General features: G+C 61.3%; 46 protein-coding genes and 7 pseudogenes. 33 read left to right on the top strand and 20 right to left on the bottom strand.

Annotation, left to right across the window (positions count from 1 at the left end; genetic code table 11):
• The first annotated feature begins 23 nt into the window (after positions 1-23).
• A complete protein-coding gene (locus LB543_RS27045; protein WP_140762504.1) occupies positions 24-257 on the top strand; it encodes an AbrB/MazE/SpoVT family DNA-binding domain-containing protein in 234 nt (77 codons plus the stop codon).
• Positions 254-658 carry a type II toxin-antitoxin system VapC family toxin gene (locus LB543_RS27040; protein WP_224616323.1) on the top strand — a complete coding sequence of 135 codons (405 nt, stop codon included), beginning with the start codon at positions 254-256 and terminating at the stop codon, positions 656-658. Before LB543_RS27045 ends, LB543_RS27040 begins: the two co-directional genes overlap by 4 nt.
• A 56-nt stretch (positions 659-714) precedes the next feature.
• Here the strand turns inward: LB543_RS27040 and LB543_RS27035 are convergent, their stop codons facing one another.
• The gene (locus LB543_RS27035) at positions 715-2124 is read right to left on the bottom strand and encodes a site-specific integrase (RefSeq protein WP_224616322.1); all 1410 of its coding nucleotides are present in this window, start codon (positions 2122-2124) and stop codon (positions 715-717) included.
• Between the two features lie 126 nt (positions 2125-2250).
• Between LB543_RS27035 and LB543_RS27030 the strand changes: the two are divergent.
• Together LB543_RS27030 and scpB (LB543_RS27025) are read left to right on the top strand one after the other, a co-directional pair.
• Positions 2251-3202: pseudogene (locus tag LB543_RS27030) on the top strand (DUF1403 family protein).
• Positions 3203-3204: 2 nt separating this feature from the next.
• The gene (gene scpB / locus LB543_RS27025) at positions 3205-3888 is read left to right on the top strand and encodes an SMC-Scp complex subunit ScpB (protein ID WP_224616321.1); all 684 of its coding nucleotides are present in this window, start codon (positions 3205-3207) and stop codon (positions 3886-3888) included.
• A 212-nt stretch (positions 3889-4100) separates the two neighbouring features.
• Here the strand turns inward: scpB (LB543_RS27025) and LB543_RS27020 are convergent.
• Together LB543_RS27020 and LB543_RS27015 are read right to left on the bottom strand one after the other, a co-directional pair.
• Positions 4101-4351, bottom strand: a pseudogene (locus LB543_RS27020) (hypothetical protein); the annotation flags it as partial.
• Positions 4352-4399: 48 nt separating this feature from the next.
• Positions 4400-4654 (bottom strand): annotated as a pseudogene (locus LB543_RS27015) (IS5/IS1182 family transposase); the annotation flags it as partial.
• Here LB543_RS27015 and LB543_RS27010 point away from each other — a divergent pair.
• Together LB543_RS27010 and LB543_RS27005 are read left to right on the top strand one after the other, a co-directional pair.
• Positions 4587-4793, top strand: a complete 207-nt coding sequence (locus LB543_RS27010) for a hypothetical protein (RefSeq protein ID WP_224616334.1) — start codon at positions 4587-4589, stop codon at positions 4791-4793. The pseudogene LB543_RS27015 and the gene LB543_RS27010 sit on opposite strands and share 68 nt — an antisense overlap.
• Complete coding sequence (locus LB543_RS27005; RefSeq protein WP_224616320.1) at positions 4783-5046, top strand: hypothetical protein; 264 nt, start codon at positions 4783-4785, stop codon at positions 5044-5046. Before LB543_RS27010 ends, LB543_RS27005 begins: the two co-directional genes overlap by 11 nt.
• A gap of 133 nt (positions 5047-5179) precedes the next feature.
• Here LB543_RS27005 and LB543_RS27000 read toward each other — a convergent pair whose 3' ends face one another.
• Positions 5180-5461 (bottom strand): hypothetical protein, encoded by a 282-nt coding sequence (locus LB543_RS27000; protein ID WP_224616319.1) that lies wholly within the window; start codon positions 5459-5461, stop codon positions 5180-5182.
• Between the two features lie 476 nt (positions 5462-5937).
• Positions 5938-6147, bottom strand: a complete 210-nt coding sequence (locus LB543_RS26995; protein ID WP_224616318.1) for a hypothetical protein — start codon at positions 6145-6147, stop codon at positions 5938-5940.
• Between the two features lie 144 nt (positions 6148-6291).
• Between LB543_RS26995 and LB543_RS26990 the strand changes: the two genes are divergently transcribed.
• Both LB543_RS26990 and LB543_RS26980 read left to right on the top strand, forming a co-directional pair.
• Positions 6292-7113 (top strand): tyrosine-type recombinase/integrase, encoded by an 822-nt coding sequence (locus LB543_RS26990; protein ID WP_224616317.1) that lies wholly within the window; start codon positions 6292-6294, stop codon positions 7111-7113.
• Positions 7114-7838: 725 nt separating this feature from the next.
• On the top strand, positions 7839-8996 hold the full coding sequence (locus tag LB543_RS26980) for a porin (RefSeq protein ID WP_224616332.1): 1158 nt from the start codon (positions 7839-7841) through the stop codon (positions 8994-8996).
• Positions 8997-9208: 212 nt separating this feature from the next.
• Here LB543_RS26980 and LB543_RS26975 read toward each other — a convergent pair whose 3' ends face one another.
• Complete coding sequence (locus LB543_RS26975) at positions 9209-9910, bottom strand: hypothetical protein (protein ID WP_224616316.1); 702 nt, start codon at positions 9908-9910, stop codon at positions 9209-9211.
• 280 nt (positions 9911-10190) lie between these two features.
• Positions 10191-11803, bottom strand: a pseudogene (locus tag LB543_RS34095) (Tn3 family transposase).
• A gap of 150 nt (positions 11804-11953) precedes the next feature.
• On the opposite strand from LB543_RS34095, the pseudogene LB543_RS26960 reads away from it, so the two are divergent.
• The 3 genes and pseudogenes from LB543_RS26960 to LB543_RS26950 all read left to right on the top strand — a co-directional run.
• Positions 11954-12073 (top strand): annotated as a pseudogene (locus tag LB543_RS26960) (DUF1403 family protein); the annotation flags it as partial.
• Between the two features lie 2 nt (positions 12074-12075).
• A pseudogene (gene scpB / locus LB543_RS26955) lies at positions 12076-12830 on the top strand (SMC-Scp complex subunit ScpB).
• A 51-nt stretch (positions 12831-12881) separates the two neighbouring features.
• On the top strand, positions 12882-15113 hold the full coding sequence (locus LB543_RS26950; RefSeq protein ID WP_224616314.1) for a zeta toxin family protein: 2232 nt from the start codon (positions 12882-12884) through the stop codon (positions 15111-15113).
• A 172-nt stretch (positions 15114-15285) separates the two neighbouring features.
• On the opposite strand, the gene LB543_RS26945 is transcribed toward LB543_RS26950, so the two are convergent.
• From LB543_RS26945 to LB543_RS26935, 3 genes are read right to left on the bottom strand one after another with little or no spacing between them, the layout of a single operon-like run.
• Positions 15286-15861, bottom strand: coding sequence for a Fic/DOC family protein (locus LB543_RS26945; RefSeq protein ID WP_224616313.1), 576 nt, complete (start codon positions 15859-15861; stop codon positions 15286-15288).
• The gene (locus tag LB543_RS26940; protein WP_224570124.1) at positions 15861-16070 is read right to left on the bottom strand and encodes a hypothetical protein; all 210 of its coding nucleotides are present in this window, start codon (positions 16068-16070) and stop codon (positions 15861-15863) included. Before LB543_RS26940 ends, LB543_RS26945 begins: the two co-directional genes overlap by 1 nt.
• Before the next feature lie 33 nt (positions 16071-16103).
• The gene (locus LB543_RS26935; RefSeq protein ID WP_224616312.1) at positions 16104-16352 is read right to left on the bottom strand and encodes a DUF6290 family protein; all 249 of its coding nucleotides are present in this window, start codon (positions 16350-16352) and stop codon (positions 16104-16106) included.
• A 39-nt stretch (positions 16353-16391) separates the two neighbouring features.
• Between LB543_RS26935 and LB543_RS26930 the strand changes: the two genes are divergently transcribed.
• The 3 genes from LB543_RS26930 (at position 16392) to LB543_RS26920 (ending at position 18128) form a co-directional block, all read left to right on the top strand.
• Positions 16392-16667: a multiubiquitin domain-containing protein gene (locus LB543_RS26930; RefSeq protein WP_224616311.1), complete on the top strand. Its 276-nt coding sequence runs from the start codon at positions 16392-16394 to the stop codon at positions 16665-16667.
• Positions 16668-16687: 20 nt separating this feature from the next.
• Positions 16688-17611 (top strand): HlyD family type I secretion periplasmic adaptor subunit, encoded by a 924-nt coding sequence (locus LB543_RS26925; RefSeq protein WP_263498847.1) that lies wholly within the window; start codon positions 16688-16690, stop codon positions 17609-17611.
• Positions 17612-17846: 235 nt separating this feature from the next.
• Positions 17847-18128, top strand: coding sequence for an Ig-like domain-containing protein (locus tag LB543_RS26920; protein ID WP_224616309.1), 282 nt, complete (start codon positions 17847-17849; stop codon positions 18126-18128).
• A gap of 107 nt (positions 18129-18235) precedes the next feature.
• Here LB543_RS26920 and LB543_RS26915 read toward each other — a convergent pair whose 3' ends face one another.
• Positions 18236-19153 (bottom strand): LysR substrate-binding domain-containing protein, encoded by a 918-nt coding sequence (locus tag LB543_RS26915; protein WP_224616308.1) that lies wholly within the window; start codon positions 19151-19153, stop codon positions 18236-18238.
• A gap of 123 nt (positions 19154-19276) precedes the next feature.
• On the opposite strand from LB543_RS26915, the gene LB543_RS26910 reads away from it, so the two are divergent.
• The 8 genes from LB543_RS26910 (at position 19277) to LB543_RS26870 (ending at position 28531) form a co-directional block, all read left to right on the top strand.
• Positions 19277-20317 (top strand): aromatic ring-hydroxylating dioxygenase subunit alpha, encoded by a 1041-nt coding sequence (locus tag LB543_RS26910; protein ID WP_224616307.1) that lies wholly within the window; start codon positions 19277-19279, stop codon positions 20315-20317.
• Positions 20314-21441, top strand: a complete 1128-nt coding sequence (locus LB543_RS26905) for a 2Fe-2S iron-sulfur cluster-binding protein (RefSeq protein ID WP_224616306.1) — start codon at positions 20314-20316, stop codon at positions 21439-21441. Before LB543_RS26910 ends, LB543_RS26905 begins: the two co-directional genes overlap by 4 nt.
• 43 nt (positions 21442-21484) lie before the next feature.
• Positions 21485-22606, top strand: a complete 1122-nt coding sequence (gene hisC / locus LB543_RS26900; RefSeq protein WP_224616305.1) for a histidinol-phosphate transaminase — start codon at positions 21485-21487, stop codon at positions 22604-22606.
• The gene (locus tag LB543_RS26895) at positions 22603-24129 is read left to right on the top strand and encodes an FAD-binding oxidoreductase (RefSeq protein WP_224616304.1); all 1527 of its coding nucleotides are present in this window, start codon (positions 22603-22605) and stop codon (positions 24127-24129) included. Before hisC ends, LB543_RS26895 begins: the two co-directional genes overlap by 4 nt.
• Positions 24130-24151: 22 nt before the next feature.
• On the top strand, positions 24152-26155 hold the full coding sequence (locus LB543_RS34090) for a DUF2817 domain-containing protein (RefSeq protein ID WP_318013014.1): 2004 nt from the start codon (positions 24152-24154) through the stop codon (positions 26153-26155).
• Positions 26156-26230: 75 nt separating this feature from the next.
• The gene (locus LB543_RS26880) at positions 26231-27028 is read left to right on the top strand and encodes a transporter substrate-binding domain-containing protein (RefSeq protein WP_224616303.1); all 798 of its coding nucleotides are present in this window, start codon (positions 26231-26233) and stop codon (positions 27026-27028) included.
• 76 nt (positions 27029-27104) lie between these two features.
• Positions 27105-27818: an ABC transporter permease gene (locus tag LB543_RS26875; RefSeq protein ID WP_224616302.1), complete on the top strand. Its 714-nt coding sequence runs from the start codon at positions 27105-27107 to the stop codon at positions 27816-27818.
• Positions 27815-28531, top strand: a complete 717-nt coding sequence (locus LB543_RS26870) for an ABC transporter permease (protein WP_224616301.1) — start codon at positions 27815-27817, stop codon at positions 28529-28531. The genes LB543_RS26875 and LB543_RS26870 overlap by 4 nt, the downstream gene beginning before the upstream one ends.
• Before the next feature lie 858 nt (positions 28532-29389).
• On the opposite strand, the gene LB543_RS26865 is transcribed toward LB543_RS26870, so the two are convergent.
• Genes LB543_RS26865 through LB543_RS26855 form a run of 3 tightly spaced genes read right to left on the bottom strand, consistent with a single transcriptional unit; the run spans position 29390 to position 37253 of the window.
• Positions 29390-32608 (bottom strand): efflux RND transporter permease subunit, encoded by a 3219-nt coding sequence (locus LB543_RS26865; RefSeq protein WP_224616300.1) that lies wholly within the window; start codon positions 32606-32608, stop codon positions 29390-29392.
• Positions 32605-35739 carry a multidrug efflux RND transporter permease subunit gene (locus LB543_RS26860; protein WP_224616299.1) on the bottom strand — a complete coding sequence of 1045 codons (3135 nt, stop codon included), beginning with the start codon at positions 35737-35739 and terminating at the stop codon, positions 32605-32607. The genes LB543_RS26865 and LB543_RS26860 overlap by 4 nt, the downstream gene beginning before the upstream one ends.
• Entirely contained in the window at positions 35736-37253 is a 1518-nt protein-coding gene (locus tag LB543_RS26855; RefSeq protein WP_224616298.1) for an efflux RND transporter periplasmic adaptor subunit, read from the bottom strand. Before LB543_RS26855 ends, LB543_RS26860 begins: the two co-directional genes overlap by 4 nt.
• 1123 nt (positions 37254-38376) lie before the next feature.
• Between LB543_RS26855 and LB543_RS26845 the strand changes: the two genes are divergently transcribed.
• The 9 genes and pseudogenes from LB543_RS26845 (at position 38377) to LB543_RS26805 (ending at position 44980) form a co-directional block, all read left to right on the top strand.
• Positions 38377-38619 (top strand): DUF982 domain-containing protein, encoded by a 243-nt coding sequence (locus LB543_RS26845; protein ID WP_224616297.1) that lies wholly within the window; start codon positions 38377-38379, stop codon positions 38617-38619.
• A 235-nt stretch (positions 38620-38854) separates the two neighbouring features.
• A pseudogene (locus LB543_RS26840) lies at positions 38855-39052 on the top strand (tyrosine-type recombinase/integrase); the annotation flags it as partial.
• A gap of 123 nt (positions 39053-39175) precedes the next feature.
• Entirely contained in the window at positions 39176-39889 is a 714-nt protein-coding gene (locus LB543_RS26835; protein WP_224616296.1) for a DUF3010 family protein, read from the top strand.
• Positions 39889-40416, top strand: a complete 528-nt coding sequence (locus LB543_RS26830) for a protein kinase domain-containing protein (RefSeq protein WP_224616295.1) — start codon at positions 39889-39891, stop codon at positions 40414-40416. Before LB543_RS26835 ends, LB543_RS26830 begins: the two co-directional genes overlap by 1 nt.
• A gap of 20 nt (positions 40417-40436) precedes the next feature.
• Complete coding sequence (locus LB543_RS26825) at positions 40437-40919, top strand: hypothetical protein (protein ID WP_224616294.1); 483 nt, start codon at positions 40437-40439, stop codon at positions 40917-40919.
• A gap of 157 nt (positions 40920-41076) precedes the next feature.
• The gene (locus tag LB543_RS26820) at positions 41077-41352 is read left to right on the top strand and encodes a hypothetical protein (protein ID WP_224616293.1); all 276 of its coding nucleotides are present in this window, start codon (positions 41077-41079) and stop codon (positions 41350-41352) included.
• Positions 41353-41695: 343 nt separating this feature from the next.
• A complete protein-coding gene (locus LB543_RS26815; protein WP_224616292.1) occupies positions 41696-42550 on the top strand; it encodes a hypothetical protein in 855 nt (284 codons plus the stop codon).
• A gap of 6 nt (positions 42551-42556) precedes the next feature.
• A complete protein-coding gene (locus tag LB543_RS26810) occupies positions 42557-44008 on the top strand; it encodes an SMODS domain-containing nucleotidyltransferase (protein ID WP_224616291.1) in 1452 nt (483 codons plus the stop codon).
• Positions 44009-44473: 465 nt separating this feature from the next.
• Entirely contained in the window at positions 44474-44980 is a 507-nt protein-coding gene (locus tag LB543_RS26805) for a hypothetical protein (RefSeq protein ID WP_224616290.1), read from the top strand.
• 243 nt (positions 44981-45223) lie between these two features.
• Here the strand turns inward: LB543_RS26805 and LB543_RS26800 are convergent, their stop codons facing one another.
• From LB543_RS26800 to LB543_RS26775, 6 genes are all read right to left on the bottom strand, one after another.
• Complete coding sequence (locus LB543_RS26800; RefSeq protein ID WP_224616289.1) at positions 45224-46570, bottom strand: IS5 family transposase; 1347 nt, start codon at positions 46568-46570, stop codon at positions 45224-45226.
• 724 nt (positions 46571-47294) lie between these two features.
• Positions 47295-48548 (bottom strand): allantoicase, encoded by a 1254-nt coding sequence (alc, locus tag LB543_RS26795; protein WP_224616288.1) that lies wholly within the window; start codon positions 48546-48548, stop codon positions 47295-47297.
• Positions 48545-49324, bottom strand: coding sequence for an aspartate/glutamate racemase family protein (locus LB543_RS26790; protein WP_140761733.1), 780 nt, complete (start codon positions 49322-49324; stop codon positions 48545-48547). The genes alc and LB543_RS26790 overlap by 4 nt, the downstream gene beginning before the upstream one ends.
• Before the next feature lies 1 nt (position 49325).
• Positions 49326-50699 carry an allantoinase AllB gene (gene allB / locus LB543_RS26785; protein WP_224616287.1) on the bottom strand — a complete coding sequence of 458 codons (1374 nt, stop codon included), beginning with the start codon at positions 50697-50699 and terminating at the stop codon, positions 49326-49328.
• A 102-nt stretch (positions 50700-50801) separates the two neighbouring features.
• A complete protein-coding gene (locus LB543_RS26780; RefSeq protein WP_224616286.1) occupies positions 50802-52256 on the bottom strand; it encodes a cytosine permease in 1455 nt (484 codons plus the stop codon).
• A 174-nt stretch (positions 52257-52430) separates the two neighbouring features.
• Entirely contained in the window at positions 52431-53369 is a 939-nt protein-coding gene (locus LB543_RS26775) for a LysR family transcriptional regulator (protein ID WP_224616285.1), read from the bottom strand.
• A gap of 762 nt (positions 53370-54131) precedes the next feature.
• Between LB543_RS26775 and LB543_RS26770 the strand changes: the two genes are divergently transcribed.
• Both LB543_RS26770 and LB543_RS26765 read left to right on the top strand, forming a co-directional pair.
• Complete coding sequence (locus LB543_RS26770; RefSeq protein ID WP_224616284.1) at positions 54132-56030, top strand: recombinase family protein; 1899 nt, start codon at positions 54132-54134, stop codon at positions 56028-56030.
• Between the two features lie 732 nt (positions 56031-56762).
• A partial coding sequence (locus LB543_RS26765) for a VCBS domain-containing protein (protein ID WP_224616283.1) occupies positions 56763-57671 on the top strand: 909 nt, incomplete at its 3' end.

Raw genomic sequence — 57671 nt, 5'->3', positions numbered from 1 at the left:
TCCGGTATTACAAAGGTGCAAACATGGCTACGACAGTCACAGCCAAGGGCCAGGTGACCATCCCGAAGCCCGTCCGCGATTTTCTCGGTATTATTCCCGGCAGCAAAGTTGATTTCCACCGTGCGGCCGATGGTAGTGTCGTGCTGGCGCGCTCTGACAAAAAGCAGCCCGCGAGCCGCTTCGCAAAATTGCGGGGTCATGCCGGCAAGGGGCTCGACACCAATGCGATCATGGCATTGACGCGTGGCGAAGCGTGACGCTGGTCGACACCAACGTTCTGCTCGACCTTGTCACCGATGATCCGAAGTGGGCGGATTGGTCGATCGGTCAGCTTGAGGCGGCGAGCCTCGATGGGCCTCTACTGATCAACGATGCAGTCTATGCCGAGCTTGCCGTTCGATATGGGCGCATTGAGGATCTCGACGCGTTTGTCGATGAGGCGGGTCTCGACCTCGCTCCGATGCCGCGCGCTGCCCTGTTTCTTGCTGGAAAGGTGTTCACGCAATATCGCAAGTCGGGCGGATCGCGCACCGGCGTGCTACCCGACTTCTTCATTGGCGCCCATGCCGCCGTCAACGGGCTGCCGCTGCTGACCCGCGACATCGGCCGCTATCGCACCTATTTTCCATCATTGAAACTGATAACCCCGAACCGCTGAGCTAACCGTCCGGACGGACGGTCTTGTGGTCGGGCAGGGGAGGGGGCCAATTGTCCCTACAGTCCGCTTGCCTTGGTGAGATTGACACGGAAGCGATCGCGTCTGCGCTGATATTTGCGGGTCATTTCGGACGAGGCATGGCCAAGCTGCTTTTGGACATAGCGCTCGTCGACTTCGGCCGAGGACGCAAGACCGGCGCGGAGCGAATGGCCTGAAAACCTCATCTCTCGCTGGCCTTCCGGCAGATCGCCACGCACGCCGGCGGCGAGCGCGGTGCGTTTGACCAGGCGGGCGACCTCCTGATCGTTGAGCCGATCGGCTCCGATTTTTTTGCCATGCCCTGTCACTCTTCGGAAGAGCGGCCCGTGTCCGATGCGTGCAAGCTTGAGCCAGGTTGCCAGCGCCACGACCGGGCAGCTCACATCGGACGAGCCGCGCCCAACTTCGACCTCGCGCCAGCCGGTCTTGCCGCGCAAGGTGACCAGAACGCCCTTGTCGGGGAAGAATTCGACCCAGCCGCGGCCGTCTTCGGTCTGGTCGCGCGAAACATCGAGGCCGACGATTTCCGAGCGGCGCAGCCCGCCAGTGAAACCAAGGAGCAGCATGGCGCGGTCCCGCAGTCCGCGCAGGGTGCCGCGGTCGAGCGTCTCCAGCATGGCGATCAGATTCTCGGGCAACACGGCCTCCTTCTGGAGGGGCGGGGCGGCGTGAGTGTTGCGGATGCCGGCCATGACGGTGGCGATGTGGCGGTCCTTCCTGTCGAGCGGCTGGCCGCGCTGCGCATAATTCCAGGTCAGCGAGGAGAGGCGGCGCTCGATCGTCGCCACGGATTTTTTGCGCCCCGCTGCCGCGCCTGTTGCACTGCCGGAGGCGAGCGCGGTGATGTAGAGCCCCACGGTTTGTGGATCGGGCGGCAACACGTCGAGATGCTGCCGGCGGGCCCAGGCGCAAAAATGCTTCCAGTCGGACGCGTAGGCGCGGCGGGTGTTGGCGGAACTCGCCGCCTCGACATAGTCGCGCGCGCGATCGGCCAGTGCGTCGAGATGCGCCGGCAGGCGCTCGGTCGAGACGACCGGAAGGGGAGGGGGTGAGGCGTGGTCGGCATCGCCGGCGGAAAGCCAACGATTTGGCTTTCCGAACTCCGAACGGTGAGCGTCCGGTTCGCCTTCAGGCGAATCGGAAGGTCCGGTGGACCTTTCGAAGGATGGCGAACGCCCGAAGGGCTGGGAGCCATAGCGGAGGGCATTGGCTTCTTCCGCCGCCGGCTCTTGTGGCGCGCGGCCCATCTCCAGGACGACGTCGATGATGTCGGGCAGGTCGTCGACGAACGTGGCGTCGGGCTCGGCCGAGCCTGCGGCCACGTTCTGGTTGACACGTTCCCGATCGACAGGGGGCGCCGTTTCCTGTGGTCGAGCGGAGCCGCGCCGCGTACGGTTTTCGGGGTTTTGATCGACGGGAGAGGCCATTTCTCCTATAGAGAGCAAAACGAATGATAATGCAACATTATCATTCGTTTTATGTGTCCGACAGGCTGTGCGTTTTGATGCGAACTCCGTGGCCAAAAGCGCACCGCCGCGCTACCCTCCAAACCCATGATTCGCCTCGATCCCGCTGCCGCCAGTCCTGCCCCGCTGCCCGCCGTTCCGGCTTGGGCGCTCGCAAGCGCTGACACGCAGAGCGACGGTGATGCCGCTTTCCGGGCCGGAGCCGCCTTGGGCGCGCTCGACACGCTTGCCCGCGCGCAGCCCGGCTGGGCCGGCGCCTGGCGCCAGCGGCTGGCGCTTCGTTGCGCCGCCGCCAGCATGCGGCTCGCCGGCCGTGCCGAAGACGAGGCCGCGCTGCGCGATGCCTGGCAGCTTTGCCCGGCCGGCGCCGATCCCGGTCCCGCCGGCGCCATTTTGGGCGCCTGGCGGCAGCTGGCGCTCCAGCCGCCCGTTGCCACCCCCGAACGGCTCGAAAAGATCGTCGGCCAGCTTGGCCTCCATTGGCACGACGCGGCGCTCGCCGACCTCTGCACGGGACTCGGAGAAATAGCGCGGTCGCAGCGGCCGGCGCCATTCGCCGCCGCCGCTCGCCGCTCATGTCGTCGCCATGCGGCCCGACTCCGAGCTGTTCGCCTGGTGGCTCGCCGATCTGGTGCTGGCGCAGGGCCTGCGCTGGCCGCGGCCGCTGCCGCTGTTGATGGCCCAGGTTTTTTCGCCAGCCTTCCGCGCTGAAGTTGGCGGCAAAAGAATCCGGCCGGGCGAAAAAAGTTTTGAGCATGCGGTCTGCGTCGCCCTGGTTCAAGCGGCGGCGGAGGCCTGCCGGCTGGCCGCCGAGCTGTCGCGCCGTGCCGAAAAGCTCCTGGCGGTGGCGCCGAAACTGCGGGCGAAAGGCGCCGGCGACGTGATTTTTTTGCTCCTGAATGAAGATGCCGTTTCCGGCTCGCTGGTGACAAAGAACCTGTCGCGTTTTGCGGCCCGGCGGCTGTTCGAGCGGTTGCAGCAGCTCGAGGCCGTGCGCGAGCTGTCTGGTCGTTCTTCTTTCCGGCTGTTCGGGCTTTAGCGATGGCCGAGACGGCGAGCGACGAAAGGGTGAAAAAAAATGTCCAGCGAATGCTGGTCGACACGGAGCTGGAGCACCTGCCGGCGGAATTGCGCTGGCGCGAATGGATGGGCCGCGTCGAAGCGGTGATCTTTGCCGCCGGCGAACCGGTGACACGGAGTCTCCTCGCGCGTGTGGTGGGGAAGAATTGCAACATCGAGCTGATCATTGACGACATCCGCGCCGAGCTCGCCGGCCGCCCCTACGAACTGGTCGCGGTCGCTGGCGGCTGGCAGCATCGGACCAAGAAAAGCTATGGCGACGTCATCCACGCCGCCTTCGACACGGCAGCGGGCGAGGGGGCAAAGGAGCTGAACCAATCCGAAGCGCTGGTCTTGATGTGCATTGCCTATTTTCAGCCGATCACGCGTGGCGAGCTGTCTTCCTTCTTCGGCAAGGAGGTGTCGCGCGACCTGATCGGCGTGCTGCGCGGGCAGGACCTGATCGCCTCGGGGCCGCGCTCGCCGCAGCCCGGCGCGCCGTACACCTATGTGACGACCAAGAACTTCCTGTCGCAGTTCGGGCTCGACACGCTGCGCCAGCTTCCGGATTTCGAGGCGCTCGAGGATGCCGGACTGCTGTCGAAGGAGAAGCTGCTGGCGGGGGACATCATGCCAGAGTTGGCTGGCGCGCACGACGAGGAATAACCGGAAACAGGGTCACCAGATGGTCTGCTCTTCGGCAGCTGAGCCCAGGTTCTATGTCAGCCGTCTCGATGCTCACGGACTTGTGCGTGCTCGAGCTCACTACCGCCTCTGCTGACGGCCTTAGCCCTCAGGATCTTGGCCATTGGGGCGGCCTTGATTTCGTCGAACAGGCGGTGGCGGCGATCAGCGGGCAAGGTAGCACCCACGCCACACCAAAGCTGACCAACGAGGCGACCCGCGGTGCCGATCATCGCCCATCTGCGACCGCAAGCGGGATGGCTTTCGTCGTGACCCTCCCACGAGAATTCCGCGCAGACGAGCCGTCTCGCGCGCCGTACCGGACATCAAGGAAGCCTTTGAGGGCGCCGAAGCCGATTTCGCCGTCCGCCGCGCCTTTGAACGTCAGATGCGCCTCTTCGACGAGATCGAGGAAATCGTCGTCCCAGACATCCGTTTCGACGATACGCCAGCGACCGGCAAAGGCCTTGCGATGACTGGAACCTTGGCCATGTCAACTGGTCCCAGCGATAAGCTTCGGCAGCCGCACCAGATTAGGCGGCGGCGCTGAGGGTAAAGGCCCTCCGACACGGTCGCGGCCACGGAACTTGGTTCGGCGCTGACCGGCGACCATCTTGATCCAGCCGAACGCCTGGCGCTTGCGAATACGCTGACTGGCAGCATAGCCGCCGTGCCGCGTCGTGCGCCCGTCGATAGCCGAACTACGGCCGCTGGTGTTCTGCGCTACATGCGGCGTCACCTTCGCGGCGGCCCACGGAACGCTGATCGACAATCGCCGGCATTCGAAGATCGAAGCCGATCTCTTGTATGAGGTCGAAGCTTGGGTCGCCCGGCTGAAGGACATGCAGGCGGAGCGGGAGAAAGCGATGGCCGCCAATGTCGCATAATACCCTGGGGGAGGAAGAGATCGACATCGCGACCAAGCTCGCCGATCTTGATCCGGAGGTTCGCAGGTTCCTCGCGACGCTGACGCCGAAGCGGGCCAAGCATCTGGAGGCGGCAATTCAGTGTTCGGAAGACCGCGAGACGGCCACCCGCTTCCTGAACTTCCTCGGCCTTCTGTTTGCCTTCGTCACCGGCATGATCGTCGCTTGGGACAAGGTCGCGGTCTACCTTCAGGCAGGAGGGAAGCACCCATGATTCACCGGCCGAAGTCGTTCCATAGTGCTGTCTGGCTGGCGATCGGGGTTTGCCTTGTCGCCGCCGTCTAGGCGCACGCCATCATCGAACTAACGGCCGGCGTTCAAGCGTCGGCCGGCTGTATGAAAAGATGTCACTGACGCGGATAGCCCCTCAACGCCCGCAGTGCGACAGCGATTTGGCTGATCTCGGATTGACCCAAGATTTTATCGCCGGACTTAATCCAAGGCATCTTGTCGTGGTTGCGCTCTACCGTCAGAGCGTAGTCGACCGCATCTGCAAGCGTCCACCAATGCTCCGGATTTTCACGGGGCGGCTTCGCGACTTTGGAATCGTCCGAAAAATCGTCCTCGGTGGCGGTTGTGTCTTTGGGTAGCCAAGCCAGAATGGCCGGCTCGTTAGGGTTCAATTCCATGTAGATTTCTCCATTTGCGTTGAGCTTCGCAGATAGGAGGCCGGGCCTTTGGTGACGAGCGCCGCGCGAACTGGACGCGACCGAAATAGAGGCCCGCTGGTCTTGTCAGCTTCGGCCGAGTCCGAACACCGGCTAGGACGCTTGCGCGCGTCCTTGGCTGGTCTTCGTCGGCAAAATCACCCTAACGGAGCCCGAAGCTGCTTTCGGATGGTTTCGGCGGAGTCTGGAAGCTCTTGGACTCGCGGTCGGTTTGGCGAGCTTTTCGTGCTTGGTCGCCAGTGCTCTTCTAATTCCTTTGCAGCTAATTCCTTTGCAGCCTATGTGCGTCCCGCCCGCCGACCGCTGCCGATGGATTGCTTTCCTGGCGAATCTCATTCGTCATTCCGCCCTCGTGAGGGCTTCGATCGCACCCGTGAGTTCGCCGCATTGCGGCGCGAACTCGGCGGCGTTGGCGAGGTGGGCGGCCGTCTCCTATCCTAGGTGATATTGCGGAGCATGGCTTCGTCGGCCTTTTTCATCGATGCGGCCGTTTCGAGCTTGGTCGCGGCGTTCATCAGTTCGGACGAGGTGGTTGCGAGTGCGAACGTGGTGATCTCTCCGTTGATATTCGAATGTTCGGTCGCTAAGCTCGCCATGGCGGTGAGCGGTGAGCGGTGAGCGGTGAAAGATAGGGGCAAGACCGGCAATGCAGGCGCATATCGCTGACATGCAACTCGCAATAACGTCACAATCCCCGGCCCGTTTTCGGCCCAACGCTAATTCAATCACAGTTGGCTAGAGAGATGATCTCCGCCCCTAACCCGAATGTTGTCCAGCAGGAAGCGTCGACCTTGGCGCAGCTCGTTGAACAGCACGGGCATCACTTGTGGGCACCCGGCAAGCACAAAACCAACGTCTTTTCATTCATTCTTGAAGCGAACGAAATATTGCTTAGCCGCCAGCTCCCCTCATTCGAACTGCCCGATCTAGAAGAAATTCAGGAGGCATGGCGACAGCACGGGAACAGTGTGGCTACCATAAACCGAAAAACGATGGCGCTAAGCAAGCTGTTGCGAGCAGCACATAAAGCAGGCGCAGTCAGCGCGATTCCCGAGTTCCGTCAGTTGGAGGAGCCGCCCGAGCGGATTCGGTTTCTGACCATTCGGGAGGAAAACTCTCTGTTCGGACACATCCGTTCTCTATCAAAGGACTACTATGATCTGTCGATCGTCCTGGTCGATACGGGCGCCAAAATCGGAGAGATAATCGATTTGAGATGGGCGGACATCTCCCACGACGCATCGACCCTTCGTCTGTCCCGTAACAAAGGCCGATACGACCGTACAATTCCGACCACGGCTCGCGTCGCCGCCATCTTGGCGCCGATGCAGCGAACGTCTCAGGAAGGGCCGTTTTGCACGATCGAGCAATACAAATACAGGGCTGTTTGGAACGAGGCGAAGGTCCGGGCGGGACTGGGCAATGATGAAGGCATCGTTCCGTACGTCCTGCGTCATACATGTGCATCGCGCCTCGTCCAAGGGGGCGTGGATTTGCGGCGGGTACAGCTATGGCTCGGCCACCGTACCCTGCAAATGACCATGAAATACGACTACCTGTCGACCAATAACCTGAATATATGTGCCTCCGTTCTCCACGCAATGCGCGGATAGTTCCCCGACGTAGAGCGACGTGTCGGCGTCCGACATGGCCCCCTGGAAACTAGGTGGGGTTCCCAAGACAATGATATCTGGGAAGCGCAGGACGGCCCAAGCCGAACTTGCCAGTTTCATCGCGGCTGCGAGGTTGTGCCTTGCTCAAAGGAGGCAGGAAATGCGTTTTCCCCTTAGGGCAATTCGTTGGCGGCAGGCCGGCGGCAGGCATCCGCGAGGTACTTTCCAATTACCGGTCTATCCACGGCTTGCCTGGTTCTGACTGACGCACGCCTGCCCCTCTCTGGACGACTGCAAGCCGATCGATCTCTGAGAATGGATATGGTGGACGAGGTCGTTGCGGCTGCGCACGACCATCAGATCGCAGACGGGGCACCGTGACACGGGAGCGCCGCGAATCGTGAGAGGGATGGGCACCACTGCAGGCCGCCGTCATGGCATGCAGGACCAGACGATTTTGTGTCGCTCCTCCGCCGGGTCATTAACGCAATCTTACCGCCATCCATCATTTCGTGGCATTTCTGCCACATTTGGTGGGATAGCGCCGCCTCGGCCCGCTTCAAGTTGCGATCGTGGTTGAACGTAGCCGCCTCATGAGTAATGTCGAATTCGAAGGAGCGGCGCGGTGCGCATCTTTTTCGGTAGTGGGGATGGGGCAGGGAACGCTGTCCTTCAGCAAAGAATACCCAGACCCTTTTTTTAACACCCTTTCTGGAGGTCAGAAAATGAACATCAAGAGCCTTCTTCTCGGCTCCGCTGCGGCCCTGATCGCAGTTTCCGGTGCGCGCGCCGCCGACGCCGTCGTCGTCGCCGAGCCGGAGCCCGCTGAATACGTCAAGATTTGCGACGTCTACGGCGCTGGCTACTTCTACATCCCCGGCACCGAAACCTGCCTGCGCATCGGCGGCTATATCCGTTACGACATCGGCGTCGGCGACGTCGGTTCGTTCGACGGTGCGACAAGCGCCGATCACGAGGACGGCGGCAGCAACGACACCTTCTTCAAGCACACTCGCTTCTCACTGAAGACCTGGACCGGCCAGGAAACCGAACTCGGCACGTTGAAGACCTATACCGAGACCCGCTTCAACTTCCAGAACAACAACCGTGACTCGGGCAGGTTCGGAACGCTCAATACAGCTACGAACGGCGGCGGCGGCAACACCGTCTCGCTGAACTTCGCCTGGGTCCAGCTCGGTGGTCTCCGCGTTGGTAAGGACGAGTCGGCCTTCGATACGTTCATCGGCTACGCCGGCAACGTCATCCAGGATACGTTGGTTCCCTATGGCGGTTTCGACACCAACGTCGTGCAGTACTACTTCGACGCTGGCAACGGCTTCTCGGCCGTCGTCTCTCTCGAAGAAGGCTCGGGCTTCGACACGATCGACAGCTACGTTCCGCATGTCGTCGGTGGTGTGAAGTGGACGCAGGGCTGGGGCGCGGTCACTGGCGTCATCGCTTACGACAGCAACTATGAAGAAGTCTCCGGCAAGGTTCGCTTGGACGTCAACGTCTCCAACGCGCTGTCGCTGTTCATCATGGGCGGCTACGGCTCCGACGACAACCTGACGGACGGCACCTGGGCGTTCCCGGCTGGCGGTCGCGGCTTCTATAAGCCGTGGAGCGGCAATTGGGCAGTCTGGGGCGGCGGCACCTACAAGTTCAACGAGAAGACCTCGTTCAACCTCCAGGCGTCGTATGACGAAGGCAAGAACATCGGCATCGCCGCGAACGTTGCCTATGACATCGTTCCCGGCTTCACGGTCACGGCCGAAGTCGACTACTCGCATCTCGGCGACGACTCCGTGTCGAACTGGACGGGTATTACTCCTGGCGATAACGACGCAATCGGCGGCATGCTTCGCTTCCAGCGCTCGTTCTAAAAGGCGCTTCCTTATTGAAATCGAAAACCCGGCGGGCAACCGCCGGGTTTTTTGTGTGCCATGGCTGAGTAAGGCAATGAAGTAATTCCCGGCACGCGCGACGATGGAATGATCGAGGCGAAGCGCTGGAGACATGGATCAAAGAGGCTCGGTCTCAGGCGAAGGCGGTCGGCCGAGAAGACATTGCCGACAGTCGCATCGGAAACATGCTCTCAGCTTCGCCAGTAGACGCCACCGCCGGCGCGGTTGATGTCTTCGGAAGACCGAATGTGCCTGTGCATCAGCAGGTAAAGCCTTTTGAGATGTGGTGGCGTCCTCCAACGACCGATCGTCGGCCCGTTTTCGCGCCGGCCGCCGACCAACGCCACCACGAACTGCTCGGCGAACCGGGCATCATCGGGTCGCGGAAGCGCTGCCAGTCGCGCTTCGAGCTTCGGTATAGCCGCGTCGGCATCCGTGTCCACCCACAGCGCGTACCATGCAGGTTGCTGGCTTGCGGGCGCGGTATCGACCTGCTGACGCGCCAGCGTGGCGAGTTTCTCCGCCGGCAGTCCACCGCTCACCATGATCGATCGGCCATAGCGCAGCGCATCGTGATTGATTGCGCCGTGCTCGACGAACCAATCGTGGATCGGGACCGCCATATCCGCGTGCAGCCAGGGCGCTCGGTAGACCAGATCGTGCAGCATGTCGTGCATCGGTTGGTCGGGAGCGCCATTGGCAAGTTCCCACCGAGTCTCTCCCCAGACCAGGGCAAAGCCGGTCTCCGGATAGGCGCGATAAAGGGGCTCGAACCAATCGGGGAGGCGATTGGGCTGGCAGGCGGCGTAGCGCATCGCGTGCTTTGCGTCCTCTGCCCGCAGGCGCAAGAGGCCGCGACCATCCTCCCCAGCCTCGATCGAAATCCCGACCATGGCGAAGATCAGAGCACATGCGCAAACGCCTATAATGCTTAGCGGAAGCTCGATGGAACCTCATAGGCACGTACCGCGAGAGAGATCGGATTTTCAAATCTGATGCACTGCATTATTCCGCCCCCTAGCAACGAAGAGGCGCGGCAATTGGACGCCCCAGGCATCAAGGGGGAAATATCTATTATACCGACGGTTTGCGTGGAGCAGTCCCTAGGCAACTTTTGGGGTCGGAACAAGAACTGTTCCCAGCGACACGCTAAGGTCGAACGAAGCATGAACGTCATGCGGCCTGACGTAACCGAGCCGGAAGCCTGAGCGACCGGAAGCCTTCAGGCATCTGATGTTCTGCATCCGAGGTGTAGATGCCGGTCAGATTGATGTGTTCCCAGCTCAGCGGAGATACGTGCTTGAGCAGGTGATCCGGAATCTCACGATGCATTTTGCGTAAGTGGGTGACGGCCCGCTCGATATAGACCGTGTTCCAGTGTACGATCGCGCTGACGACGAGATTGAGGCCGGAGGCGCGGAACGCCTGGCTTTCGAACGATCGGTCACGGATTTCACCACGCTCGTGGAAGAAGACAGCGCGCTTCAGCTTATGCGCCGCCTCACCCTTGTTGAGGCCAGCCTGGCAACGCCGCCGCAATGCTGGACTCGAGTACCACTCGATCATGAACAGAGATCGCTCGATCCTACCGAGTTCACGTGAAGCTCTGGCAAGTTGGCTTTCCTTCGGCGACGCCGAGAGCTTCTTCAGGATCGTAGACGGCACGACGGTTCGCGTCGTGATCGACGCCGCCAGATGAAGTAGATCGTCCCAATGGTCGAGAATCAGAGTGGTGTTGATCGGCGCCCCGATGTGGTTGGACAGCGCCGGATATGCATCGCCTTTCTCGAATGTATGCACATGCGCAGCGCTTTGGCGGTATCCGGCCTGCAATCCATGTGCCGCTGCTTCTTGCGGTTGTTGGCTTGCGAGAACAGCCGACCCATCAACCTGATGAACATCGACACTGCATCGTCGGTGAGCTTCTGGCCGCGCTTGATGACCTGCGCGACGATCAAAGCCTGCCGGCGACTCGCATTGAAGTCGTTGGCCAGCCATGCCGGCGTGGCGTTACCCTCACTGATCATCTGGTCCCACCGTCCGGACGATATGCGCATCTGCAGTTTCGAATCGGTTTCCAGCGTGCGCAGGAAGGCAATACGTTCGGTCAGCCCGACCAGGTTTGACGCACCTGGAGCTTCTGGCGCGGATCGCAGCCAATGAAATCGCGTCTGGCCGATCACCGGATCAACCTCCAACAGCCTGTCCAATGATGTAAGCCGATCGGGCGGGATACCTTCGACGAGTTCTTTCTCAGCTCGTCGGCGAGCTATCGCGCGACCGCCGAGGCCAATCTTCTCGATGGAATGCAGCGAGGGAAGGAGCGCGTTTCGTTTCCGGAACTCGGCAATGACTGCTGTCGCGATCGGCAACCCGTGATCGCCATCGGCCGCCGCATCGATTGCAGCCACAAGGGCCGCGCGGCGATCGTCTCTGGAGGCAGTCCTCAGACCGAGGTAAGCCATCAAAGACCGGCTGTGATCGAAACGCGTCTGTACTCGATGTGCATAGAAAGCGTAGAGGCGCGCGTCGATACCGAGCTGATCCGCAAGATAGTTGATCACAGCCGCGGGTGGCTGCTCGTCATCCCACAAGAGCCGTCCCGTTTGGCGGATTGTGCAGAGTTGCACCGCGAAGCCCAGCTTGTTCTGCGGTCGGCGGCGGAGCTCGCATTGCAAACGATCTACCGGGTCCAGTGTAAAGTGACGGATTAGGCCATCCTCGTTCGTCGCTATACCCAGGAGTATCGCCGCTTCCTTGGAGCTGATAAGCTTTCTTCTACCCACTCGCGTTCTCCCTTGGCACACACCGACTTCAAGGGGAAATTGGTCGCCATCAGCCGAATGCTTTCAACCGGTCGGCAGCTTCATCTACAGATCTATCACGCGCGTTCGTGCTTCGTTCGGTCTTAGCGTGTCTGCGGGAACAGTTCTTGTTCCGACCCCACAAAGAACCTGTCGCGGTTTGCGGCGCGGCGCCTGTTCGAACGGCTGCAACAGCTTGAGGCGGTGCGCGAGCTCTCCGGCCGATCCTCGTTCCGGATTTTTGGGCTGTAGCGATGGGCGAAGCGTCCGCCCGTCGCAAGCCGAACGAACAGCCTGTGCTGCTCGACACGGAACTGGACCACCTGCCGCCGGAGCTGCGCTGGCGCGAATGGATGGGCCGCGTCGAAGCTGTAATCTTTGCCGCCAGCGAACCGGTGACACGTAGTGTGCTGGCGCGGGTGTGGGAAAAAACTGCAATCTCGAGCTGATCATTGATGACATCCGCACCGAGCTCGCCGCCCGCCCTTACGAACTGGTCGCGGTCGCCGGCGGCTGGCAGCACCGAACCAAGAAAATTTTTGGCGACGCCATCCGCTCCGCCTTCGGCACGGCGGCGGGCGAGGGGGCAAAAGAACTGTCGCAGTCCGAAGCGCTGGTCTTGATGTGCATTGCCTATTTCCAGCCGATCACGCGTGGCGAGCTGTCGAGCTTTTTCGGCAAGGAGGTGTCGCGCGACCTGATCGGCGTGTTGCGCGCGCAGGAGCTGATCGCGTCGGGTCCACGCTCGCCGCAGCCCGGCGCGCCCTACACCTATGTGACAACCAAAACCTTCCTATCGCAGTTCGGGCTTGACACGCTGCGCCAGCTGCCGGATTTCGAGGCGCTCGAGGACGCAGGGCTGCTGTCGAAAGAAAAGCTGCTGGCGGGAGATATTCCGACCGGATCGGGGAGCGGGGAGAGCGACGGGGAAGAGGAAGCGCCAAGGACAGAGGTCGTTGAAGATGAAATGCCTCCAGCGGTCGTCTCTGGATCTCGTCCTCGGCGATAGGTCCCGATCTACCACCAAGATGATTGATCTTGCGGCAGGCGAAACACAGCGATGACGTTTGATCTGACAAAATTGGGCTGGAAAGCCTTTCAGGATCTCGCCACTGCAGTCGCGGCGGAGACTCTGAAACGCCCGGTGCAGACCTTCCTCGGGTCGAACGATGGAGGTCGAGACGGAGCGTTTCTTGGGACTTGGGCCGGTGACGACGGTCGGCCGATCAAGTCGACACTCCAGTGCAAGTACACGGGGAAGCCGGGCGCCAACCTGACGTTGGCCAACCTCAAGAGCGAGCTGGCGAAGGCAGTGCTGCTGGCTCAGAACGGGCTCGCTGAGGATTACGTGATCCTTACCAATGCAGGCGTCTCGGGTGAGGCGGACAGGGATATTTGCGCAGCCTTCAGGGCGGCTGGCGTCAAGCGGTGCCAGGTGTTTGGCGGTTCGTGGATCCAGCAACAGCTCGACCAGAGTGCCCGTCTGCGCATGCTGGTGCCCCGCATCTACGGGATCGGCGACCTCTCGCACATCATCACCGACAATGCCTACAAGCAGGCCAAGGCGATCCTCGAAAATATGGGATCCGATCTCAGCTGCTTCGTGCCGACCGACGCCTATCGACAGGCGATCAAGGCGCTCCAAGAGCATCGCTTCGTAATCTTGCTGGGTGATCCGGCCTCGGGAAAGTCGACGATCGCGGCGATCCTGGCGCTGGGCGCACTCGACGACGGCTGTATCGGCGCCGTGAAGATCAACGCGCCAGACCAGTTGCACTTTTGGCATCCTGGAGAGCAACAGTTGCTATGGGTTGACGACGCCTTCGGGTCCAATCATTTCGACATAGACCGGATGAGCCGGTGGAATGCCGAACTTGGCACGATGCGTGCGGCGATCGAGGGCGGCGCTCGCATCATTTTTACATCCCGCAACTACATCTGGGGAGCGGCCCGACCTCACCTAAAGCAGAGCGCGTTCCCCTTGTTCAAGGAGAGCCAGGTCGTCGTGAATGTCCAAGAGCTGACTGATAATGAGCGCGCGCAGATGCTTTATAATCATGTCCGCCGGGTCCAGCCCCAGGCAATGCGCCAGCGGCTGAAGCCGTTTATGCCCGCTGTCGCTGCCAACAAAGCATTTCTGCCAGAAACCGCACGACGGCTCGGGGATCCGCTGTTCACCAGCAAGCTGAAGCTGAGCGCGGGCCGGATGAAGGAGCTTGTCGAGCAGCCGCTCGAGTTTCTGACCGAAGTGCTCGAACAGCTCGATGCGCCATCGCTTGGCGCGATCGCAATGATTTTCCTCAATTCTGAAAGCGGCGTGCCGTCGCCGATCGGGCAGCACCCGGCGCTCGAAATGGTCACGCGGCTCTTGGGCTTGCAGCCGGCAGCTGTCGCCATGGCAATGGAGCATTTGAATGACAGCCTCACGCGGCGCCTTTCTGCTGAGGACGGTGATCGATGGGTGTTCCGACATCCGACCGTGACTGATGCATTCGCCGAGATAGTTGCCCGCTCCCCCGAACTGATCGAGCTTTATGTGCATGGCGCCAAGGTCAATCGGCTAATGCGCGAGGTGGTATGCGCACCGTTGACTGCTGAACACGCCCATGTCCGCGTCCCGGCCTCGCTGTTTGCAGTGCTCATAGAGCGATTTCAGGATCATCCGCTCGACGAGAGTTTCAAATCATTCCTCGGAGCCCGTGCCGGTGACGGCTTTCTCGGCAAGATCGTCGCTGCGCGGCCAGACATTCTCGAATGGGCGGCAACGGCGAACACCAGCTACCTTTCGTTCGGCAGTCTGCTTCTCCTGGCGGCCCTCAACTCTTACGGTCTCCTGCCGGAAGCAGCCCGCGAAAGGATCGTCGAGCGCATGGACGATGACACGATCACCTGGATGCGGACCGATGTGTTTGCGAACAAAATGTACCAGCAGATATTCACTCACGACGAGTTTGACGATCTTGCTGCGCGCTTCCGCAAAAACTGGCTGAATGATTTCGGTAACCTGTTGGATCATCTGCGCGGGAGTTTCTCCTCGGACAACGAGCTCAGCCTATATACGGACTTCAAAGACAGCATGGAAAAGGCCGAAACTTTCTTTTTCCCGGATGGGCGGACGGAGCCGCTCGAGACCTTCTATGCCGACATCAGCGCCCATATCAGCACGCTCGAGGAGGACAGGCTCTCTCCCGAGCCTTCCGAATGGTCAGCGCAGGCGGCTACGTCGGCAAGTATCTCCGTGACCTCGGCTGCTGCAGACAGCGGTACGATCTTCGACGATGTCGATGATTAGCAGGCAGAGCCGACCCCCTTTGCTTGAATGGCTGCTTTGGTGCCGAGGAGACAGGCGCCTGTTGCGCGCTGCCTGCGGCAAGATGCCAGGAGGCACGTGCCTCAGCCCGGCTTAGCCGCACGCGCGGGACGCCCGTCTTGACAAAGGACTCGAACGGCGCACACCCAAGATCTCAAAGGAGCAGACGACGAAGCTCCAGGACCAAGCTGGTGAGATCGCCCGCGTAGCTCGCAACCATCGCCGGCAAAAATGTTTCTCTTCTGACGCGACTGAAATCCATGGGATGTCCCGCGCGCTCGCCGAGCATCGCCATGAATGTCAGTTGCGAACGGCCATTGCCTTCCCGGAAAGGATGGATCGCATTCAGTTCGCCCAGGAAATGGGCCGCCTGGGCCACGAAAGCCTCAGCGGTCTCCGCTCCGATCACCGACGGAAGCGCATTGAAAAGCCGCTTCATCTCGCCGTCGATATACTCCGGAAAGCAGAACGGATTGCCAGCCTTCGCAGTTCGCACCGTGCGGTACTTGCCAGCCCAGCTGTAGACATCCTGGAACAGGTGGTAATGGACGCGGCGGTAGTGGCTCGGGTCATAAAGACCGCGCGGTAGCGGTTCGCCAGCGCGCAGCGTTGTCATTTCAAGCTCAAAGGCCTCGAGCAATGCGGGATCGCGCAAGCCAAGCTTGTTCTTTAGGGTCGTGGTACCTTTATAGGCATAGGGATCGTCGAAGGCGTCATAACCGACCGACATCACCCGCGTGACTTGGCGTCCAGATAAGCGCGGATGATCTCGGCCCGCTGATCGTCAGGCGAAAGCTTGCGCTTCTTTAAATCCGCGAGACGCTTACGGCTGGCTGCGCTCAAGTTGATACCTTCCACAGCTGTGATCGCCGCGAATGTGCGCTGTCCGAGGATATGACTTGGCGCGCTAGGCGTCAGGCCCTTGGTGGATTTCTTCATGCTTCCTCTGTCATCGAGGGCGACACTGACCAACTAGCGGTCGAGCAGCTTACGCGCCTGTGAAATGCGGTCCTTGAGCCCGGCCTGAAAGCTTGGGTCACGTCTGCGGGTCTCAATATGAGTGGTTATCGCCGCCCGAATAATATCGGACACGGGCCGATTTTCAACGCTGGCGACCATCTCCAGGGCCTGAGCCTGCTCTTCGGAGAGGCGAACAGTCATCGCTTTAGCTTGTTTCATGGCGCTGTTTTGCACCAAAACAAGTCTCTTGTCAACCACCATGGTATCGTGGTATCACGGTATCAAATCACGGAGGTGACGATGAGTGAAATTCAGAATGACGAGCACGGCCGCCCTGACCGTCCCAAGATGTTCGAGATCAAGATAGATCGCATGAACTACAAGGTCTCCGAGGCGGTTCTGACCGGAGCGCAGTTGCGGCAGTTGCCTGAGCCCAACATTGGGCCGGATCGCGATCTCTTCGAGGTTGTGCCTGGCGGATCCGACGTAAAGATCGAGGCTGACGCGAAGGTCGAGATGCGCAATGGTCTGCGCTTTTTCACGGCGCCGGCGCAGATCAATCCTGGCCGTGGATGAGGGAAGGCGATTTCGCGGTTTTGACCTCGACATTGGAAAGTGTCGACAAGCAGTCAATAGCGAAACAAGCCAGCCTGACGCGCCTGCATATGAGCATTGCCCATGAGAATGACCTGATTGCAACCCTTTCGCAGGCCGCTGCAATGCGCCAAGAGTCTGTGGCTAGGGAGGTCGATAGCAAGATCAATCTTTATGATGCCCAAGCGGAGCTGGAGAAATCTCAGTCACAACTGGCTTCCGACACCGGTCAGCTGGCCGAGACGCAGGCGGAACTCGACCAAACGTTCAGCGACAAGCGCAAGGCGGTGGAACAATTCCTAGCCGATTATGCCGGCAAACTGGCCGATGCAGAAAAGCACGGCGATGATGAGACCCAGGCCGTGAACAAAGCCGAAGCACATTTGGCGCACGCAAAGCTTACTGCGCCAGTCGAGGGCGTCGTTCAGGATCTCGCCGCCACCACAATCGGCCAAGTCTTTACCACTGGCCAGCAGATCATGACCATTGCCCCCGCGAAACCTCGCCTCCAGGTGGAGGCTCTGGTTCCCAACACCGACATCGGATTCCTGAAACTTGGCCAGGGCGCTGTCATCAAGGTTGATGCATTCCCGTTTACCCGCTTCGGCACCGTGCGCGGTCATATTGTCCGGATCGCAGCGGGAGCCGTTGAAGAACAGGAAGCCAAGCGCCAGTTGGCCGACGCAGTCGCGGCCGCCAATGAGGCCACAGCTTCCGGCAGCGTGTCGCCCGGAGCGGCCCCAAACTTTGTGTTCCCCATCACCATAGCACTCGATCAGAACAGCATTGCCGTCGATGGCGCCGACATCCCGCTCGCCTCCGGTATGAGCGTGGTTGCCGAAATTCGCACCGGCAAGCGCCGCATCATCGATTACTTGGTCTCGCCTTTGGCTAAAATTTCCAGCGAGGCGTTCAAGGAGAGATGATGGCGCGCGGCGCAAGCGTCTCCAACACCGTGCAAATGCCAAACACCAGGTCCAGTCATCCGATAAACGCGAGCCTGCGAAAATACTGACAGTACGTTCTGCAGTAATCCCTCAACATCAGCCGGAAAGTGCTATTCCCATGAGGTCTAACAAATTTGCTGTTCTCCTGCCCTTGGCTAGCCTTCTAAATCTCAGCATTGTACCTCTTGCGAATGCGGACCCGTGTCCGTGGCGATTGCGTTTCTATTTCGGGCAAGACAGTACCGGCAGTGCAATGGCCCATAGCGGCCAAAAATGCGCATTCCCCGTCTACGCCCATGGCACCAGCAGCAACTCAAGCCTCAAAATCATTTCCGCTCCTCAACACGGCGTCGCTGCCGCCATGAGCCGATCAAGCTTCACTTATCAATCCCAAAGCGGTTACAAGGGTGCCGACACCTTTGTTTTCGTCGTTACAGGCAAAAGCGCCGAACGCTCAGGTACCTCGAAAATCACCATGAACATCAAAGTTGACTGAGCAGTGGCCGGTTTGGTCCTTGATTGCGCCGTCACGTGATTCATGCGCGTCTTTGCTTGGCCCGCTCGTTTTGACTCAACTCTTCCAGAACATGGCTTCCAGATCAGCTATCCTGCCAAGGTTGCACCCAGTCGCTTGGAAATCGAAACAATCCAGGCTCGTAGCTCCGGACCAAATGGCTTCTCCAGCATCGCGCGGTCCCAGGCGAGGAAATAGGCCTCCGGCAGCCTGATGCGCTTGTCGAACGGGGCGACGAGCCTGCCCGAGGCGATGTCGTCGGCAGCCATCGACAGTTGCGCCAGCACGAAGCCCCTGCCGTTGGCCGCGGCATCGATCGCCGCGCTCGACAGGGAAAAGGCGACTTCGCCCGATGTCCTGCGGTAGACTGCGCCGATACTTGCCGCCCATTCCGCCCATGACGGCGGTGAGCGATGGTCGCGGGCCCATTCGATGCTGAGAAGCGGCAGATCGAGAATGTCGGCGGGCTTGCGGACCGGATGTTTGGCCAGCAGCGAGGGCGAGCATGCCGGCACCACCCAATCGGTGAACAGCTCGGTGTAGTGCTCGAAATCACGATATTTGGCGCCGTAGGAAATGCGGAAGTCGACCTGTTCGGCGCCCAGCCGGGGTTCTGTCTCGGCGCCCACCAGCCGCACGGTGGCGCCGGGGTGACCGATCTGCCAATCCAGGAGCTGCGGACCAATCCATTTGCTGGCCAGCGATGGCAGGCAGGAGATTGTCAGCGTGTCTGCCGATCGCGCCCGTTCGATGACGTCTTGGGCTTCGCGAATTTGATCGAACCCGAGGGAAACCGCCGCGTGATAGACACGCCCCAGAGCTGTAAGGGCGACGCTCCTGCCGCGCCGTTCCAATAGCCTGGCCTCCAGGGCACCTTCCGCCTTGCGGATCTGCTGGCTGACCGCGCCGACAGAGACGCCGAGCTCGGTCGCGGCGGCCGTCATACTGCCACGCCTGCCGAAGGCCTCGAAGGCCTGTATCGCACGCAGGGGGGGCGGTTTCTTCACCGGGGCGACGATCCTGGAGTCAGCTTGATTTAGTTTTTCTAAAATAGAACGCAGATGCAAGCCCTATGTCATCCCATGCCCGCAAGATATTCGTTTGGGCGTTCACAAGCTGGGGAGGACGCCATGTTTCTTCGAAACTGCTGGTACGTTGCGGCATGGGACCATGAGGTCGCCGACCGGCTGGTGCCGACCCGGATCCTTGGCGAGGACATTGTTCTCTACCGGCGCACCGATGGTGTGGTGGCGGCGCTTGAGGATGCGTGTCCGCATCGCAAGCTGCCGCTGTCCATGGGCCGCATCAAGGGCGACACGGTCGAATGCGGCTACCACGGTCTGACCTTTGACAGCACGGGAACCTGCACGCGAGTGCCGGGCGCGGAAAAGATACCGCATGTCGCATGCGTCCGGTCCTATCCGATCGCGGAGCGCTACGGGCTGCTCTGGGTCTGGATGGGCGAGGCGGCAAAGGCCGATCCCGCGCGGATTTTCGCGGTCGACCACTGGGGCGATCCGGCATGGGGTGTCAATCGCGGCGAGTCGATGGCGCTGGATTGCAACTATCTCTACATGACCGACAACCTGCTCGATCCATCACATGTGTCGTGGGTCCATCAATCTTCCTTCGGCGGTGTCCAGGCCATGGAAGATGCGGCGCTCGAAACCACCGTCGGCGAGGACGGCGTGACCGTATGGCGCTGGGTGATCGATGCCGCGCCGGCGCCCTTCTATGCGCCCTTCCTCAAATTCTCCGGCAATTGCGACCGCAAGCAGCACTACGAAGTGCGTTACCCCTCCAACGCGATCATCAAAGCGATTTTCGTGCCGGCCCGCACCGGGGGCGAGGGCAAGCCGCTGCACGAGGACGTGTTCCTCATGGACAGCTACAACTTCATGACGCCGGTCGATGAGAACCAGACGAAATATTACTGGTTCCAGATGCGCAATTTCGCTCCCGACGATCTGGAGGTGTCGCGCCAGTTCGCCACCTCCGTGCGCGGCGCTTTCGACGAGGACCGCACCGTGCTCAACGCGGTGCACAAGGGTATGGCCAAGAAGCGCACGCCCAATCTTGATCTCAAGATCGATGTCGGGCCGCTGCGTTTTCGCCGCAACCTGGCCAAGCTGATCGCCAGCGAAAGCCAGCAATTGGCGGCCGCCGAATGAACGTATTCACCGCTCGCGACACCATCGCAAGAAGCGGATTTCGCGACCTGAGGGTGGTTGCGAAGGTGCGCGAAAGCGCCATCATCACGTCGTTCCACATGGAGCCGGTCAATCCATGGGATTGGCGCGATTTCGAGCCGGGCCAGTTCCTGGTGTTCAAGATACCCGTGCCGCAGGCGGCGGGTGAAAATGGATATGTGCTGCGCAACTACAGCGTCTCCTGTTCTCCAGCCAGCAAGGGTCGCTACCGGATCAGCGTGAAACGGGAAGCAGCAGCAACGCCTGGCCTGCCTGACGGGATAAGCTCTTGCTATCTGCATGACCGGATCGACGTCGGCCACATACTCCAGGCTGAAGGGCCGCGCGGCGACTTCGTGCTCGACAATGCGAGCAGCCGTGCGGTCGTGCTGCTCAGCGGCGGCGTCGGGCTGACGCCGATGGTGTCGATGCTGCATGCGCTGGCTTCGATGCCGGACCGTCGTGCCCTCTTCGTTCACGCTTGCGAGAATGGCGATGTGCACGCCTTGCGCGACGAGGTGAACGGCCTTGTCGCGACACGGCCAGGCCTGGCCGCGCACTACTGCTACCGATCCCCGTCCGCACGCGACAAGGCCGAGCAACACTTCCACAGCGAAGGTATGATTTCGCGGACCGTGCTGCAGCGCCTGTTGCCGATAGACGATTACGATTTCTACCTCTGTGGTCCGCCGCCATTCATGCAGGCGATCTACGCCATGCTGCGCGAGCTTGGCGTGCCGAAGCACCGCATCGCCCACGAATTCTTCGGCCCGGCGACGGTGCTTGAGCCTGATGCCGTGCGACCCCCTGCGGTTCTTGCGCAGCCGGCAAGGATCGCGCCGACAGGCGAGACGACAACCGTGGAGTTCCGAAAATCGGGACTCAAGGCCATCTGGGATGGCTCCGCCGCATCGCTGCTCGACTTTGCCGAGGATCAGGGTCTGGAACCGGAGTTCAGCTGCCGGTCCGGTATCTGCGGCACATGCAAGTCGCGCCTGGTTTCGGGTGACGTCGTCTATTTCGAAGAACCGCTGGACGAGCTGCGAGCAGGCGAAGTGCTGCTGTGTTGCTCCAGGCCCAGCGGATCAGTCGTCCTGGATATTTGACAGGATCGTGGTGCCGCTTGGGCGGAAGAACGGAAGTCGAGATTTGGAACAGTCGGTCAAACCAGCGTCGAGCCTGCCGCTCAATCCGCATATCGCCGCGTTGCCGCCCTACAATGCCGGCATGAACATCGCGATGGCGCGGGCGCTGAGTGGCCGCCACGAAATTGCCCGGCTGGCCAGCAATGAGAACCCGGACGGCTGCTCTCCCGCCGTCATGGCCGCATTGGCCTCCTCGTCCTTCGAACCTTGGCGCTACGCCGATCCGGCCTGCACGGCGCTGCGGGGAGTGCTCGGCGAAAGACTGGCGCTTGATCCCGACCTGATCGTTGCCGGCAACGGCTCCGAGGAGATGATCGCCGCTATCTCGCGCGCCGTCCTGGTGCCGGGGGCCTCGGTGGTCACGACGGTGCCGAGCTTCGGCCTGCATGAGATAGAGCCGTTGGCGGTAGGGGCCGATGTCGTCAAGATTGCGATGACACCCGAAATGGGCTTCGACCTTGCCGCGCTGGAAACGGCGATCGCTGCCGGCCCGCGGATCGTTTTCATATCCTCGCCATGGAATCCGGTCGGGCAGGGTCTGGACCATTCCAGCCTGCAACGGCTGATCGGCGCTGTGCAGCCAGGCACGCTTCTTGTCCTCGACGAGGCCTATTTCGAGTTTGCCGATGCCGGTGCGCCGGACGGCATCGAGGTCCTGCGCGATAGCGGCATCGATCATGTGGTGCTGCGAACGTTTTCGAAGGCCTATGGGCTGGCGGGGTTGCGCGTTGGCTATGCCGTCTGTTCGAGCCCCGAACTGGCGCGAGTGATCGCCGCTGCCAAGACGCCGTTCAACGTCAATGCGGCGGCGCAGACCGCAGCCATAGCCGCACTCGCCGACCAAAGCTGGATGAAGGCCTCGGCGGGCCGCGTCAGGGCCGAGCGCTCGCGCACAGCCGCCGCGCTTGCCGACCTAGGTTTCCGGGTTGCGCCGTCGCAGACAAACTTCCTGTTCTTCGACTGCAAGGGCGATAGTTCGAGCCTTGCCGCCGGTCTCCTGAAGCAGGGGATCATCGTCAAGGCGTGGCGCGAAGCCGGCTACGAGCACTATTTGCGCGCCACCATCGGGCTACCGGCTGACAACGACCGGCTGATCGCAGCCCTCCAGGAATTGGTGGCGAGATGAGCGGCCTCGCGTCTCCAAGGCAAACGAACTCGACCGACCAGGCGGTGCCGCTGTCGGTTGTCGACGCGATCCGCGATGTCGTCGGTGCGGCGAATGTGCGTACCGGGGAGGATGCCGTGGCGATCGACCTTGGCTCGAATGGTGCGGATTGTGGCGCCGGCATCGTCGTTGCGCCTTTATCGACCGGTGAAGTTGCGGCGGTGGTGCGCATCTGCCACCAGAGCGAGATCCCGATCGTGCCGCAAGGTGGAAAGACCGGCCTGGTCGGCGGCAGCGTTTCGCGGCCAGGCGAGATCGTCCTTTCGATGATGCGCATGAACCGCGTCGAGCGGCTTGATCCTGTCGAACGCGTGGCCGTCGTCGGCGCCGGCGTTACTCTCGAAGCGCTGCAAGCGGCGGCGCGCGAACACCGGCTGGAGCCGGGCATCGATCTCGCCGCGCGCGGCTCGGCGACAATCGGCGGCATGGTGTCCACCAATGCCGGCGGCGTGATGGCTTTTCGCAACGGCGTCATGCGCCACCGCGTGCTTGGCCTCGAGGCCGTGCTGGCCGACGGATCGGTCTATTCCGATCTGACCCGGGTGGTGAAGAATACCGCCGGCTATGATCTGAAACATCTCTTCATCGGTGCCGAGGGCACGCTCGGCATCGTCACCCGCGTGGTCGTCAAGCTCGACCCGTCGCCGCGAGCCACCACCACCGCGCTTTTCGGGCTGCCATCGGTCGAGGCCGCTCTGCGGACCATTCGCCTCGCGCTTGAATCGGATGATGGGCATCTGCGCGCGGCGGAGGCGATGTGGACCTCGTATTTCAACCTGGCCGCCGCCGCGCATGAATGGTCCGAACCAGGCGTGCCGCTCGACCAGCCGCTGTACTTGCTGCTGTCGCTTGGGGGCGCGCGTGAAGAGGCGCTTCGCGAGGATTTCGAGCGGATTTATTCGGAACTAATGGAGCGCTATCCCGACGCGACCGGCATCATCGCCGGCTCGCGTCGGCAAGAGGACGATTTGTGGCGGCTGCGCGAGGATACCAGCGTGCTCTACCGTGCCCATCCCCATGCGCCTTCGTTCGACGTGTCGGTGCCTCTGTCGGAAATTCCGGCCTACCTCGACAGGATTCTGCCTGGGCTCGCTGCGATCGAACCGGATCTCGCGCCCTATGTCTTCGGACATCTGGCCGACGGGAATCTGCACATCATCTTGAACCGAAACGGCCCGCTTGGCCTTGACATGGCAGAGGCTGTCGAGGGCGTCCTGTATCAACAGCTGCGGGAAATTGGCGGTTCCTTTTCCGCCGAGCACGGTGTTGGGTCGAAACGCATCCATTCGCTGCTGGCGACTGCGGACCCGACGAAGCTCGCCGTGATGGAGCGGGTGAAACGAGTGCTGGACGATCAGTCGGTCATGAACCCCGATAAGGTGCTTCCCTGCGACGCCTGGTTCGTCCGGTCCTCCAGGCCGTCTCATTCCGGCAGCGAGCGCCGATTGCCCTTCAAGAACGTGAGCGACCTCACCGATGAGTAACCCCATGCCGGAACCACAGGGAATGAACGGATTGACCGCCAGCCGTCCAGTGGGATCGACGATGCTCCATGACGAGCCGGCCGCGGCCTATGCCTCTGATTTCGGCGCCTTGCGCCAAGAATTTCGCCGAGCGGCCGAGCGGGCGGGCGCGGAACTGTCTGAATATATTCATCCGCTGAACGGGCCTGATGGCGGGACGCTGGCGACGGATGTGGCACTGCTTGGCCGTCGCGATGCGCGCAAGCTGATCGTGCTCATTTCTGGCACGCATGGTGTCGAGGGACCGTTCGGCTCGACCTGCCAGACCGCCTGGCTCGGCCAGAAGAACCGGCGGCGCTTGCCCGATGACACGGCAATCCTAGCCATTCACCTCATCAATCCGTGGGGCACGGCGTGGTCGCGGCGTGTCAACGAAGACAATGTCGACCTCAACCGCAACTTCATAGACTGGTCTTCGAGTATGCCGGTCAACAACGGCTATGCCGGCCTGCACGACGCCGTGGCATACCGCGAATGGGAGGGGCCGGACCGCGTAGCGGCCGACGAGAAGCTGGCCATAGCGCGCAGGAGGCTTGGACATGCCGGGCTGGCGGCGATCGTCGAGGCCGGCCAATATGAGTTCGCCGACGGGATGTTCTATGGTGGCGGCGGCCCGGTCTGGTCGAACAGGACGCTGAACGAAATCCTGAAGACCTTTGCCCGCGAGGCGCGTCAAGTCATCGTCTTTGATCTGCATACGGGGGCAGGGCCCTACGGCTATCCGGCGCTGCTTTCGGTGGCGAGTTCCGAGCATGAGGGTCTTGCCTGGGGCAAATCCATTTTCGGGCCGGCGCTGTCGACCGTGCTGACCGGCCTGGGCGCCAAGACAGGCACCGGCATCGCCGCGACGGCGACCGGCTATGTCTCCGACGCCGTCCGCAAGGCAATGCCGAACGCGCGCGTGCTGCCGCTTGTCGTCGAATGCGGCACGCTGGACGGCCCGGCGGTCATGGAAGCGGTGCAGGCCGACAACTGGCTGCATTTGTTCGGTAAGCTCGATTCGCCGCTCGGCACGCGGATCCGGGACACGCTGCGCTCGGCCTTCATTCCGGACGATCCGGATTGGCAGCGCACCTGCCTGTCGAGCAGTCTGCGTTATTTCGACCGTGCACTGACAGACCTGCGGACCGTGGCGTTGGACGAGACCACCGGGAGCGAACGGGTACCGCCAACGGCTCGCGCCGTTGTGGCCGATCCGGTGCCCGCTGACGAAGCGAAGACCACGACGCCGGCCGTGCAGATCGACGAGCTTCACAAGAGCTTCGGCTCGCTTCTGGTGCTGAAGGGCGTCAATCTCACCGCTCACGCCGGCGAAGTCATTTCCATGATCGGCTCGTCAGGCTCGGGCAAGAGCACGTTCCTGCGCTGCATCAACCTTCTGGAACAGCCGGACGGCGGCAAGGTCGCCATCGACGGCGAACTCATCAAGATGAAGCCCCTGTCCAACGGCCGTCTTGGGCCGGCCGACATGGCGCAGGTCGAGCGGATCCGCGCCCGCGTCGGCATGGTGTTCCAGAACTTCAATCTGTGGCCGCACATGACGGTGGTGGAGAACATCGTCGAGGCGCCCCGGCATGTGCTGAAAGAACCGCGCGAGAAGGCCATCGAACACGCGCACGCGCTGCTGAAGAAGGTCGGGCTCGCCGACAAGCACGCCCATTATCCCGGCCAGTTGTCCGGCGGCCAGCAGCAACGGGCGGCGATTGCCCGCACACTGGCGATGCGGCCAAAGGTCATCCTCTTCGACGAGCCGACATCAGCGCTCGATCCCGAGCTGGTCGGCGAGGTGCTGCGGGTGATCCGTCAATTGGCGGAAGAAGGCAACACCATGATCCTCGTGACGCATGAGATGCAGTTCGCGCGCGAGGTCTCCCACAAGGTCCTGTTTCTCCACCAGGGAAAGGTGGAGGAAGAGGGTGCGCCCGCGGAGCTGTTTGGCAGCCCGCGCTCGGAGCGTCTGCGCCAATTCCTGGCACGGACACTATGAGGCAAGCCCGCGTCCTCGAAGCGTCCGGTTCGTGCCGGACAACGGTAGTGAAGATCAACAACCAGGGGAACTGACATGAAACTGAAAGTCTTGACGCTGCTCGCATGTCTGGCGGTAAGCATGGGCAGCGCATTGGCCGCCGAAGGCGAACTGTCCATCGGCACGGAAGGCGCCTACCCGCCATGGAGCATGTCCGACGCCAATGGCAACGTCACCGGTTTCGACGCCGATGTCGGCGCCTTGCTGTGCACCAAACTCGCGGTGACGTGCCATTTCGTCGTGCAGGCGTTCGACGGTTTGATCCCGGCGCTGAAGGCCAAGCGCTTCGACGTCATCATCTCGGGCATGTCGATCACCGCCGACCGCAAGAAGGAGATCAATTTCAGCGTCGGCTATGCCGAACTGGCTAACATGTTCGTCGCCGCCAAAGGCTCTGATCTGGCCGCCATCACCGATGTCGACACGCTGCTGAAATCGCTCGACGGCAAGAAGGTCGGCGTGCAGGCCGGCACGACCCACGCGCATTTCCTCGAGAAGCGTGCGCCGAATGCCGACCTGAAAACCTACGACACGCTCGACCAGATGCAGATCGACCTGGCGAGCGGCCGCATCGACACGGCTTTCGCCGATCAGTCCGCCTTGCAGGATTTTCTGGACAAGCCGGATGGCAAGAACTTCCAGCTGGTCGGCGTCGAGATCAAGAGCACGTTCGACCCGACGCTTGGCGAAGGCATCGGCGTCGGCATCGCGCAGGACAACACCGAACTCAAGGCAAAGATCGACAAGGCGCTGTGCGAACTGATCGCCGACGGCTCGGTCGGCAAGGCGAGCCAGAAATGGTTCAAGACGGACATTTCCCGGCCCTGCAAATAGCGCCTTGAAATTCTCGCATGCGCCCGGACAGCCGGGCGCATGCGTCTCATTGGCACGACAGACTAGGGCAACTCAGATGGAATTCGGTCTCTGGCAGGTTTGGGAAGCGGGTTGGGTGACCGCCATCCTGCGTGGCGCGTCGATCACAATCCTTGTGGGTTCAGTCAGCATGGCAGCCGGTCTGGTGATCGGCATTGTCTGCGGGCTGATCAAATGGGCCCGGATATTTCCGCTTTCGCTGCTCGTTGATGCCTATACCTCGCTGGTGCGCGGCGTGCCCGAACTGCTCATTATCTACCTGCTGTTTTTCAGCTCGGTTGAATTCGTGACCAAGGTCGTGACTGCGTTCGGCTATGCCGGCGTCGCGGAGAGCGGCTATGCATTCGTCATCGCGGTCATCGCCATCGGCGCGATCTCCGGCGCCTATTCAACCGAGGTCGTACGCGGGGCTCTGGGCGCGATCCCGGACGGGCATATCGAGGCCGCTCGCGCGCTAGGCCTGTCGGGCGCCCGGATCTTTCGCCGCATCATCGCCCCGCAGATGCTGCGCATCGCGGTTCCCGGCATCAACAATGTCTGGCAGACGACGATCAAGGACACCGCGTTGGTTTCCGTGGTCGGCCTTCAAGAGTTGATGCGCATTTCCTTCATCGGCGCCAACTCCACCCGCCACCCGTTCATCTTCTACCTTATTGCGGCGGTGGTTTATCTCGCCATCACGCTTGTAAGCCAGGCCGGCTTCGACGGGATCGAACGCCTGCTCAGGCTACGGACGAGAAAAGCAGTATGATAGACCTCATCCAGCTTGCAGTTCCCGTTCTGCTTAGGGGCCTATGGGTCACAGCCACGCTGACTTTCGTTTCGGTGCTGATCGGCTTCAATCTCGGTCTCGGATTGGCGCTCATGCGGCTGTCGTCGAACTGGCTCCTGTCGGGCTTCGCGAAATATTACAGTACCGTCTTTCGCGGGACTCCGCTGCTGGTGCAGATTTTCCTGTTCTACTACGGGCTTGGCCAGCTTTCCCTGATAAAGGACAACGCGGCTCTGTGGTGGGTGATCAGCGACGGATCGCGCTGCGCCGTCCTGGCGCTTGCGCTGAACACGGCTGCCTATACATCCGAAATTCTGCGTGGCGGATTGATGTCCGTTCCGGTCGGTCTCGTCGAGGCGGCTCAGGCGTGCGGCATGTCGCGAATGCTGCGTTTCCGGCGTATCGAGTTCCCGCTCGCCATCCGCCAGGCGCTTCCGGCCTATGGCAACGAGCTTATCTTGGTCGTCAAGGGCACCAGCCTTGCCTCGACGATCACGGTGCTCGAAATCACCGGCTACGCCAAGCGGCTGATGAGCCAGACCTTTGCGATCTTCGAGATTTTCGCCATTGCCGGAGTGCTCTACCTGGTGATCAATCTGCTGCTGATCGCGATTATCCGTTCCATAGAGCGTTTTCTAATGAGGCATGAAACCTCCTCTAGCCAGAAATCGACCGTACTCAAATCGATCTGACGTGGTTTCATGACGCGTCTGGTGCTGGTTCTTCGCGATGCGTCCGCAAGGCGATGGTCTTCGATCATCGTCAAATCCACCTCGCGCGGCAGAGGATTGGGTGCCAGCGTTGAACGATCCGGCACTCGTCAACGTCAAGCACCGCGACAGCTCTACTGTCTGGAAGACATGTGCCCTTCTATGAAAAATGGGGGTTCACGGCGGATCTGCCGGGCCGCCATGAGGAAATCCATTCTCGGGATTGCCTTTCGTCCACATCCGGGACGGCACGCCACCCGCGTGCCCGTTTTCTACGGTCCGGTGAAGTAGATCGCAGTCGCGAGCAGCGCGCTTTCAAGCCGAGGGACATTTTATGCGCCGTCTAAAATGGTCCACGTCGTGAGTTTCCATGGCGAAGGCGAGGTCGGCGACGGGATCGTCGGCGGTGTCGCCCATATGAATGATGCAGGCCCAATCTGATAAGGGTCCGCATTGATTTTATTGCGAAATCCGGGTCCGAGACGCTGCCATCAGAACGATCATCGCTCATATTTTTCAGGCAGTTAATCAGATTTGGTAGCGGGAGAGGGATACCTCCAATACAGTGCTATCACTGAATTCGATTGCTGAAGAACGTTCTTGACCGATATCTAAGAATGTCGCCTACCATCCGCGGTGCTCGGTTTTGATGATATGGCTGGCACAGCCGACGATTGCAGAGCGTGAACATCTCGATCCGGACATTTCACCGATTCGCAGGAATCGTGCTCGACGCGTTGGGCACGATAGCCGAGCGGATGGCGGGGCGACGCTCCAAAACTTCAGGGCTGCGACTACAGGTGAAACTGTCCCGCTAACTTTTCCTTTCCCCGTGACAGCTCATTCCGCTGGCGCGACCCGCAGCGATGGCATTCGGGCGCTTAGCCGGTCGAGATAGAGGTAAACGACCGGCGTGGTATAGAGCGTCAAAAGCTGAGAGACGACGAGCCCGCCGACTATCGCGACGCCGAGCGGCTGGCGGAGTTCCGCGCCGGTGCCGGTTTCGAGCGCCAGCGGCAAGGCGCCGAGCAGGGCGGCGAAGGTTGTCATCATGATCGGCCGGAAACGCTGCAGGCTGGCCTTGTGTATGGCCGCGCGGGACGAGAGCGCTTCCTGGCGTTCGGCCTGCAAGGCCATGTCGATCATCATGATGGCGTTCTTTTTGACGATACCGATCAAGAGAATGATGCCGATCAGCGAGATCACGTCGAACTCCATGCCGGTGGTGATGAGCGCGAGCAGCGCGCCGATGCCCGCCGAGGGTAGCGTCGACAGGATGGTGATCGGATGCACATAGCTCTCGTAGAGGATGCCGAGTACCACATAGATCGTGGCGAGCGCCGCGGCGATCAGCAAAAGCTCGTTCATCAAATTGGCGCGGTAGGCGAGCGCCGTGCCGGCCAGTGAGCCGTGGATCGACACCGGCATCTTCAGCTCGGCCATGGCGCGGTCGATCGCGGCCGAAGCGTCGCCAAGCGTGGCGCCGCCGGCAACGTTGAAGGAGATCGTCGTGGCGACGAAATGGCCCTGGTGGTTAACCGAAAGCGGCATCGTCGCAGGGCCGTAGGTGCTGAAGGCGGCCAAAGGCACCATCTTTTCGGCCGAGGTGCTGACGGCCGCCCCGCTCGACGCGCTGCCGTGGCCGGTGACGGCGATGGCGTTGGTCGCCTGGTTCCGCAGCGAGCCCGTCAGGCTGCCGGCCAGCGCGTTGGTCTGCTGCGCGCCGCTGGCCGCAGCACCCGAGGTGCTGACATAGATGCCGTTCAGCGCGCTCGGATCCTGCAAATAGCGCGGCGCCACTTCCATGACGACATGGTACTGGTTGCGGGCGTTGAAGATGGTCGACACCTGGCGCTGGCCGAAAGCATCGTAGAGCGTGGCGTCGATGCTGGCCGGGGTCAGGCCGAGGCGCGCAGCGCTCTCGCGGTCGACCGTGATGTTGGTCTCGAGCCCGGCCTCGTCGCGGTCGGAATTGACGTCGGTGAGCTCGGGCGCCTTCTTCAGGAGATCGACCAGCTTCGGCGTCCATTCGTCCAGGTCGGCGGTCGTGTCGGCCTGCAGCGTGTATTGATAGGTTGCGAGGCTCTGGCGGCCGCCGACCCTGATCTCCTGGCGCGGATTGAGGAAGAGCCGCGCGCCGGGCAATTGCCCGAGCTGCGCGCGCAACCGCGTCAGCACCACTTGCAGCGGCGCCCGTTCGCCCTTCGGCTTCAGCGCGACTTGGACGAAGCCGGAATTGGTCTGCCGACCGCCTATATAGCCGACCACATTCTCGACCGCCGGATCGTTCTTGAGAATCGCTTCCAGCTGTTCGAATTTCTGCCGCATCAGCTGGAAGGAAATGGCCTGATCGGCGCGCAGCCCACCCATCAGCTCGCCGGTGTCCTGCTGCGGAAAGAAGCCCTTCGGCACCACCGTATAGAGATAGACATTGAAGACGATGGCCGCGAAAAGCACCACCAGCATGATTTCCGAATTGTCGAGCGACCAGGCGAGCGAGCGGCCATAGAAGGCGCGGACGCGCTCGAAGACGCCTTCGCCGAAGCGCGCCAGGATAGAGCGCCTGGCCGACGGGCTCGCGGCCGGGCGCAGAAAATGCGCGCACATCATCGGCGTCACCGTCAGCGACAGCACCAGCGAAATGGCGATCGACAGCGACAGCGTCAGGGCGAATTCCTGGAACAGGCGGCCGAGTATGCCGCCCATCAACAGGATCGGCAGGAAGACGGCCACCAGCGAGGCGCTCATCGACAGCACCGTGAAGCCGACTTCCTTGGCGCCGGTCAGCGCCGCCTTGCCGCGCGGCATGCCGTCCTCGATATGGCGCGTGATGTTTTCCAGCACCACGATGGCATCGTCGACGACGAAGCCGGTGGCGATGGTCAGCGCCATCAGCGACAGATTGTCGAGCGTGAAGCCGAGCAGGTACATCGCCCCGAACGTGCCGAGGATCGAGAGGACCAGCGCGACGCTCGGGATCAATGCCGCCCGCCAGTCGCGCAGGAATGAGAACACCACGAGGATGACGAGCAGCACCGCCAACACCAGCGTCAGCTCGGTGTCGTGCAGCGAACCACGGATGGTGGTCGAGCCGTCTGTCGCGATGCTCAACCGCGCATCCGCCGGCACCGAGGCTTGCAGCGTAGGCAACAGCGCGCGTACCCGGTCGACGGTCTCTATGATGTTGGCATTGGGCTCGCGGTAGAGCACCAGAAGCACCGCCGGCTCGCCATTGGCGAGGCCGAGATTGCGCACGTCCTCGACGGAATCCTCGACATCGGCGATGTCGCGAAGCCTGACCGCGGCATTGTTGCGCCAGGCGATGACGAGGTCGCGAAAATCGGCGGCATGGCTCGCCTGGTCGTTGGTGTAGAGCTGGTAGCGCAGCGCGCCGTCTTCCTCGAAGCCCTTCGGGCTGCGTGCATTGGCGGAGGCAAGTGCGGCGCGCACGTCCTCCAGGCCGATGCCGTAGTGGAACAGCGCCCCGGGATTGAGCTCGACGCGCACGGCCGGCAGCGAGGAGCCGCCAAGGTCGACATTGCCGATGCCCTCGACCTGGGACAGGCGCTGCTGCAGCACGGTCGCGGCGGCATCGTAAAGCTGGCCGGGGGTGAGCGTGCGCGAGATCAGCGCCAGGATCATCACCGGCGAGTCGGCGGGATTGTATTTGCGATAGGTCGGGTTGCTGCGCAGGTCCGACGGCAGGTCGGCGCGCGCCGCGTTGATGGCGGCCTGGACGTCGCGCGCCGCGCCGTTGATGTCGCGGTCGAGGTCGAACTGCAGCACGATATTGGTCGAGCCGGTGCCCGAGCGCGAGGTCATCTCGGAGACGCCGGCGATCTGGCCGAGATGGCGTTCCAGGGGTGCCGCGACATCGGTCGCCATCGTGTCCGGGCTCGCGCCCGCCATCGAGGCCTGCACCGAGATAGTGGGGAAGTCGACCTTGGGCAAAGGCGCTACGGGCAAATTGAAATAGGCGATCAGGCCGGCCGCGGCCAGGCCGATCGCCAACAGCGTGGTGGCGACCGGCCGCGCGATGAACGGCGCCGAGAGGTTCACGGCGCGGACTCGCCGGCGGAGACTTCGGTGACACCGGAGCCGCGGCGCGTCAGCCGGTCGAAGGCGAGGTAGATGACCGGTGTGGTGAACAGCGTCAGCACCTGGCTGACGATCAGCCCGCCGACGATGGTGATGCCGAGCGGCTGGTGCAGCTCCGAGCCGGCCAGGCCACCGACCAGAAGCGGCAGAGCGCCGAACAGTGCGGCAAACGTCGTCATCAGGATCGGGCGGAGTCTCAGCAGGCACGCCTCGTAGATTGCCTCGCGAGGATCGAGCCCCTGCAGCCGCTCGGCCTGCAAGGCGAAGTCGATCATCATGATGGCGTTCTTCTTGACGATGCCGACGAGCAGCACGATGCCGATGATGCCGATGACATCGAGGTCATGGCCGGCAAGCATTAGCGCGACCAGCGCGCCGACGGTGGCCGAGGGGAGCGTCGACAGGATGGTCAGCGGGTGGATGAAGCTCTCATAGAGCACGCCGAGCACGACATAGACGGTGGCGACGGCCGCGAGCACCAGCAGCAGTTCGTTGGACAGCGAGCTCTGCAGCGCGAGTGCGGCACCCTGGAACCCGGTCGTCAGGCCGGCGGGCGGCTGCATGTCACGCTCGGCGGCGGTGATCGCCGCGGTGGCATCCCCGAGCGAGACGCCGGGCGCGAGGTTGAACGAGATCGTCGCGGCCGGAAACTGCGCGAGGTGGTTCACCAGAAGCGGCGCCTGTCGCACCTTGATGCTGGCGAGCGCCGAGAGCGGCACCTGGCCGGAGCCGGAGGACGGCAAATAGATCGAGCCCAGCGAGGCTGGCGTCTGGCCGACCGACGGATCGGCTTCGAGAATGACGCGGTACTCGTTCGACTGGGTGAAGATGGTCGAGATGATGCGCTGGCCGAAGGCGTCATAAAGCGCGTTGTCGACCGTTGCCGGCGTTATGCCGAAGCGCGCCGCCGTGGCGCGATCGATGGTGACGTCGACGGCAAGCCCGCTTTGCTGGTTGTCGCTCGCGATATCGGCAAGCTCCGGCAGCGCCGAGAGCCTGTCGGTGAGCTTGGTCGTCCATGCGGCGAGTTCGACCGGATCGGAATCCTGCAGCACATACTGGTATTGCGAGGCACTGATCGTGGAATCGACCGTCAGGTCCTGCACGGGCTGCATATGCAGCGCTATTCCCGTGACGCCGGCCGTCTCTTGCGTCAGCCGCCTGATGATGGCGCTGGCGTCCGCCTGGCGCTCGTCGCGCGGCTTCAAATTGATCAGCATGTGGCCGCTGTTGGCGGTCATGTTCTGGCCGTCGACGCCGATAAAGGATGACAGGCTGGCGATATCGGGATCCTTGAGGATTGTGTCGGCCAGAGCCTGCTGATGCGCGGCCATGTCGGCATAGGAGGCCGAGCCCGCGGCTTGCGTGATGGCCGAGATCGCGCCGGTATCCTGCACCGGGAAGAAGCCTTTCGGGATGGCGATGTAGAGGTAGACGGTAAGCGCCAGCGTCAGAACCGCCACCAGCAATGTCAGCGCCTGGCGGTCGAGCACCCAGCGGAGGGCGGCACCGTAGCCGTTCGCGACCGCATCGAAGGCGCCTTCGCTCCAGCGCACCAGCGCGCCTTGCCTGCGCTCCGCCGGCGGCTTCAACAGCCTGGCGCACAGCATCGGCACCAAGGTCAGCGAGACGACGGCAGAGATGACGATGGCGATGGCTAAAGTGATGGCGAATTCGTGGAACAGGCGGCCGACCACGTCGCCCATCAACAAAAGCGGGATCAGCACCGCGATCAACGAAACGGTGAGCGAGATGATGGTGAAGCCGATCTGGGCCGAACCTTCGAGCGCGGCGGTCACCGGATCGTCGCCATGCTCGATGAAGCGCGAGATGTTCTCGATCATGACGATGGCGTCGTCGATGACGAATCCGGAAGCGATCGTCAGCGCCATCAGCGACAGATTGTCGAGGCTGAAACCCCACAGATACATGACTGCGAAGGTGCCGACGAGGGACAGCGGCACCGATAGGCTCGGGATGATCGTCGCCGGGACATTGCGCAGGAACAGGAAGGTGACGAGCACGACCAGAAGCGCCGCCAGCCCCAGTTCGAACTCGACGTCGTGAACCGAAGCGCGGATCGTGGTGGTGCGATCGGTCAGCGGTTCGACTGTCAGCGCCGCCGGCAGGCCGGCGCGCAGTTGCGGCAGCAGCGCCTTCACGCCGTCGACGACACGGATGACATTGGCGCCCGGCTGGCGCTGGATGTTGAGGATGATCGCCGGCGTGCGGTTTTCCCAGGCGCCCAGCCTGGAATTCTCCGGCCCTTCGACGATGTCGGCCACCTCGCCCAACCGCACCGGCGCGCCGTTGCGATAGGCGATCACCATGTCGGCATAGGTCTTCGGATCGGCGACCTGATCGTTGGCGTTGATGGTGTAGGAGCGCGCCGGCCCGTCGAAGCTGCCCTTCGGCGTGTTGACGTTGAGCGTGCCGATGGTGGTGCGCAGATCGTCGATGTTCAGGCCCATGGCGGCCAGCGCCTTGAGCTTGATCTGCACGCGCACGGCCGGGCGCTCGCCGCCGCTGATCGAAACCAGGCCGACGCCGGGAAGCTGCGAGATCTTCTGCGCCAGCCGCGTCTCGGCAAAGTTCTCGACTTGCGTCAGCGGCAGCGTCTTGGAGGTGATCGCCAGCGTCAGGATCGGCGCGTCGGCCGGATTGACCTTGGCGTAGATCGGAGGCGCCGGCAGGTCGGCGGGCAGAAGATTGCCCGACGCGTTGATCGCCGCCTGCACTTCCTGTTCGGCGATGTCGAGGCTGAGGTCGAGGCTGAAGCGCAGCGTGATGACCGAGGCGCCGGCGGAGGAGCCAGACGACATCTGCTCCAGGCCCGGCATCTGGCCGAACTGGCGCTCGAGCGGCGCGGTCACCGAAGTGGTCATCACCTCCGGGCTGGCGCCCGGGTAGAAGGTCTGCACCTGGATCGTCGGATAATCGACCTCGGGCAAAGCCGAGAGCGGCAGGAACAGATAGGCGATCATGCCGACGATCAGGATGGTGGCCATGATCAGCGTCGTCGCCACGGGCCGCAGGGTGAACGGCCGCGACGGATTCGGCCAGCCGGAGACGAGGCCGCTCGGCGTGTTCATCGGCTTTCGCCGGAATCGCCGCCATTGCCGGCACCACCGCCGCCGTCGCGACGATTGTGGCGGTGGTGCTTGTGGCCGGAAGCATCGCCCGATGCAGCCGTGCCCTCGCCCGCCGAGTCGTGGCCTATCGAACCGGCGCCTTGGCCGCTCGATGTCGCGGGCGGGTTGGCGGGATTGGCGGCCGGCGCACCGGCGGCCGCGCTGCCCGCGCCCGCTGCTTGCGGCGGCGCTGGAGAAGCGGCGCCGGAGATCGGCGCCGCGCCGTTGTCGGGCACGGTGACCTTGGCGCCGTCCTTGAGCCGGTCGACGCCGTCGACCACGACCTTGGCGTCAGGCTCCAGGCCGGACAGAAGCTGCGTGACGGTGGCGTTGCCCGGGCCGAGCGAAACGGTCTTCACCGAGACGGTGCTGTCGTCGTTGAGCTGGTAGACGAAGGTGCCCGGCGCGCCGTGCTGGATGGCGGCGTTGGGCAGAATGCTGACCCCGGTGAGCGTGCGCACAAGCAGATGCACGTTGACGAACTGGTTGGGATAGAGTGCGCCGTCGGCATTAGGGAAAACCGCGCGCAGCTTCACTGTGCCAGTAGTCGGATCGATCTGGTTGTCGATCGTCTGCAGGGTGCCTTCGGCGACCTGCTTGGTGTCGTTGCGGTCGAACAAGCTGGCCTTGAGCGCGGGATTGCCAGGCGTCTGCTCCAGCACTTGCGCCAAGCTGTCCTCGGGTAGCGAGAACAGCACCGAGATCGGCTGCATCCGAGCGATCACCGCAATGCCGGTGCTGTCGCCCGGCGTGACATAGTTGCCCTGGTCGACGAGGCGCAGGCCGATGCGGCCGTCGGTGGGCGCCGTGATATGGCTGTTGGCGATGTTGACCTGCATACCCTCGATCTGCGCCTGGTCGGACATCACCGTGCCCTCGTCGGACTGCACCGTCGCGCGCTGCAGGTCGACCGCCTGCTGAGTGACCGCGTTGGAGGTAAGCTTCAGGTCACGGTCGAGGTCGAGCTTGGCGTCGGCAAGCAGCGCCTGGTCGTGCTGCAATTGCCCCTGCAATTGGTGCAGCGAAGCGTTCAACGTGCGGTCGTCGATCTGGGCGAGGAAATCGCCCTTCTTCACCATCTGGCCCTCGGAGAAGCCAATTGCGGTGATCTGGCCGCTGACCTGCGACCGCACAGTGACGGTCGACAGTGACGTGACCGTGCCCAGCGCCTCGAGAACGATCGGGATATCCGCCTGCGCCACGGGCGCCACGGCAACCGGCTGCGCGAGATCGCCGCCGCCGCGGAAACGGCCGCCGCCACGCTGGCTGCCCTGCTGGTGGACCTGAATGGGATGCAGCCAGAACGCGCCGCTTACCGCCGCCAGGACGAGGAGCAGCGCAACGATCCAGCCTCGCCGCGAACGGCGCATGACCACTGGCTGGACCCCCGTTAGGGGCTCGGCGGGGGTCACGGGGCCGCTGGGGGGCGCCGCCTTGCCGCGGAGCTTGCGCCGGCTGACGACTTCGTCGTCCACTTCTCTCACCTGTCCTTCGACCGCATTCCCGGGCTACCGTCTTCGCCGACCGCACCGACGGACCGTGCCGAGGCGACAGCCCGAGGTGCGATCCAGCCGGAGCATAGGCACCCGAATTTCCCCGTTCAATTCCAGGGCACATTAAATTCTCGTAATAAATTGAAACACTTAGGCGCTGAAAGCTGCTTCATATCGCGAGATAGGCCGGTCGCGGTGTGCCGCCAATCCAAGCGGGCAAACGAGAGTGGATGAGTGGCTTTATGCAAGCGACGACAAGGCCTTACGGGACACGTGACCTGCGCGAAACGGGCCGCGAACACAGTGGTGCGGCGCTCATGGTCTCGACGCCTCCACCTTCACGACTGGGGTTGCGAGAAATCTAGCTCGCAAAGATGTGAACGCGCCACCGGCTGGTTCCGCCAAGCCTGCATTAAGTCGGGAAGCTCTGGGTAGGAGGCGATCATGGGTACTCAGACATCCCGTCGCCGGCGACATCATTTCTGTAGTGTTGAAGGACGTCGCCGTGGGCAGTGTGGTCTCCGTTAAGGAAACCCTCGAAGCTGTTCATAGGGTCGGTCCTCAGCTAACCCAGAAGGACTGTGATCTGGTTGAGTTGATTGTCAGTATCGCAGCGATGGATCAGGTGTTCTTGGTCTTCGACCTTCACGAGTGAGGGGCACCCCATGTCGTTCTAAACGTGGCCCTAAGTCGCAGAAGCGGCGGACCTCTGCCTCGACGCGCTTGATAACAAAGTCAGACCAGAGGTTGTCCGAGACGCCTTCCGTGAGGCTTCCGTGGAAGAGGGCAAGCTGCTTACCAACCTGTAGGTGGTCGTGGACGCTATTCAAAATTGGTTCGGACCACGTTCGAGTTCCGCCAGGAGTAACCCGCTCCATTCAATACAACCCGACGCCAATGACTACGGTGATTCCGACCAGTACAAACACCGCGATCAGGGCGAGCTCAAATGGGCTCCCACCATTCCCAGTATTGTCCGGCATTTTGCTTGCTCCCAACCCCAGGAAACATGGCGCGAGGTTAGCATAGGAAAAACGTCATTTAAAGATTTCCTTGGTGAATGGACACTCTTGACTATGTGCACTGCAGCTAATGTATTAACTGCATGTCGCTCCATTGGTTCTCCCCAGCGGTTCCCGTAAGGACCACCGAGCCCGGCGTCCGGTTCAATGTCAACAACGTTGAGGCTGCAGCCGCAGAACTTCTGAAGTGGTCCAAGCGTGGCCCACACTGGGACCGTGCGATGAGAGTTTGCATGGCCGCTCTGGCTGACTTGGCGACACCTCAGGAGGCCAGAAGATGCTTCAGGCTGGCTGCCAAGGCGGAGGGGGTGATGCTCTCCGAATAACAAAGTTATTGACCCATGACGGCTGTCTCGACGGTGGGTCGCCGCACGTCGGTCCGCCATGGGCTTGCTCGACGCTCAGGTCAGAAGGACAGACGAGCGATGATCTTCGCTGGCCTCAATGCTCGGATCGAAGGTATGACGGCTTCTGGGTACTTGGAAGGTCCTCAGATTCTGAGCTTTGGATGTGGAGCCCGGTATCGCTGCCTCTCTGCGGAAGCAATGTCTTTTGCACTCAACCGCTATCGGACTGCGTCCAGAGGAATATGGCACTCACTCGCTCCGGCGCACGAAGGCATCAATGATCTACAAGGCGACGGGTAATATCCGCGCCATCCAGATCCTGCTGGGTCACTCCAAGATCGAGAACACTGTCCGATATCTCGGCATCGACGTTGAGGACGCGCTGCTCCTGGCAGAGCGGACCGAAATCTGACCTTGGGCGGTCATTCGACCTGCGCGGATGGCCGCTTCGACGCGCGAGATGCGTTGATTTCCTGTCCGGCGTGGGTGGTTTCGATAACGTAGCGAGGACCGTCCGCTTTCCGGAACGAGTCCGATGCTCGGCAACGTCGTGGACGGGGTGGGTAGCGGTCAGTCCGGTATCGAGGTGCTAACGACCGCCTCGCGCCAGTTGCGGACGTTAGCCGCCCCCATCCGCCCGTGTTCCGCATCATCCCGCGCTCTCGATCGGCCCTACGGCGAAACCTTCGCCGCCGGTGGTTCCACGGTTTTATCGCGCCTCTTGTCTGCCCATGGCAAATTGCCGGCAAGTCGCGTAGCTATACCCTGCTACCGACGTTGCTTTGGTCGGCAAATGCAATTGTTTCGCGTTGGGGGGAATATGCGGATCTGTGGTGTTCAGATTTCTGGAAGTACGGCCAATCTTGCGGTTGTGTCGTCGGATGACGCGGGCGGAGTTACATATCATCCGTGTCATACCAGGAAGATCACGCTGGAGGACGAGAAGTCTGGCGACTCCTTGAGGGTCTTTCTCAAAGCGATAGGGGCGTTCGCTCACGAGAACCAGGTCGAAGGCTTTTGTATAAAGCAGCGTGCATCGGGCGGTCACCTCGGCGCCGGGGGGCCTTCCTTCAAGGTTGAGGCACTGGTGCAGCTGGTGCCTGATATTCCTACCTATTTTGCAAATCCGGTCGCACTCTCGAAATTCGCAAAGACTAACGTCGCGGGACTACCAAATGGTCTGCAGAATTATCTGGTAGACGCTTATCGCTCCGGCGCTTTCCAGCTGAAGAAGCTCGGAGCGATTTAGTGCCGTACGAGATCGCGGCCTTGCCGGCCAACTTGCAGCCGACGGCGGCTCGGTTGGGCGAGAGCATCGCCTTCAGCGACAGCATCGAGAAGGGAGCAAACGGTCAGGTCCTGATCGGCCACCACAGGCTTCTCGACCGGATGGTCGTCGTCAAATTCTATTATTGGGGTGATGGCGTCCATATCGAGCCAGCAATGCTGGCTCGGCTGGAGTCAGCCCACGTCCTTAAGGTCGATCACGCCGAGGCGATAGACGAGGACGATGCATTTTTCATAACGCGTTACTGTTCTGCGGGCGACCTGGATGACGAATTAGCTACGCGAGCTTTTGGGCCCGTCGAGGCAATCGACGCACTTCTTCAGTTCGGCGCGGGGGTGAGCTATTTGCACGGTGAGGGTTACGTTCACTGCGATCTCAAGCCGTCCAATTTGTTCGTGACCGACAACGGCAGCAGGGTGATCGGCGACTTTGGATCGGTGGTACAGATCGGCGAAGCGGATTTCGCCAACAGCCTCTCCAAGCACTAGGAGATATCTACCAACTCGGGATGGTCCTCTATCAGCTGCTGGGAGGTGCGCTCCCCTATGAGGTTGAGAACTGGCTGACGCCACAGCAGATCGCTGATGGAGCGACCTTGGACGAGTTCGACAGGCAAGCCTTCTATAACTCAGTGATTGAGGCCCGCATCCGCAGAGGTAAGGTCCTGAAACTCGATGGTCTACAAGACTATGTCCCCGACACGTTGAAGCGGGTCATCCGAAAGGCATGCCATCTAGACAAGGACAGTCGCTATCCGACGGCAGCTGACTTCCTTGCGACCCTCAACAACATCAGGCGGCGTGTTTTCGACTGGCGGGTTGACGACGGCATTCTGACACTGCGCGACCGCAATCGCACATATCGTATTGTACCCGTTGGTGCCCAGTTTCATGTTGAGAAGCAGGTCGCGGCAGGGTGGCGCCGTCAGCACGAGCTGACTTCGGACACAAGGTCGGATGCGATTGCCGGTGTCGAGAGGACTATTCGTTAGAGGGCACAAAGGGTTTGAGCAGGGGCTGCAGCTTGGTTGCGGTTCTGTATTCTCATCCGCCTTTTGGGAACGGTGAGTCATAAGAGCCTCATAGTTTGGAGCTGAGAACGCCGTTGGCGGGTGAGTACGGGAACGCGTTCCATTACCGGCGACGGCTTTGCGCCAGATGTCGGCCACACCGATGTTCGGCTTCGGCCGTAATATGATTGGCGATTTCGTTGCGGACAATGTCGGAAAGGACGAAATGGATATCAGTGTCGCGAAACTGATCGAGTTTGCGGAGCACGGGAAATCCGAGGCTGCAGCCGTACCGGTCGAGCACATTGGTATCAAGCGTAATGGCCGAATGATGGCAATACCATCCTTGATTTGTTGCTCAGTAAGTTCTGGCATCTCGCGCGCGGCCGCCTACAGCGTCACAACAGTATTCTGAGGTAGCGCGGGTTGCCCGAGAATGACAAGCGGTAGTCTGAGACGGGCCGCCGCAATTTCAGCGTCTCGTCGATCTGCGCCTCGAGCGTTCAACCGCCTCAAGATGGAGGCGAGGCGGGATAGTGACTGCGCCCGAGCCCAGTCTCTACTGAAAGCACGTCCCGACGATCGACATTGGCGCGGATCCGGTCAAGCCGGTGATGCGACGCCTGGTCGATATCACAGCTTGGGCGGCCGAAGCTGCTGAAGATCTAAAGCTCGTCGGCTTAGCATAGCGCGCAAAGCCCACTTTGCTTTTGCCTGGCGACTCATGTTCTAATAATCCGTTTAGGAGAGGGCCAGCCTTGTCTATCAGTTCGGAAACATTGACAGGGTACCAGCGCGCAGAGTTCAAAAAAGCAGCGAAACGAAGGGTTTTTCTGTTTGTTCTTCAGCTCTTGATAGCGGTGCCCGCCGCTGCTTCTGTGGTGGTTACGGACGATTTTTGGGTCTATGTGCTGGCTATTGCCGGGTTCTTGCTCCTAATTCTTTGGTGGATCGCATTCGCAATTTATCAGCGGGCCAGATCTGCTGCACAGGCAGCGCGACGAGCCGCACTTCTCATAGGAGGCCTTGGGGGAACGTTGTCGCCTGACGCCACATTGGCGTTTAGGCGCGCAATGACCGTTACAGAGGGCACTGCAGCAAACCATGAAAAATCGGATTACTACGCAACCTCTTTTCCCGTCGGGCCGTCTCGCCTCGGCGAGATGATTGAAGAGTCAGCATTCTACAGCGCCAATCTGCAAAGGATTAGCTCATTTGTAATGCTCGCCGTTCTGCTTTTCTTTGCGATTGCATTTGCCATCGTCGCATTTGCGGCTTTGCCCTTCATCGGTCATGCAACGACGATGACGATATTGCGAATATTCCTTGCTGTGCTGGTGTTTGCCCTATCGTCTGACGTTCTAGGCGCTTGTTTGAGCCATAGAGCTGCAGCCAGGGACATTGAGGCAGTTCGCAATGGTCTGCAACTGGCAAGGCGCGATGGATTTCGCCTCACTGACGTGTTGCTTCTGCTGGGAGAATACAACGTTGCCGTCGAGACAGCGCCTGAGAGCGTGCCATATGCGTACGAAGTTGCCGAGAAAGGCTTGAATAAGCTCTGGGCAGAGTACCTAAAAAACATCCAGCAACTAAGCCCAAAGGTTCCCGAGTAACCATCAATGAAGCACGTCGACCTTTTTAAGGATTTCCTCAAAGATGAGGTAAATCTCAATTCGACGCGAGTCGACAGCCTTGAGACCAGCGTCGAAGCTATCAAGAGCTTTGTCAGGGCCAGCGACTGGGAGCCGAAAATCATCCGATGGGCCGGTCAGGGATCTTGGGCTCACAAAACGATCATCAAGCCGGTCGACTACGGCGAATTTGACGCGGATTTGCTGGTCTTAGTGGCGCCGGTGGAAGGCTGGGAGCCTAAGGATTATATCAACGAACTGTATCGCGTTTTTAGGGAAAACGCAGTCTATACCGACAAGGTGAGGCGATGGTCGCACTGCGTCACGATCACCTATGCCAACGACAAGAAGATCGATGTCGCGGTTTGCGTGGTTGGCCGATTGTTCAGTGGCAGCATTGAAGTTTGCAACAGGGACGCAAACGCCTTCGAACGTTCCGAGCCGGAGCTATACACTGCCTGGCTGATTGAACGGAACGCTTGGTCCGGCGGCAATAGCTTTCGAAAAGTCACAAGACTGGTCAAGTATCTACGTGACATCAAGACAACGTTCACTTGCCCGTCGATCTTGCTCACCACTTTGCTGGGGGATCGAATTTCTATCGCAGACCAATTCACGGCAGGCGTTGGCGACGTTCCTACGGCACTCAAGACCCTGTTTGGTAGGTTTGACGATTGGTTACAAGCACGGGAAGCCAAGCCGTTCGTGAATAATCCCTGCTTGTTTGGTGAGGACTTCGCTGAGGATCTTTCAGATGAACAGTATCGCAATCTTCGCAATGTTGTTCATCGCTATCGCGGCTGGATCGACGACGCATACGAGGAAGAGGATCGTGACGAGAGTATAGGCAAATGGCGCCGGGTCTTCGGCGAGGAGTTTGCGAAGGATATTGTTCTTGAGGAGGCCGTGGAGGTGGCGAAATCTGCGGTGGCCACCGCACGCCAAGTGTTTGGATTGCTCTCAGATACAACCGGCGACATGATAGCGCTTCTGCAGCGATATGGTCCAATAGTCGTCCCCAAAAGCATCCGGCGCTTACCTCATATGGTCAGACCGATTTGGCAAGTCGCTGACAGTCCGTCGATGTCCGTGACAATCAAGGCCGAGCTATATGGGTCTCAGGGTTTCAATCGACTAAAGAGCGTCGAGAATCTGGATCTCCTCCCGGAGAACCATTGGATCAAGTTCCGTGCAACAACCTCCAATGGGCTGCCGTTGATTGGGGAAGAATACGATGTTCAGTGGCGGATCACCAATACAGACCGGGTCGCCAAAGCCCGCAATCAACTGCGCGGGGACTTCTACAGCTCGAGCACGCGCGGTGAACGGTGGGAGAAGCTTGAGTATCGGGGGGTCCATGTGGCTGAAGCGTTTGTTGTTCGGAAACGCGGCAATGTCTTAATTGGCAAAAGCGAACCTTTTCTTGTGGCGATCGAATAGGCCCGCAACTTTCCCGACAAGAGCCTCCGTAGAACCAGCGGGATAGCTCTACGCGACGCAATCGAAAAGGAGACGACGTAATGCAGCACATTGGAGATTTAGTGGTTGACTCTGAATTCCGGCAGGAGGGTCAAGTCACCGGCACCACATACGTCAAAAGGGGCGGCGAATTAACATGTTGGGGCCAATTATCTGGCGGGTTGATAGTTGAACAAGGAGGCATCGCCATTGTCCATGGCCAAGTCTCAAGAAATGTAGTGAATCACGGGGAACTTCACCTACATGGCCAAGTGAGCGGGAGAGTGCTTGGAAACCAACCGGTAAATGAACTTGGACCGGACCAGATTGTGGGCATCGATTTGGAGGTGCCGTTTAGGGGGACCACGACCTCTTGGATCGCGTAGAGCTTCGAGGCCATTGCTAGGTCGCAAGTACGGCTGATCAAGAGTGCTGGTATCCTAAATCATGTCACAGGTTGACGATTTTCACCTCCTATGTACCCTGGTGGGGTTCGGCTCCAATTGGTTCAATCTGCTGGGCCTTCTCCTCGATATCGCCGGTTTCTTCACCCTTTGGCTTTCAGCCGAAAAGAAGCTCGAGTTAACGGAGCGCGCTGAAAAACACAGACAGGAAGCGGAGAAGGCGTCTAGCGAGGCAGAGGCCATAGACCGAAAGAGGGCCGAGGCCTTGGTTAAGATGGACCTTGAGGTTCATTCCTCACTCGCACATCTGCGAATAAGCAACCCGGCGCAGGTCCAACGGACGTTATCCCAAGAGAAATTGCGCCTCAGTCGGGATGCCGAACGATACCACAGTCGCCTCCGGTCAGACGCTCTAAGAAGCCTCAAGGCAGGCGAGGAGGTATCTATCCTCGGACTTTCTGTTGAGCGAAAGTCGCTCAACGTATCGGCATTCCTTATATTGGCCGGCTTTGTGTTCCAGGTCGCCGGCAGCTTTCCGGGGTGCGCTTAAGTCTACAAAACGAACCAGAGCAGCGCACGCCTCATAGAGTCGCCGGATTGTCCAGGATAGGAGTGGTGCCCTTCACTTTGCTATGATAGCTCCGTACGAAGAAAGCTACAGCTTCGATGCGGCGACTATCACAAGTCGCTTAACCCTTTCGTCGAGCGAATATAGCCTCATAGCAGCGAATTTTTACTGCGCTGGGCGGCCCCCGGGCGTATTGATCTAGTCGTCCGTGAACAATGAAGTGGGTCAGGCTGCGCTGAATCTGGGGCGGCTTTGGAGTGCTGTGATGAGAAGCCGCAAAAGCAGCCTGAACCATTTGATCAGGAGCGAGAAGTTGTAGCCGGCGGCGGCGAGGATGGCGTTGATGGCGTCGCCCTGTTCGCCGGCGAGGTAGTTGCGGCCCATGCGGTGCTCGGCCTTGATGTGGCCGATGACGGGTTCGACTGCCGATCGCCTGCGCATCTGACGCTTGATGGCAGGTGTGACGCGGCGCTTCTGGCCGGCGGTGAAGACCCTGAGCTTGTGGCTTTCAGGTGCGTTGTGGCCGCGATATCCGGCGTCGGCGAGGATGCGGCCGATTTCGTTGCCGATGGTCTTTTCCATGTCGGGGATAACGGTCGCGAGCGTATGGCCGTCATAGGGATTGCCGGGCAGTGCCTTAGCGTGCAGGGCGAACTGGCCGCCCTTCGAGCGTTCGAGCGTCGTGGCGATCGAGACCTTGACGCCGAACTCGTAAGGGGCATGCGCCTTGCCCTTGCCGATGCACTCGACCTCATGGGCGTGCAGGCTGTAGATTTTGCGGCCGCGCTGGCGCTGACGTTGCTCCAGAACCGCCGAGGCCTGGTAGAGCGGCCACTTGAAGCTCGCCTCGAGGTCCGTTTGGCCGGTGATCCGGCGGGAGATGTCGCGAATGGTGCGGCCGAGATAGGTCTTGAGCTTGCGCAGCGCCTTGTTGGCCCGTTTGAACTGCTTGGCGTGCGCGTAGCGCTGGTGCTTGATCAGCGCCAGCTTGCCGACCCGCACGTAGCTCTGGCGCAAATCGAGCCCCGCCTTCTTGGCCAGCCGCACCAGCCGCTCGCGCGCCCGATTGACGAGCTTGGCGTCGGTGGGGAACATCACGTTCTTCGGCTGCACGGTCGTGTCGACGATCACCCGGCGCGTATCGGCCGGCTTCATCGCTCCGCTCTTGACCGCCACCGCCAGGCTTTCTTGCAGGAGCGCCGTGATCGGCTCCTCGCCCATGCGCTGGCGCCAGCGCGTCATCGATGAGCGCTCGAAGGAGAGCTCGTGGCGGAAGAACTCTTCACCGCACAGATACTGGAAGTAGGGGTTCTCCACCCAGCGGGCGCACAGCTCCTCGTCCGACAAGTCGAAAGTGTGCTTCAGGATCGCAAGGCCCGCCATCAGTCGCGTCGGCAAGGGCGGCATGCCAGGACCGTCCGAATAGACCGCGCCGAAACGCTCCTCCAGCACCGGCCAGTCGATCGCCTGCGCCAGCCGCACCAACTCGTGCTTCATGTTGATGATCTGATCGAGCCTGGAGCGGAACAGGTCCTGCTCTCCCGTCTCGCGCTTCTCGCGTGGCCTGGACATTCGCCGTCCCCTCGATTCGCCCGCCAAAACGAGTGAATCACGCATCGGCGCACAAGGGGATCGTCAAATCGAATTGCAAGAAAACGGCCACCAGACACCGCAAATGTTGCAACGCTATTCCCGCATTCCTCACCGATTAGGAAACCAGATCAAAGCCTTGCGGATAGTTCACCGGCGACGATCTAGGCTCCAAGATAAAGTGGTGTACGTGCCAGCCACGTGGGCGGAGAAATCCGGACCTTGACAGGCAGAATCAACGATTGGCGTCGTGGGTCTTGCCGAGGCGCTAGAAGCCTTGGCGGGCTTCGATGCGCGTGCAACGCCTTAGCGATATCACTCTGCTGGATGCAGCGGTTTGCCAGAATGGCAGCTTCACTTATTCTCGCGCCAACACCCGAAAGGCAGCAGACGGCGCTAAATCTGCCTGTATGAAAGGTGCCTGATGTCAGCCGTTGAGCAGACATTGCCGGCGACCGCGCTGGAAACCGCGCTTACGCCAATTGCAGCCTCTATCCGCGCGACCCTCTTGCTTTTGCTAGAGCCGGCTTTTGGCCAATGACAAAATTGAAGGAAGGCACTTTTCCTGCCAAGCATCAGCGCTGCCTAAAGGTTCTGAACGATCCGAAGCGAAATTCCATCGCTGCGAAAATCAACTTGCGGAACTCAACAAGCGTTTTCTTGCCGGTCACTGCCTCGTTCCCCAGGATCGCGGATGAGGGGCCAGTCACGTGGCACCTCCGGTCAGCAATCCGTTCAGCGCCGCCAGAGCGGCCGCATCGGACGTCGCGCCATCGGCAAACCCGCCGATCGATTCAACGGTCAGTGGCCGAGACGCCGTCAGACAGGCCGCGAGATTGGCCGACACGCCTTGCTCCAGCACCACATGCCTCGCCTGGCCCGGCGGCAGCGCGTTGAACCAGCGGTAACCGGCGACACGGCGCGCCGCCGGACAGACCTCGCCCCACAGCCTGACGCGCGAAATGCCGCCGTCGGGATAGGCGTCGAGCCTGACATGCGAGACGATCGTGTTGTTGGTGGGCAACCCGAAGACATGGCGCGTATCAGGCTGAAGCGGCCGCCGCGACAGCAGCGGTGTCCAGTGGTCGGCACTTGGCATCGCCTCGCCAATGGCGCCGGACAGCCCGGCTTCGGCCGAGGCGTTGTACTTGAAATGCGCGGTATCGATCTCGACCAGCCTTATCTTGCCGGGCAGAGCGAGGCGGATGACAGCGTGGTCGTTGCCGTCGTCACGGCGGCGACGGGTCTCCCAGCCATCGCCCATGTTGCGCGCCTTGTCCGGTCGGTTGAGCATCGCGGCGGACGTATAGAAGCCGTCGCTGCTCGTCACCACCTGGCCGCCATGATCCTGGCTGGCGAGGTCGATGGTCAGGCGATCGAACAGGCGCGGGTCCGGCACGACATGTCCATGGACGCGCAGCCTGGCAATGCCGCCGTCCGGGAAGGCGGACAAACGGACATGGGTGAAGCGGCGGCGGTCGGACACCTCGAAGCGGTTGTGTGTATCGCCCTTGAGCGGCGCGCGCGGCACAATCTCGATCCATTCGGTGTCGAGGGCCTGCAACGCCTTCGGGCCTGGATAGCCTTCGACACCGCAGGCCTCGATCCGGCACGTGGTCGGGAAGTTGCCGGTGAAGAAGGAGGTGTCGACATCGATGGCGCTGATGGTGCCTGCCGCGCCCAGCCGGATCAACGCCCAGTCATGGCCAGGCCCTCGCCGTCGCTTGGTCTCCCAGCCATCGACAATCTCGCCGCGCGGACCGTAATTGCCGGGCACGAAGGCCGACGGCGTTGGCGTCAACAGGCTTTCCTTCTCACCGAAGGATTCATCGCTGGCGGCAAGCACGCTGCCGCCCAGCCATCGCGATGCGAGATCGACCTCTGCCGCGAAATCTTCCCGCAGCTCTGGCATCGCATAGGCGTCTTGAGCCTCGCCCGGGGTCTTGTCGATCACGTTCATCGCCGGCCTCCCGCGCGCAGCGCCAGACCGACCGGCCGCGCCTTGAGCCGCAGCGCCTCGGACAGCGGCCAGCCGGAAATCTGCTTGGGGTCCGGCCGGGCGTAGGTTGAGACCTTGCTGGTCTTCAGCCCGAGGCCAACGACTGCCTCGGCTAGCCGAACGGCGGCGGCGACACCGTCAATGACAGGCACGCCAAGTTCGGTGGTGATCATCTCCTCCAGGCCGGCCATGCCGGCGCAGCCGAGGCAGATCACTTCGGCATGGTCCACTTCCACGGCCTTACGCGCCTCGTCGACGATCGCGCGCATGGCGGCCGCCGGATTCTGGTCGACTTCAAGCGTGCTCATGCCATTGGCCCGCACCGAGGCGCAGCGGTCGGCAAGGCCGGAGAGCCGTAGCCTGTCCTCGATCGGCGGCACCGAGCGCTGCAAGGTGGTGACGACCGAATAGCTGCGGCCGATCATCATCGCTATATGGGCGGACGCTTCGCAGATCTCGAACACCGGCTCGTCGATAAGCTCCTGCAGCCCATCGCGGCCATGCTCGCCGAAGCCGGCCATGACCACCGCGTCAAACGGCTCATCATAGGCAAGCACACGGTCCATGACGGCGACCGCCGAAATATAGCTCTCGAAATTGCAGTCCACGGCCTCGGGGCCGAAGAACGGTGTCAGCGTGATGATATCGGTGCCGGCGGAGGCGGCGGCCTTGGCGGCGACGTCGATGACATCGGACATGGACTGGCTGGTGTTGACGTTGACGACGAGGATCTTCATTTCAGGCGCTCCTTCTCAATTCTTGGGGCTGGGCAGCTGATGCGTCCTTTGCGATCAGCGCGCCGCGCGGCCGGCCAAACAGATCGATGCGGTGGCCGCGCAGGAAAGTCTCCTGCACGACGCCTCTCAGCGGCCTGCCGGCATAGGGCGTGATAGGATGGCGATGATGCAGGCTCGCCGCATCCACGACGAACTCGGCATCGGGTGAGAACACGGCGAAATCGGCGTCGCAGCCGGGCGCGATGCGGCCCTTGTGCGAAAGCCCGGCAAGGGCAGCGGGGCGCTCGGCCATCCAGCGCACAACCTCGACCAGCGAAAGGCCGCGCTGGTGCGCCTCGCTCCAGACCAGCGACAGGCCGAGCTGCAGCGAGGAGATGCCGCCCCAGGCGGTGCCAAAATCACCTGACACCGGCTCCTTCATCGCGGGCGTGCAAGGAGAATGATCCGAGACGATCATGCTGAGCGTGCCCTCGGCAACTCCGGCCCAGAGCTTCTCGCGGTTAGCCGCTTCGCGGACCGGCGGGCCAACCTTGGCGGCGGTCTCGCCGTCGCCGATCGCCTCGGCCGAAAGCGTGAGGTAGTGCGGGCAGGTCTCGACGCTGAGCTTAACGCCGTCTGCGATGGCCGAGGCAAGCATAGGCAGCGCGTCGGCGCTGGACAGGTGCAAAATGTGCGCGCGGGCGCCGCTGGCGCGCGCTGCCTCGATGACCTCGGCGATCGCCAGGTTCTCGATGCCCTTTGGGCGCGAGGCGAGATAGTCGACATAGCGGCGCGTATGAAGATCGGGCATGGAGGCCATCGCCTCTGCGCTCTCGGCGTGGACGATAAAGAGCGAGCCGAGCCCGGCCACCACATCCATCACCTTTCGCATATGTTGAGGCGTGATGCCGGGAAAATCCCCGGTGCCGGTGTCGCAGAGGAAGGACTTGAAGCCGAACACACCCTCGGCATGCAGCTTCGGCAGATCGGCAAGATTCGACGGGATGGCGCCGCCCCAGAACCCGACGTCGACATGGCACTGGCCTTCGGCGGCGGCGCGCTTGGCGGCGAGTGCGTCGAGTGTCACCGTCGTCGGAACGCTGTCCAGCGGCATGTCGATCAGGGTGGTGATGCCGCCGGCTGCTGCCGCGCGGGTCGCTGTCAAAAAGCCTTCCCATTTGGTGTTGCCAGGCTCGCAGATATGGACGTGGCTGTCGACGAGCCCAGGCAAGAGCACGGTGTCGAGATCGAGCCTGGCCGTTTCCTTGGCGTTGGCGGGGGCGTCGAGCGCTCCGATGCTGACGATCCTCCCGCCGGCAACGCCGACCGAGACGGCGCGCTCGCCATCAGGGAGGACGGCACGCGGTGCCCGGATGATGAGATCGAGGGATGTCATGGCAATTCCTCCCCGCGCGGCCTACCGCGACGAACTTTGGAATGTGGGGCTTTAGGACCGTTGTCCAGAGGCCAGTCGCGGCCTCCGGATAGTCACGCCTACTCAGATGCTGGCGAAGCCGAGCAGCGCCTTCACGTTCGCGCGCTTGTGGACGAGTGTCACGCCGATCAGATAGACGACCGCGCCGGTCAGCCAGGACTGCAGCGCCGGGAAGCCGACATAGTCGCTGTTGAGCATCGGGATCAGGCCCGCTGTGTAGACGCCGACCAGCGTTCCGGCAGCGAGCGCGATGACGCCCGGCCAGTTGGCGATGCCAAGCTCGCTCCAGTTGGCGACGCGGAACATCGGCCGCTTGATGCCGAACAGCCATGGCAGCAGGAACAGGTCGATGGCCATGATCGTGCTGGCCACAGGCACGGTCGTCGAGCCGATGCTGGTTGTCAGGTTGAACGTGTCCTGCAGGTTAGGCAGGTAGAAGGTCAGCACCGAGGCGATCAGGCCAAGGCCAACGACCGTGTACTGGCGCTTCCAGCCGCGGATACCAGAAAGGACGTTCTGCGCGCCATTGACAGCGATATAGAGGTTGCCATCCTGCACCGCCCATTGGTTGATGACGATGACGATGATGCCGAGCAGCGCGCTGCCGAACATGGTGAAGTTGACGAAATAGCTGATGCTCGGGCCGAAATCCGGCTGGTTGGACAAGGCGGCGATCATATACCCCATGACTGGGAACAAGAGCGCACCGACCAGGTACGAAATGACAATGGTCGGGATATTCCACCACGCGGCGCGGCCTGCCTTCGCATAGCGGAAGAAGTCCGGCTCGTTGCCCCAGGTCGATAAACCGACCATGCTGCCAATGACCATGATCATCCCGGTTTTCGAATCGACATGCGGCACCGCCGCCAGCACGCTGCTGGATACGGTGGTGAAGGCCAGGATGGTGGCGAAGATTCCCCACACCAGGATCACCGGCACGGCAACGAACTGGGCGAAGCGTTGCACGCCCTCGAAACCGAAATAGGTGTTGATGATCATGACGATGGCCAGGAGCGCGGTGATGGCGCCGACCGCCGGCACCGTCATCAGCCCGCCGGCGATGTCGATGATGAACTTCACTGTGAACAGGTAAAAGGCCATGCCGTTGACAATCAAGAGCAGCGAGACCAGGCCGCTACCGATGGTGCCGAAGATGCTGCGCGCCATGACCGAATGGGTCTGGCCGGTGACGGCGCCGGCATTGGCGGAGCCGATGCAGTAGAGGCTCATCACGGCGGCCGCTATCAGCATCGCCACCGTCAGTTCGGAAAGGGTAAGACCTTGGAACCGGGCGCCGTAGCCGACGAGCACGGTGCCGAACACCGCCTGCATCGACAGGAACTGAGCCAACATGCGGAAGTTCGAGCGCCGCTTTTCCTGCGGCACGACAGATTCGGTATAGTCGGCAATGTCCGCCTCCGTGACGGACAGGATGGTCTCGACGCCGTCAGCAACTGCTGGCTCAGCGTCGTTCGGCAACGATTGCCGTGGCGATGTCGGAGTTTGCAAGGTCATCTAAATATCCCCTTTGCGAGGTTGTTCCCCTGGTCGACACGCTGCTCGCGCCTTGCCTTAACGGCAGCATCAACGAGACCGATGCAATGTCGCCATGCTTGACCTTGGAACGCCCGTTCTTCGGCAACAACGCCCAAAGAACGAACGTGATGCATTAATCAAATCAATGCATCTTCACGCCAGCCGTGTCTGGTCGACCATCTCGGCGAGAAACAGCTCTCGCGCCGTGTGGGATGGGCTTTGCGGATCGGTGACCACGAACATGTTGTTGCGCGGCACGTCGGCACCCGTAAGCAGCGGCCATAGCCGCCCGGCATCGACATCGGGCTGGGCGTAGCCCTCCGGAAGGAAGCAGAGGCCGATGCCGAGCACCGCGAGCCGCTTGGCCTCCTCCAGATGGTCCGACATGCCGGCGATGTTGCGGCCAAGGCCGTGCTCCAACCGGAACTGGGTGAGTTCGTCACCCTCGTCAGCGCCGGTGAGCACGAAGGTTTCGCTCGCCAGATCGGCCGGATCGGCAACGCGCTTGCCGAAAAGCCGGTGCGGGCGACCGCAATAGGGCCGGTGCACCTCGGTGAACAGATGCAGATAGGCAAGCTCGGCGCGTTTGACCCGCGACGGCGAAATGCCGACATCGATCCTGTGCTGGATCAGTGAATTGACCACCTCGGTCCAAGCTGCAACCTCGACGATGAGTTCGACGGCGGGATATTTGGCATGGAACGCAGCGATCGCGTGGTCGAGCGGCGGGGCAACGAGATTACTGACCAGCATGACCCGCAGGTGACCGCGAATTTCGGCCTTGATGTCGGACAAGCGGGCGGGGATTTCGCGGATCGCGCCGGTAAATTCCCGACAGCTCTCGGACAGAATGCGCCCCTCTTCGGTCAGCTCGAAGCCGCCCGGGCCGCGATGGCATAGCTTCACACCCAGCCGCTCCTCTAGCCGCCGTAGAGCGAGGCTCAACGCCGGCTGCTTGCGGTTGAGCTCCTGCGCCGCTTTGGTGACGCTGTGGGCAATAGCTATCTCATGGAAGAATTTGAGCAGGTTCCAGTCAAGATTTCTGGCGAACTGCAGGTCCCGCACCGTCGCATCCGCTTGCTTGCGCCCCAATGGCTTGCCCCCTGATGTTTAGCTATCGCGCCTTCAGCCAACCTTTTTCACGCCGACGTCCTTTGCAAGCACACCCGAAAGGGCGGACTAGAACCTACGCCAGTTTAAGGGTTGAAATGGCAGGCGGCAACGCATCGAAGTTGCGGCGCGTCACGGGCGATCGGGAGACTCGACGGACTGGTGCGAGGTAGTCGGCCCACGGTCGTCCAACCAGTCCAACTCGGCCAAGGGAGGTTAGTTAGTTCGGAAGAGAGGGCTCACATCACGAATTGGAAATCTTTGTGCCGATTTTGACCCACTGTCTGCAGCGGGTCAGTCCAGACACCGGCCGACCTAAATGTCTGCTTTGGCAGGCCCAGTTCTTGAAAGCTGCCTAGCCGACTTCGGCCCCATCCCAGCCATTGATAATGCTCACCGGAGCCGCGGAACGGAGCTAGCGCTATTGACCTCGAAAACGGACCATGTTCGCCTTTTGTGCTCCGATTGGCGTGCTGAGAGACGGGCGGATTTGGTCATGGCAGGTCCTCGATCGTTGCTGGATGCTTGAAGCACTCCGGGCGTCAACTGCCGGCCCACGGCCTTCCCGCAGAAGAATGGCGCGGGGCGCACACTCTGTCGATGACAGATTCGCCGCCTGAGCAGAACCTCCGAAGAGTTGTCCTCAGCGCGAGGAACGAACCAAACTTCCATGCATTTAGCAGGGGCTGCGTTCGTACACTCTTTCTTCTGGGAGCTGGACCATTGTCATCCGGAGGCTACCTCTTGGCCGACCAGGTAACCAATGAAGTTTCCATCGTTGACCACATGGAGGAGCTACATTTTCTTGGCATACTTGATGGCCGCCAGCCATCCTGCCGATCGCAATCGTTCGGGGTATTCTGCTCCCCGCCATTTTTGCGCCGTCGCAAGCTGTTCCTGCAATGGTGGCACCCGACCGGGCGATTCTGCGCCTTGCAAGCGCTCTCGCTCGCCAAGCGGCCCGGGAAGACCATGCACGTGAACAGGCCGAGAAAACTTACCATGAATCGGACCGCGATCTACGCACGCTTCTCAACCGACCTCCAGAATGAGCGATCGATAGACGATCAGCTAGCTTTATGCCGTGCATACGCAGAGCGTGAGGGGTTGAACGTTGTCGCAACTTTTGACGATAGAGCACGCTCCGGTGGCTCCGTCCTGGGCCGTGACGGTTTACTTCACCTCATGGACAAAGCGCGTGAGCACGAATTCGACGTGCTCGTCGTAGAGGCACTTGATCGGCTCTCGCGCGACATGGAAGACCTTGCGGGTATTCACAAACGGCTTTCATTTCTAGGTATCGAAATTCGTGCCGTCCACGAAGGCGTCGTGAACACGGTCTTGGTCGGCCTACGCGGTCTTGTTGGCCAACTCTACCGGGAGGACATCGCTCACAAAGTCCGTCGGGGCCAGGCCGGTCGAGTCAATAAGGGGCTTCATGCCGGTGGATTAACCTATGGCTACTCCTATGTGCTCGGCGATCCTGGAAAGCGGCTGATCGCCGAGGACGAAGCGGAGATCGTGCGTCGTATCTTCAGAGAGTATGTCGGTGGACAGACCCCGCGTGACATCGCCTACAAACTCAATTGCGACCACATCCCACCGCCTCGTGGCCGCGCTTGGAATGCCTCCACTATCAATGGAAATGTGCAAAGAGGGACGGGGGTGCTTCACAATGAGCTTTATGCTGGCCGCATGATCTGGAACAGGGTCAGAATGATCAAGGATCCTGACACGGGGAAACGTGTCTCGCGCCCAAATCCCAAGGGTGAATGGCGAGTAGTCGCAGTACCCGACCTCGCAATTGTTTCGTCCGACGTATTCGACGCAGCACAAGCACGTAAGAAGGCGCGTGCAACCACTCATCCAAGTCATCAGCGCCGACCACGGCACATGTTGACGGGGCTCCTGAGGTGCGGTGCCTGTGGTGCGGGAATGTCGTCAAAAGGCGTGGACAAGTCCAAGCGCATTCGCATCCGCTGTTCCGCCGCGACAGAAAGCGGAACATGCGCCGATCCCAAGACCTTTTATTTGGATACGGTCGAAACTGCAGTTCTGAACGGGCTTAGGACCGAGTTGCGTCACCCTAAAGTGATTGCCCAGTACGTCCAGACCTACCATGAAGAACGGAAGCGCTTGGCAGCCGATACCGACGCCAGGCGCACGCGTTTGGAGCGACGGCTTGAAGAACTAACTCGGGAGATCGAGCGCCTGGTCAACGCCATTGCCAAGGGCCATGGCGACCCAGCCGTGCTGGGACCGCAATCAACAACGCTGAATGAAGAGCGTAAGTGCATCATGGCCGAGCTTGATCGGGTGCCCGCCGCTACGGGAGTAATCGCGCTGCACCCTGCGGTGCTCGCTCGCTACGAGGAACAACTAAACCAACTTCAGACCGGGCTTGCTAAGGGCATTGCTTCTGGCGATTCCGAATGTGCAGAGGCAATGCGTGACTTGGTCGAAACCGTCACGGTGTTTCGAGATTCAGCGAGGATCGGCGGCGTCGAAGTCGAAATCGCTGGGCGGTTAACGGCACTCTTGGGCGAGGGTGCCTTCCCCCACGGCGTCAAAGGAGCGGGGGGAATGGTGGTAGCGGGAGAGGGCTACCGTCAATACAGCGCTGTTGTAGAAATCGTCTGCTAACGGAACGTTCTCGGCGAGTTTGGCGGCTTACATCCGGTTCGCTTGAACCGCATTGCGGCGCTGTATCGAGGATCTGGGGCCTTACCGGCCAGAATCGCGTATGTGCGCGCACCCTTCAGCATGGTCATGGACAAGCCACGCAGCTACGCCTTCGACTTCGCAGCAAATTCTGCGCAAGCCCTCGACTTCGCGAGGGCCGATCATTTGCCCCTATTGAACGCCAAGATGGCGCTTCAGCGATTCGAACTTCCCGTCCTCAAGGCGGAAGTAGCCGGGGAACACCTGTTCCCTTCGGATTGCCTGCTGGAAGTGAGGCCGATGCCAATCTTCAAAAGCGGCGAACTCACGCTTGTGTTCCCACCGTTAACCGTTCGCTCATGTTGGATGTTGACGCCTTGTCCAAGTAAGTTAATAATCTCCTAATATAAGCGTCGAATAAAATTGTTGCGGATAGGCAACAGCGGGTTGAACGACGCTATTGGGGCTTGGGAACAGGCAGCGCGGCGATTCGCATCGCCGCAGCCATCTCCGCAGGGCCATAACCCGTCCGAACGGCTGCGCCGTGTCGCTTGCCGTCGCAGGACGCTCGGGTTGAGGCCCTTGGATGTGCTGCAGCACTGACGTCTGCCTGATTCTGCAAGTCGGGCGCAACGATTTTCGGCAAGAAGCGGCTGGTCAATACGGTCGACAGACGTGGGGGCGGTCTGTCGTAAACAACAAGGGTGGGGAAAAATGGCTACTCAGATCTCGGGCGCCGGTGGAACCACCGCCTCGTTCTCAAATACACCACAGGCTCAGGATGACGTCTTTACCTTCCCTGAAGATGGAAATGGCGTCCTTGTCCTGAATGTAATGGCGAATGATCTAGGAGGAGCGGCGAAGCAGCTCTACTCGATCGACAACGCAGTTAGTGCGTCGACAACAACAAGAACACCTGCTCCGACGGACCTGCTCATCCGTGATGCAACATATACCAGTGATAGTGCAGCGCTCGCCGTGCCCATGGCGACCGCCGACACAAGCCTCCTGGGCGCCCGTATCTGGATCAGCTCCGATGGTACAATCCATTACAATAGGTCAGATATCGACGCGCAAATTCAGGCGCTTGCGGTGGGGCAGATTCTCACCGACAAGGTGACTTATGCCATTCAGCTCGGTAATGGCACTCTGAGCTGGGCTACCGCGTCCATTCAGTTCACCGGCACCAACGACGCGCCGGTGATTGGCGCAGCCACTCTTGTGGGCGCGGTCACCGAGGATGCCCACACGCCGACCGAGACCGCCGCCGGCACGATCGCCTTTGGCGACGTCGACCTCACCGACGTGCATCTGGTTTCGGCGGTTTTCAAGGGCACCGACTACACCGGCCAGCTCGGCTCGCTCACCGCGGTCAAGACCGCCGACACCACCGGCAGCGGCGCCGGCGGCCTGATCACCTGGACCTTCACCGCCGCCGATTCGGCGCTCAACCAGCTCGCCGCCGGCCAGACCGTGCACGAGACCTATACGGTTACCCTCAACGACCAGCACGGCGGCGTCATCACCCGCGACGTGGTCATCACCATCACCGGCACCAACGACGCGCCGGTGATTGGCGCAGCCACTCTTGTGGGCGCGGTCACCGAGGATGCCCACACGCCG

Source organism: Mesorhizobium sp. ESP7-2 (genome assembly GCF_020164715.1).
GTDB lineage: Bacteria > Pseudomonadota > Alphaproteobacteria > Rhizobiales > Rhizobiaceae > Mesorhizobium.
Note: the sequence above shows the minus strand (reverse complement) of the source record. Positions and strands in the feature narration are given on the sequence as shown.

Coding starts and splice junctions, on each gene's coding strand:
- LB543_RS26805 (WP_224616290.1), top strand. CDS start 44,474: ATGTCACAGGTTGACGATTTTCACCTCCTATGTACCCTGGTGGGGTTC.
- LB543_RS26935 (WP_224616312.1), bottom strand. CDS start 16,352: ATGGTGGTTGACAAGAGACTTGTTTTGGTGCAAAACAGCGCCATGAAA.
- LB543_RS26940 (WP_224570124.1), bottom strand. CDS start 16,070: ATGAAGAAATCCACCAAGGGCCTGACGCCTAGCGCGCCAAGTCATATC.
- LB543_RS26845 (WP_224616297.1), top strand. CDS start 38,377: ATGTCGCTCCATTGGTTCTCCCCAGCGGTTCCCGTAAGGACCACCGAG.
- LB543_RS26910 (WP_224616307.1), top strand. CDS start 19,277: ATGTTTCTTCGAAACTGCTGGTACGTTGCGGCATGGGACCATGAGGTC.
- alc (WP_224616288.1), bottom strand. CDS start 48,548: ATGAACGTGATCGACAAGACCCCGGGCGAGGCTCAAGACGCCTATGCG.
- LB543_RS27045 (WP_140762504.1), top strand. CDS start 24: ATGGCTACGACAGTCACAGCCAAGGGCCAGGTGACCATCCCGAAGCCC.
- LB543_RS26870 (WP_224616301.1), top strand. CDS start 27,815: ATGATAGACCTCATCCAGCTTGCAGTTCCCGTTCTGCTTAGGGGCCTA.
- allB (WP_224616287.1), bottom strand. CDS start 50,699: ATGACATCCCTCGATCTCATCATCCGGGCACCGCGTGCCGTCCTCCCT.
- LB543_RS26780 (WP_224616286.1), bottom strand. CDS start 52,256: ATGACCTTGCAAACTCCGACATCGCCACGGCAATCGTTGCCGAACGAC.
- LB543_RS26825 (WP_224616294.1), top strand. CDS start 40,437: ATGGTCCTCTATCAGCTGCTGGGAGGTGCGCTCCCCTATGAGGTTGAG.
- LB543_RS26945 (WP_224616313.1), bottom strand. CDS start 15,861: ATGTCGGTCGGTTATGACGCCTTCGACGATCCCTATGCCTATAAAGGT.
- LB543_RS27035 (WP_224616322.1), bottom strand. CDS start 2,124: ATGGCCTCTCCCGTCGATCAAAACCCCGAAAACCGTACGCGGCGCGGC.
- LB543_RS27000 (WP_224616319.1), bottom strand. CDS start 5,461: ATGGAATTGAACCCTAACGAGCCGGCCATTCTGGCTTGGCTACCCAAA.
- LB543_RS34090 (WP_318013014.1), top strand. CDS start 24,152: ATGAACGGATTGACCGCCAGCCGTCCAGTGGGATCGACGATGCTCCAT.
- LB543_RS26835 (WP_224616296.1), top strand. CDS start 39,176: ATGCTCGGCAACGTCGTGGACGGGGTGGGTAGCGGTCAGTCCGGTATC.
- LB543_RS26880 (WP_224616303.1), top strand. CDS start 26,231: ATGAAACTGAAAGTCTTGACGCTGCTCGCATGTCTGGCGGTAAGCATG.
- LB543_RS26980 (WP_224616332.1), top strand. CDS start 7,839: ATGAACATCAAGAGCCTTCTTCTCGGCTCCGCTGCGGCCCTGATCGCA.
- LB543_RS26975 (WP_224616316.1), bottom strand. CDS start 9,910: ATGGTCGGGATTTCGATCGAGGCTGGGGAGGATGGTCGCGGCCTCTTG.
- LB543_RS26800 (WP_224616289.1), bottom strand. CDS start 46,570: ATGTCCAGGCCACGCGAGAAGCGCGAGACGGGAGAGCAGGACCTGTTC.
- LB543_RS26790 (WP_140761733.1), bottom strand. CDS start 49,324: ATGAAGATCCTCGTCGTCAACGTCAACACCAGCCAGTCCATGTCCGAT.
- LB543_RS26895 (WP_224616304.1), top strand. CDS start 22,603: ATGAGCGGCCTCGCGTCTCCAAGGCAAACGAACTCGACCGACCAGGCG.
- LB543_RS27005 (WP_224616320.1), top strand. CDS start 4,783: ATGTCGCATAATACCCTGGGGGAGGAAGAGATCGACATCGCGACCAAG.
- LB543_RS26905 (WP_224616306.1), top strand. CDS start 20,314: ATGAACGTATTCACCGCTCGCGACACCATCGCAAGAAGCGGATTTCGC.
- LB543_RS26860 (WP_224616299.1), bottom strand. CDS start 35,739: ATGAACACGCCGAGCGGCCTCGTCTCCGGCTGGCCGAATCCGTCGCGG.
- LB543_RS26930 (WP_224616311.1), top strand. CDS start 16,392: ATGAGTGAAATTCAGAATGACGAGCACGGCCGCCCTGACCGTCCCAAG.
- LB543_RS26875 (WP_224616302.1), top strand. CDS start 27,105: ATGGAATTCGGTCTCTGGCAGGTTTGGGAAGCGGGTTGGGTGACCGCC.
- LB543_RS26950 (WP_224616314.1), top strand. CDS start 12,882: ATGACGTTTGATCTGACAAAATTGGGCTGGAAAGCCTTTCAGGATCTC.
- scpB (WP_224616321.1), top strand. CDS start 3,205: ATGGCCGAGACGGCGAGCGACGAAAGGGTGAAAAAAAATGTCCAGCGA.
- LB543_RS26810 (WP_224616291.1), top strand. CDS start 42,557: ATGAAGCACGTCGACCTTTTTAAGGATTTCCTCAAAGATGAGGTAAAT.